This window comes from Blastococcus tunisiensis (genome assembly GCF_900112815.1).
GTDB lineage: Bacteria > Actinomycetota > Actinomycetes > Mycobacteriales > Geodermatophilaceae > Blastococcus_B > Blastococcus_B tunisiensis.
On the sequence record NZ_FOND01000010.1, the window covers coordinates 111,769 to 167,909 of the forward strand.

Genomic DNA, 56,141 nt, shown 5'->3' on the forward strand with positions numbered 1-56,141 from the left:
GCCCCCGCGACGATGCCCGTGCCGGTCACGATGTTGACCACTCCGGGCGGGAAGATCTCCGCGCACAGCTCGGCCAGCACGGTCGTCGACAGCGGCGCCTCCTCCGAGGGCTTCAGCACCACGGTGTTGCCGGCGACGAGCGGCGCGGCCAGCCGGGAGGCGGCGAAGTAGAACGGGTGATTGAAGGCGAGGATGCGCCCCACCACCCCGTAGGGCTCGCGCACCGAGAAGTGCAGCCCGGTCGGCGACGACGGGACGGTCTCACCCTTGATCTCCAGGGCCAGACCGGCGAAGTACTCCAGCAGGTCCGTGGCCATGGTGACGTCACGGACCATGCGGCGCCGGGTGTTCCCGGTGTCGCGGACCTCCAGCTCGAGCAGCTCGTCCGCCCGGTCCAGCGCGCGGCGGGCGAGTTCCCGCACCAGGCGGGCCCGCTCCAGCGCCGGCGTCGCCGCCCATGCCGGCGCGGCGCGGTCGGCGGCGAGAACCGCCTGCTCGACGTCCTCCGCCGTCGCCTCCGGGACCCGGCCGAGCACCTCCTCGTTGCTGGGGTCGATGGCGGTCAGCCATCCGCCGCCGGCGCTCGCGCAGAGCTTGCCGTCGATCAGCATCAGCCGATCCGGCGCACCGCTACCAGGTGTGGCGGTGGGGGGCATGTCGCATCTCCTCGGTGGGGGGCGGGCGGGGGAAGGGTGCGGGGGTGCTGGTTCACACGTGCGGGTCGATGAGCGGCTTCAGGACACCGCGCTTCATCGACTGCATGGCGTCGGTGACCCCGTCCAGCCCGACGGGCGCGGTCACGAGCGCGTCCCAGTCGACGGAGTCCCGGGTCTGGCGGAGGAAGTCCAGGGCCTTCCAGTAGTGGCCCGCGTGGGCCGAGAGGACGCCCCGGACGGTGAGCTGCTTGCGGACGAGCAGACTCGGGTCCATCGTGAGGTCGACCGCGCTGGTCTGCCCGGCGACGCCGTACCGGCCGCCCGGCCGGAGCAGGTCCAGGCCCTCCCCGAAGGCCGACCGTGCGCCGGAGAGCTCCAGCACGACATCGGCGCCGCGCCCGTCCGGGGTCAGCCGGCGCACTGCCTCGTCACGCTCCCGCGGGTCCGGCAGGTGCTCCACCGACACGGTCCCGGTCGCCCCGTAGGCCGTCGCGAGCTCGAGCCGGCCGTCGGGAGCGCCGATCACGACAACGGTGCCCACCCCGAGGGAGCGGAGCATCGCCGTCGCGTAGAGGCCCAGCGGTCCTGCTCCCTGGACGACCACGCACTCGTGGGGCTGGATAGTCCCCACCTGCTCCAGCACGTGCACGACGGTGCGCAGGGCGCAACTCGCCGGGGCGGCCCAGGCGTCCGGCACCTCGTCGGGGACCCGGACCCGGCCCGACCCCGGGAAGACGTAGCAGTACTCCGCGAAGCCCCCGGTCAGGTGGGGGAAGGCGGAGGCGGGCAGCCGTCCGTAGCTCCGGCGGCCCGAGCAGAGCGAGGGCTGACGCTCGATCGTGCAGTAGAAGCACTGCCCGCACGGCGCGTGCGTCCACACCACCCGGTCACCGACCTCCACCGGCCGGCCGAGCGAGTCGGTGCGCGGGCCGTCGCCGAAGGCGACGATCTCCCCCACCATCTCGTGGCCCATCACCTGCGGCAGGTTCGCGGCGCTCGCAGTGAAGGCCCCGCCGTCCCAGATGTGCACATCGGTGCCGCACACCGATGCCATGGTGACGCGCACCAGGAGCGCTCCCGGCTCGAGTTCCGCGGGCACGGGGACGTCCTCGACGGCAACTGGCCGGCCGAACGCGCGCAGCAGCGCCGCGCGGCTCGATGACGGGATACGCACGCAGTGGTCCTCTCGGGTGAGCACGGGCGGTGGCGCCCCGACGGACCTCCTCCCGCCCGCGGGTGACGACGGGAGGAGGCCTGGTGGCGGGCGACCTCAGACGAAGATGGAGAGGTTCTTCGCCAGGAGGACGGACTGGTCGAGCAGCAGCTCCCGTCGCACGACGTGCCAGGAATCACCGACCTGGCGCAGCCGGTCCTTGCGCCGGCCGACCAGGAAGTCGGTCTCGTCCGCCACCCGGTTCCGGTACACCAGGAAGCGGCAGCTCACCGCGACCTCGGGCAGCTCGACGGCGTCGAGCCGGATGTTGGTCACCAGGTGCGAGATCCGGGACACCGGTTCCTCCGCCCAGTGGAGGCCCGTGTTCAGCTGGTCGACGCGGAGGGACATCGTCTCCTTGCCTTCGTCGAACCAGCAGATTTCCCGGCCGGCACGCGTCTCCTCACGCGCATCCGTCTCCCCGAAGGCGACGTTCATCCGGAGCGGCACCGAGTACTGGTAGTCCTCGGCGAGCATGTCCAGCCACTCCGTGTACCGCCGCTCGTCGAGCAGATCGGCCTCCCGGTACAGGAATTCGGACACGCTCTCGCGCAGGAGCATCCGCTCGAGCAGGGCCTCGTCTATCGGCATGGCAGTCCTTTCGTGGAGTGGTGGTGGTCCTACTGCGCGGGGGGGCCGTCGACGACGTCGACGGCGTCGAGGACCTTGACGCCCTCGGCGACGTCGGTGACGACGGCATCGCGTTCCGTGGCGCGGTCGTCGACCCGGGCGAGCTCGGTGAGCTCCGGCCACGAGAGGTTGTCGACGAACTCCGCCCAGCGCCGGTAGAAGGCGCGGGCGTTGACCTCGCCGGCGATGGCGTGGTGCGAGTGCACGGAGCCGTCCAGGTCACTGGCGGTCTCCTGACCGAGCCCCTGCTGGTAGTTGTAGGGATAGCGCCGGGCGACGACGCCCCGGCTGGCCTCGGTGGCGTAGTCCCAGTTCTCCATGTCGTCCTGCTCGGTCATCCCGGCCGGACCCGCGTAGCGCATGTAGTAGTGACGCAGCCAGTCGCGCACCTTCTCGGGCGCGGACTTGTCCACCAGGTACCAGCGCCACACCTCGGTCTCGGTGGGGCTGATCGGGTGCGCGACCAGGATGGTCCGCGGAAAGCCCGCGGCGAAGGACATGTTCGGGAAGAGCGTCGCCGGACCCCGGCCGCCCAGCAGCCGCCCCTCCGCCTGCAGCTTCTCCTTGCGCTTCTCCCATGCGGCGACGAAGTACTCGTCGAGCTCGGCCTCCTCGAACTCCGGGTACGGGATCTCGTAGGCGAGGTTGTCCGACGCACCGTGCCCGCGCCGGAAGGAGGTCTTCATCCGGCCCTTCGAGAATCCACCCTCGTTCTGACGCTCGCCGTGACGCCGCTTGCCCTTCCCGCCCGGGCCGATGCCGACGGCCTCGACCGAGGCGTGGGTGGAGGCGCCGTGGTAGGTGTCGCCGAGGAAGTTCTCCGAGACGAACTTCCAGTTCGACCGGATCCGCCACTTGTGCACGCCGCGGAAGGCCTCGGTGCCGCCCTCGGTGCCGTCGAAGGCGTCGGCCAGGTTGTCCAGCCACCAGTGGAAGTCACCGACGTACTCGTCGAACGACGGCGCCTCCGGGTCCCAGTTGGCGAAGACCAGGCCTTTGTAGTTGTGCACCTGGGCGGCGCGCACCAGCCCCCACTTCTCCCGCTCCAGGTTGGTGCCGTACGCCGCCTTCTGCTGCGGGACACCGTGCAGCGCGCCGGGAGTGTCGACCAGCGAGCCGTCGATCGAGTACGACCAGGCGTGATAGGGGCAGGTGAACTGGAGGGTGTTGCCCTCGTCGTAGCGGCAGACGCGCATGCCTCGGTGCCGGCACGAGTTCAGCAGGACGTTCAGCTCGCCCTTGTCGTCCCGGGTCAGCAGGACGGGGTCGGCCCCCATCCACGAGGAGAAGAAGTCCCCGGGCTCGGGCACCTGCGTGGCGTGGCCGACGAACAACCAGGCCCGCGGGAACAGGTTCTCCAGCTCGTTCTTGAAGATCTGCTCGTCGATGAAGATCTCGCGGCTGATCTCGCCGTTCTTGACGTCGACCAGGTTCCGCACCTGCGGAGCACCGGTACGGGTGGGCTCTTCGACTGTCGTCACTTGCTCGTCCTCCTCTGTCGGGGGGTGGTCATGTCGGGATCGGGTGGGACGGGGATGCGCGGGGCCGCGGGGTCAGCCGACCGGAACGGGGGTGGCCGCGGTGGCGAGGGCGGACAGCCGGCCGGTGACCTGCGCGAGGTCCTCCCCCCGCTCCCAGGCCTGGCGGCAGGCCACGACGGCGCGCGGCCAGCCGAGGACGACGGCGGCCGAGAAGCCGCCGTCGCGGGAGTAGAGCGCGACGTCCTTCTCCCCGGCCGACGTGGTGCAGCGCAGGAAGCTCACCCGGTCGTCGGGGTGGATGCGCCCGACCATCTGGATCTTCAGACCGTGCTGGTCGGACCAGAAGTACGGCGCCTTCACGTGCGGACGCAGCTCGTCGGGGTGCAGCAGGTTGTGCGCCACGAGGTTGGCCTGCTCGACCGCGTTGGTCCAGTGCTCCACGAGGCGGTGCTCCCCGCTGCGCACGTCGAACCAGCGCGCGACGTCACCGACGGCGTACACGTCCGGCGCGCCGGATGCACGGCAGTACTCGTCGGTCAGCACGCCGCGGTCGAGGTCGAGACCGGAGTCCTCCAGCCACCGCGTGGCCGGGACCACACCGATGCCCACCACGACGGTCGCCGCCGGCAGCCGCCGGCCGTCGGCCAGGTGCACGACACCGGTGCCGTCGGCCAGCGACTCCACCCGGGCGACCGCCGCCGAGCCCAGGACCGAGACCCCCGCGTCGGCGTGCAGCCGGCCGATCCGAGCGGCCACCTCGGAGCCGAGAGCCCGGGCGAACGGCTCCGGGAGCGCCTCGACGATCGTGACCTCCAGCCCCAGCTGCCGGGCACTGGAGGCCACCTCTGCACCGATGAAACCGCTGCCCACGACGACGACGGGACCACCACGGGAGAACTGCGCCCGGATGGCCTCGCTGTCCCGCAGTTCGCGAACGGTCCGGACCAGCGAGCCTTCGGGGGCCGGGATGCTCCGGGGGTGCGCGCCCGTGGCCAGCACGACGGCGTCGTAGGCCACCGGCTCGCCGTCGGACAGGATCACCTGCTTGCCGACCGGGTCCAGCCGCGCCGCGGCGCGGCCCAGCACCGGCGTCAGGCCGTCGCCCGCCCAGCCGCCGGGACCGAGCAGCGGGATGTCGCCGGCGCTCTGGTCGCCCACGAGCACCTGCTTGGACAGCGGGGGCTTGTCGTAGGGCGCGACATCCTCCGCGCCGACGAGCACCACCTCGCCGGTATGGCCCGCGGCCCGGAGGGCCTGCCCGGTCCGGATCCCACCGACCGAGCTGCCGACGACGACGACCCGGCCGGGGATCCGGTCAGCCGTCATGATCGGCCAGCCAGACGGCCTGCACCGGGCAGCTGCGCACCGCGGCGCCGGACTTCTCCAGCTCGGCCTCGTCCACGGAGGTCCGCAGCAGGACGACCAGGCCGTCGTCGTCCAGGTCGAAGTGCTCCGGGTCCAGGTCGACACAGTTGCCGTAGCCCTGGCACTTGCCCACGTCCGCCTTGATCTGCATGAGGTCGATCTCCGTACTCGTCCGGCACTGGGGGTCTGCGGCAGTGATGCGCCGCTGATCAGCGGCCTGTGCGACGCCGGCCGAGGCCGAAACCCGCACGTTGTGCAAATGGTCTGTCCAATATACCGTAAGAGTGGCCGCGGTCACTGTCAACCGTGCAGCCGGACATCCCGTCGTCGTGGAGAGGAGCCGCCGCATGGCCGGAGCGCCGCAGGAGGGCGGAGGCGCCGCCCGCCGGGACGCGGTCGCCAGCCTGGCCGGGGCGGTGATCTTCGCCGTCGGACTCGGCATCGCCAGCGTCGCCGTGCCGCTGCTGGCGCTGCGGGTCGGCTATTCGGCCCCCGAGGTCGGGATCCTCGTCGCACTGTCCGCGGCGTCCCAGATGGGCACGCGGATCTTCATGGGCGCGATGATGCGACACCTGCCCGACAAGGTCTTCGTCGTCGTGGCGGCCGCCTCCCTCGCGGCGTCCTGCGGAGTCCTGGTGCTCTCGACCACGTGGCTGCTCTTCGCGGTGTCCCAGCTGCTCCAGGGCCTGGCCCGGGCCTTCTTCTGGACCGGCACGCAGACCCACGCCGTCCGCATGTCCGATTCCGCGGTCGGCGCGCTCGCGCGGGTCAACCTGGCCTCCGGCCTGGGGCAGATCGCCGGCCCACTGATGGCCGGGCTGCTCATCACCCGGTCGCCGCAACTGGCACTGGGGGTAGCCGCGGCCGTCAGCGCGCTGGGCGTGTTCAGCGCCCTGCTGCTCACCCGGCTCGCCCCCTTCGCCGCGCGCAGCAAGGACCGCAGCCGGGTCCAGGTCTGGCGGCGCCCGGGGGTGGACGTCGCCTGCTGGGCCGGCGCCAGTGCCGGTGCCTGGCGCGGGCTGCTCGGGTCCTACGTCCCGGTGGCCCTGGAGCACGCCCGGCAGAGCTCGACGACGATCGGCGCCCTCGTGGCCGTGGCCAACGGCGCCCAGGTGGCCGGCAGCGCGGTCGCGGGCCGGCTGCGCGGCGCCGGGCTGCGCCTGTCCCTGGTGCTGGGCGTCCTCGCCAGCGGCATCGGCATCGCGGTGGTCGGGCCGCTCGCCGGCGCGGCTGTGCTCTGCGCCGTCGCGCTGTGCGTCTCGGGGATCGGGGCGGGCGCGCTGCAGACGGTGGGTCCCGCCGTCGCCACCGACGCCGTCCACCCCGAGGAACGCGGCGAGGCGATCGCGTCGGCGGGCACGTTCCGGGCGGCGGCCCTCCTGCTGGCGCCGTTCGCCGTCGCGGGCCTGGTGACCGTCATTCCGCTCAGTGCCGCCATTCTCACCGCCGGGCTGCTCATCACCGCTCCTGCGGTGGGCGTGGGCCGGCTCCGCCCGGCGGGCTGACCCCCGTGCCCACCAGGAAGGGACACTTGTCACCTGCGAGTCCGGTCCGTCCGGGTGCAGTAGCGTCCGCGCTGGATGAGAGGAGACGGGCCGTGAGTGAAGGCTCCGCCCCATCCAACGCCGGGTTGTTCCAGCCGGTCGCGGTCGGACGCATCTCGCAGGCGATCGTCGACCAGGTACGAGCGCTGATCCGCACCGGCGAGCTGGCCATCGGCGCCCGGCTGCCGTCCGAGCGGGAGCTCTGCGAGAGGTTCGGGGTCAGCCGGGTGACCGTGCGGGAGGCCTTGCGGGTGCTCGAGGCGAACGGCCTGATCGAGATCCGCGTCGGCTCACGGGGTGGCGCTTTCGTGACCGCTCCCACGACCGGGCGGATCGGCGAGGGAATCACCGATCTGCTCAGCATGTCCGCGCTGTCGGCGGCCGAGGTGACCGAGGCCCGCGTCGTGTTCGAGCTGGGCGTCGTGCCCCTGGTGTGCGAGCGCGCCACCGACGAGGAACTCGACGAGTTGATGGCGCTGTGCGACGAGGCGGCGCGGGCGCGGGAGGGAGGGACCTACACGGTGACGATGTCCTTCGACTTCCATCTCCGGGTCGCGGCCGCGGCGCACAATCCCGCACTGGTCATGCTCATGCGCTCGTTGCGCGAGCCTGTGCTGATGTCCCTGCGCGAGGCGCAGCACGAGGGCCGCCAGGGCGTCGCGGAGCACCGCACGTTCGTCGAGGCCGTCCGGGCCCGCGACGCCGACCGCGCGCAGCGGGTCATGGCCGAGCATCTCCAGCGGACCGCCCGCCGCGTCGCCGGGCGCTGAGCCGGCTGGCCGCCGGGGACGGACCGAGGCCCGATCCCCGGCGGTGAGTCAGAGAGGGTCCGCCAGGCCGGCGAGCTGCAGCCTGCTCACGTTGTACGCCCAGACCTGCGCATCGTTGAACGCCGAGCCGAGGTCGGGCATGGCGCTGACGTCCTCCGCGGACAGCTCGGGCGGCGTCGTCCCGAAACTGTTGGCCTGCAGCGTCATCCGGGCCAGCGCGTCGAGGTTCAGTGCGCGGACGACGGCCTGCTCCACGGAGTCACCCGTAGCGACGATGCCGTGCCCCCGCAGGATGCACACGGACCGGTCGCCCAGGGCCCGTGCCACGTCCTGCCCCAGCTCCGGCCGGTTGATGAGCACACCGCGCGGATAGGTCGGGACACCTTCCTGGGCCATCCGCATGGCGGGGATGTTGTACGCGCCCACGATCGGGCGCAGGGGCAGACCGGCCAGGTCGGCGGCGACGACCGCCGGCGGGTGCACGTGCACCACGGCCTGGACGTCCGGCCGGGCCCGGAGGATCTCCGTGTGGATGGGCAGCTCGTTCGGGGCCGAGAAGCCGACCGGCATCTCGCTCTCGCCGTCGAGGGAGACCGCATGCACGTCGTCGGATCCAGTGAAGAGCAGCCCCCGCTCCTGGGGGCCCCGGCAGCGCACGAGGAGCTCGTCGCCTGCGGTGCGGACGCTGATGTGCCCCAGGATGTCCTCGGCCAGGCCGCGGTAGGCCAGCACCCGGCAGCCCAGGGCGACGAGGTCGCCGAGGTCCGACGTCGTGCCGAGGCCGGGAACCGTCCGGTCGGTGATGGTCACGGTCACGCTCCTGTTCGTGGGGGCATCGCCCGCAGTGCCTGAAGAAGTGCGGAGCTCTCCGGATAAGGACGCTCGCGGTAGGGGGTGCCCCCGGCGGTGACGAAGAAGTCGACGGCTGCCGACAGCAGCCGGCTGCGGACGCCCGCGTCGGCGGCCATGGCCTCGGCGAGGGCGAGATCCTTCTCGATCGTGCTCGCCGGGGCGTGGGTGGCGATACCCGCGGCATCGCCCCGGAAGAACTTGGCAGCCGTGGAGAAGCCGGAGTCCGACCCGCTGGACTCCTCGATGGCCGTGGCCACCGTCTCGGCGTCCAGCCCGAGGGCCGCACCCACGAGCAGGGCCTCGGCGGAAGCGAGGTACCAGCTGTACTTCACCTGCTGATTGAGCAGTTTGACCGCGTAGCCCGCCCCGCGCCGGCCACAGTGGACGATGACCCGGGACACGGCTGCGAGGACCTCCTCGTCCGCGCCGAGCACGCCCGGCCGGCCACCGACCAGGACGGTCATGTGCGGCGCCTTCCGGCTCACGGGGCAGTCGACGAACCGGCGACCGGCGGCGTCGAATGCCGAGCCGAGTTCCTCGGCCAGGTCCGGGCCGCAGGTGGACATGTCGAGCATCGCCGCGCCCCGCCGCAGGCCCGCCAGGACACCGTCGGCAGGATCCAGCGCCACCGCGCGAACCTGGTCCGGGCCGGGCAGGAACGTGAGGACGACGTCGCTGGCGGCGGCCAGCTCCCGCGGGCCGGCCGCTGCCTCTGCCCCCTTGGCCACCATGGCGGCCACCGGGTCGGGCCGGATGTCGTAGCAGCGCACGGGCCATCCGGCGCCGAGCAGGGACTCGGTCAGGGCGATTCCCATGCCGCCGAGACCGATGACTCCCACCTGTCTCACGACGCTTCCTCCCGACCAAGCCAGCAGAAACGTTTTCTGCCGTGCGGACTGTACGTGGCGCTCATCACGATGGACAAGGGACCACCCGGGCCAGCTGTTCACGCTCAGAACCACGTCCGCGCCTCGGAACACCCGGCTTGACAAAGAACTCATTTCTGCTCGACCATCCGTGCCGGACGTGATGCACAGCACGTCAGGCCGCAGGGGTCGAGAACCGGACACCATCACCGTCCGGGTCGACGCCTCTGCATCCCCACCCCGGTTGGCCGACTCGGTCATGCGGACCACTACGTCCCCTGGAGCTTCCGTGGGCGAGGCACTCCTCGACAGCCTGTCGCAGGTTCTGCAACTGCAGACCCTCGGCCTGATGCTGCTCGGCGTCGCGATCGGCTTCGTCGTCGGCATCCTGCCCGGCCTCGGCGGCCCGGTGACGCTGGCGCTGATGCTGCCCTTCACGTTCGGCATGGAGCCGGTCGAGGCCTTCGCCTTCCTGCTCGGGATGCTGGTGGTCACCTCCACGACCGGCGACATCACCTCCGTCCTCTTCGGCATCCCGGGCGAGGCGACCTCGGCGGCCGCCACACTCGACGGGTACCCCCTCACGCGGCGCGGACAGGGCGGCCGGGCCCTCGGGGCGGTGCTCTTCAGCTCCGCCCTGGGATCGGTGTTCGGCGCGTTCGTCCTCGCCGCGATGGTGCCGGTCATCCGCCCGGTCGTCCTGGCCCTGAGCGCCCCCGAATTCTTCATGCTCACCCTCGTAGGGCTGACGTTCGTGGTGGCGCTGTCGGGCAAGAAGGTGCTAAAGGGCCTGCTCATGGCCGCCCTGGGCCTGCTGGTGGCCCTCATCGGGATCGACTCCCAGGAGGGGATCCCCCGCTACACGATGGACGAGATCTACCTGTGGGACGGCATCCCGTTGGTTCCGCTCGTGGTCGGCCTCTTCGGTGGAGCCGAGGTCCTGCAGCTGATGCTCAGCCGCAGCAGCATCGCCGGCGGTGCCGGCGAGATGCCGAAGCGGATCACCGGCATCGGCGAGGGCATTCGCGACACACTGCGCCACTGGCCGGTCGTCCTGCGGGCCAGCGCCATCGGCTCCACGATCGGCATGATCCCGGGCCTCGGCGGTTCGGTGGCCCAGTTCATCGCCTACGGCCAGGCCCGGCAGTCGTCCAAGAACCCCGAGCAGTTCGGCAAGGGGGCGATCGACGGCGTCATCGCCTCCGGCGCGGTCAACAACGCGAAGGACGGCGGCTCGCTCGTTCCCACCATCGCCTTCGGCATCCCCGGCGGAGCGGCCACCGCCGTGCTGCTGAGCGCCTTCCTGATCGCCGGACTCGACCCGGGCCCGGAGATGCTCACCACCGAGCTCGACGTCACCTACTCCATGGTGTGGATCGTCGTCCTGGCCAACATCGTCGCCGTCGCGGCCGCCTTCGCGTTCCTCCGCCCGCTCACCCGGCTGACCTTCATCTCAGGCCCGCTCCTGGTGCCCTTCCTCCTGCTCCTGCTGGGGCTGGGCGCCTACAGCTCCAGCAACTCCTTCGGCGACGTCCTCGTCATGCTGGTGGCCGCGGCGATCGGCGTGGCCTGCATCCGCTGGGACTGGCCGCGCGTGCCCTTCCTGCTGGCCGTGGTCCTCGGCGGCATCGCCGAGCGCTACCTGTTCGTCTCCTATTCGCTGTTCGGGTGGGACTGGCTCCTCCGCCCGACGGTCATCGGCCTGGCCGTGGTGCTCCTCCTCGTCTTCGTGGTCCCCGCGCTCCGGCGTCGCCAGGCCCGTTCCCGGAACGCCCCCGTCGCCGAGGAGGTCCGTTCGTGACCACGCCCGAGACCCCGACCGACACCGCGAACCCGGCCGCGGCCGAGCGCCGGACCGAGCGCCGGCTGCCGGTGGCCGACATCGTCATCAGCCTCGGCCTGGCCGCGCTGTTCGGCAACGCCTTCTGGATCGCGACGGAGTGGTCGGTCAGGGCGGGGCTGTTCCCGCGCATGGTCACCGGTGTCGGCCTGGCGCTGGCCCTGCTGCACGTGGTGATCCTGCTCCTGCGCGCCCGAACCCCCGTGCCGGTCGTCGAGGAGCGGGTGGATGCAGACGACGAGGCCGAGGGCGACGTCGAGTACGTCTTCGCCCACGCCGGTGGCCGCGCCTGGGCCGGTTCGCTGGCGTGGGTCGCCGCCTTCTTCGTCGGGCTGTACGTCGCCGGGCTCTTCGTCGTCGCACCGCTGTTCGCTCTGACCTACCTGCGGTTCTCCGTCCGCAGGCCCTGGGTGTTCAGCGTCGCCTACGCGGCCGTGATCCTCGCCGTGCTGTACCTCGCGTTCGAGGTGGCGTTGCAGCTGCCGGTGCCGCCCGGGCTCTTCCTCTGACCCCCGTCCACCGGCGTGCCCGGTGGACGGCATGCACAGCCGCACGACGCCGATGGACCGACGCCCGCTCCGGCGGTCCCACTCCACCGGCCAGCACCAGCATCCGCACTGCCACCCGAGCCAAGGAGAACGTCATGACCCACAGGCCGTTGACCGCTCTGCGCCGCACCGGCGGAGCCGTCGTGCTCGTCGCCGCCCTCGCCGCCTGCGGGCAGGACGCCGACGCGACCGGGGACGCCGCGGCCGCGAAGTTCTACGAGGGCGAGAATCTCGACTTCGTGGTTCCCTACGACGCCGGTGGCGGCTACGACGTCTACGCCCGCGCCATGGCGCCCTACCTGGGCGAGTGTCTCGGGGCCGAGGTCGTCGTCCGCAACGAGCCCGGTGCCGGAAGCCTGCTCGCCACCAACACGACGGCCAAGGCCGGGCCGGACGAGCGCCGGATCCAGATCACCAACTCGGTCGGCACGACCAGCGCGCAGATCGCGGGCGCCGACGGCGTCATGTTCGACATGTCGGAGTTCTCGATCATCGGTCGGGTGGCGACCGCTCCGGACACCGTCGCCGTGGCCACCGACGGGCGGCTGACCTCGTTCCAGGACATGATCGACTCCGAGGAGACGGTCCGCTTCGCCGCCACCGGCCCCGGCAGCAACGAGTACATCGCGGCCAGCGTGCTGTCGGCCATCTACGGCTTCCCGATCGAGGTCGTCACCGGCTTCGGCGGTTCGGGTGAGGCCCGCCTGGCGGTCATCGCCGGTAACGCCGACGCCCACGCCAGCACCTGGGACAGCGTGCTCGGCCCGGTGGAGAGCGGCGAGGTCGAGGCCGTCGTCGTGGCCAGCGACGAGCCGGTGGAACTGCTTCCCGACACGCCGGTCGTGACCGACTTCGTCCCCGAGTCCGACGAGGGCAAGGAGCTGCTCGACGACCTGGTGGCGCTCGAGACCCTCGGCCGCGGGCTGGTGGCGCCCCCCGGCCTCCCGGAGGACCAGCTGGCCGAGCTCCGTGAGGGCTTCGAGTGCGCCACCAGCAACGAGGACCTGATCCAGGAGCTGGACCAGCAGCAGCGCCCGATCGACGTCCTGACCGGCGACGAGTACCTGGAGCTGCTCGAGTCCGTCCTCGACACCTCGCCGGAGTTCGCCGCGGTGCTGAAGGACTCCTTCTGAGTTGAGACACGGCGGGTGCCGGCGCTCTCGTCGCCGGCACCCGCCGCACTGTCCTCCCGTTCCCCCGGCCGGCGCCCCCTCCCGGCCCTCGCCACCCTGAGGTGCTGTCCATGTCGTCGACGACGGAGGCTCTCGACGCGTTCGAGGACCACTGCTGGCGGGACGTCGTCCCGGCCGAAACCCTGGAGGTCTACCGCGCCTACCGGCGCGAGACCCGGATCGTCGGCCGTCCCGCGGTGCTGGCCGTCGACCTGTTCAGCGGCGTGTTCCCCGACGGGCCAGTGTCACTGGCCGAGGCCGTCGCCCGGAACCCGCGCAGCTGCGGCCCCGCTGCCTGGGCCGCGCGGGCGCCGATCGCCGCCCTGCTCGACCACGCCCGCAGCCGTGACGTCCCGGTTCTGTTCAGCACGCAGGACCCCGAGACCTCCCGCGCGACCCACCGCCCCCCGTCGTCGCGCGATGCAGCGGACCTGGCTCTCGACCCCGCCTTCGGGCCCCGTTCCGGCGAGCTCCTGGTCCCGAAGCGGCGCGCCAGCGTCTTCTTCGAGACCGGCCTGGCCGAGCACCTGACCCGGCTGCGGATCGACACGCTGGTCCTCTCCGGGGAGACCACGAGCGGTTGTGTCCGGGCGACAGCGGTCGACGCCTACTCCCACGGCCTGCACGTGGTCGTGGTCGAGGAGGCGGTGTTCGATCGGAGCCCCCTCAGCCACAAGGTCAGCCTCTTCGACCTGCACCACAAGTACGCCGACGTCATGACGCTCGCGCAGTTCGAGGAGGCCCTCGACGCCGCCCTGCCGAGCACCCCGGCGAGCCAGGCTCACCGGTCCGCACAGCACTGACGCCGTCGCCGACGGCGTGATCCCACGAGTCCAGGGAGCGAATACCGCGTGTTCACCGACATCCTCGTCGCACTCAAGGAGAACCAGCCACACCAGCCCCTGCTGGAGCTGGCGAAGAAGGTGGCGCCCAGCCCGGCGCGCGTGCATCTGGTCACCCTGGTGCGGGTCGGGACGGACGACGACGAGCTCCAGCGGCTCAGGCGGACGGAGCGGAGCCTCGGCCAGCTGGTCGAGTCCCTGGCGGCCGAGGGCTACGACGCGTCCTACGAGGCCGGCATCGTGGCCGTCAGCGCGGCGGTGGACCTGGTCCGGATCGCCGGGACGCGCGAGGTCGAGCTGATGGTCATCGGGCTCGCCAAGCGCACGCGGGTGGGCAAGGCCCTGATGGGCAGCGACGCCCAGCGGATCCTGCTCAGCGCCGACTGCCCCGTCCTGGTCAAGCAGCTGCACGGGATGTAGCCGCCCGACTCCGGGCCGTACAGTCCCGACCAGAGCCGAGGGGCACTCCGCCATCCACGCCACACTGCCCGCGCAGGGCACCGAACGGGTCCGGGAGGATCGTGCTCTCGCGCTCGGACACCTCGGCCGACCGGCGGCGTGCCCGCCGTCGGGGAGCTCGCCGTCCGACGACCGCGCCGTCCCGGTTCGGACGACACCGGGCCGTCGACCTGGGGCCACGCCTGGTGCTCCCCCTCTGCGCCGGCGCAGTGCTGAACCCGGTCAACTCCACGGTGATCGCCACCGCGTTGTCACCGATCGGCAGCGATCTCGGCGTCGGCTCCGCGGCGACGGCATGGCTGGTGGCGGTCATGTACCTGGCGAGCGCGATCGGCCAGCCGGTCGCCGGCCGGCTGGCCGACCAGTTCGGCCCGCGCCGGGTGTTCCTCGCCGGCGGCATGCTGGTGGCGACGGCCGGCGTGCTGGGTGCGCTGGCGCCGACCTTCGCGTGGCTGGTGGCCTCGCGTGCCCTGGTCGGTCTCGGCACCGGCGCGGCGTATCCGGCGGCGATCGCGATGCTCCGGGAGCAGGCCGACCGGCTGGGTGTGCCCACCCCGCCCCGCACCCTGGGCCTGCTCAGCACGGTGAGCCTGGTGACGCTCACCGTCGGCCCTCCGCTGGGTGGTGTCCTCGTGGACACGATCGGGTGGCGGGCCGTGTTCGCGATCAACGTGCCGCTCGGCCTGGCCGTCACCGCCCTGGGCTTCCTCCTGCTCCCGCGCTCACGACCACGGGTCCGGACGGTGGCGGCATGGCGGCTGCTCGACCTGCCGGGGACCGCGCTCTTCGGCGGAGCTGTCGCTCTCTTCCTGCTGATCACGATGGAGCTGCCGCGTCCGCCGGTCCAGGTCCTGCTCGGATTCGCGGCCTGCGTCGTGCTCCTCGTCCTGGTCGAGCTCCGAGCGCGAACGCCGTTCATCGATCTCCGCATGCTCGCCTCGAACCCCGCTCTGGTCATCGCCTATCTGCGGGTCTTCGTCACCTTCCTCGTCGTCTACGGGGTGCTCTTCGGGCTCACCCCGTGGCTCCAGGACAGCCGTGGGCTCTCCGCGAGCACGGCCGGGCTGGTGCTCCTGGGCATGTCCGCGGTCGCGGCGACCGCATCCTTCGTCGGGGTCCGCGGTCGCCGCCTGATCGGGCCGCTGCTCGTGGGGGCGCTCGGTCTGCTCGCCGGAAGCGCGGGGATGCTCCTGCTGCACGCCGACTCCCCGATCGCCCTGCTCGTGCTGGTCTCAGCGGTGTTCGGCCTGCCGAACGGTCTCGGTCTCGTCGCGAACCAGGTGCTCGTCTACCGGGCGGCGCCCGCCGACCAGGTGGGTGCCGCTGCGGGCCTGTTCCGTACGGCGCAGTACACCGGCGCGATGACGGCCACGGGCGTGGTCGCCCTCGCCTACGTCGACGGCGCCAGTGACTCCGGGCTCCAGCTTCTCGGCTGGGTGTCCGTCGGGACCGGAGCCCTCCTGATCGTGCTCACGGTCGCCGATCGGGGCCTTCGCCGGCACATCCGGGAATGACGCCGGCGCCCGCGCGCGGCACGGATCAGACGAGGGCGGTGCCGATGAGGCCGGTGCGCGTGACGAGGGCGGCCAGCTCCGCCTCGTCGAGCCCGTCGGTGCCCTCGGGGCGGCGGGGCAGGACCATGTAGCGGGACTCGGCGCTGGCGTCCCAGACGGTGATCCGGACGTCGGCAGGCAGGTCCACGCCGAACTCCGCCAGGATGCCGCGCGGGTCCCGGACGACCCGGGCCCGGTAGGCATCGCTCTTGTACCAGCTCGGCGAGGGGCCCAGCAGCGCTGTCGGGTAGCAGGAGCAGAGGGTGCAGACCACGACGTGGTGCTCCTCGGCAGTGTTGGCCACCACCTTCAGGCGCAGTTCGGAAGCGCCCCCGCCCATGGAGAGCGCCAGTTCCCGGATGGCCGAGTTCGCATCGGTGAGCAGTCGTTCGCGAAAGGCCGGATCGGTCCATGCCCGCGCCACGATGCGGGCACCGTTGAGCGGGGTACCGCCGGCGAGCAGGTCGTCGATGCGACGGTCGACCTCGCCGGGAGCGATCACGCCGTGCCGTTCCAGCAGGCTCTCGATGTGCCGGACCCGCTCGGCGATCGCGGCGCTGGGATGGTGGCCGCTCATCGTGCTGCCGTTCCCAGCGGCTCGAGGTAGTCCTGCCACAGCTCGACGGTGACCGCGTGGTCGCCGCTCCCGAACAGGTCGCCGGCGCGGAAGCGGACGTGGTAGACCGGCTGCGGCTCGCCCGGCAGCCCGCGCGCCCGGTCCTCGGCCAGAGGGTGGTCACCGGCCCGTTCCACGATCTCGCCCACCGCACCGCGGGCGTAGCGGGGAAGGCGCGTGTGCCCGGCTGGATCCAGCGTTCTCGTGCGGACCCGGTCGCCCGGAGAGAAGCTCTCACTCATCGGCGGGTCCCCGCTGGGCCGTGGCATCCTGCCCGCCGGCCACCTCATCGGGCGTGAGGACCCCCTTCTCCACCAGCAACGTGGAGACGGCGGCGAACCATCGCTCGTAGTAGGACGCAGCCAGGTACTCCGCCGGCGGCATCCGCTCGATGGCGTCCCGGAACTCGTCCCGGTTGTAGACGCCCTGGCGGATCAGCAACGCGTTCAGCGCGTGCAGGTGGGCCTCCCAGTCGGCGTGGAAGGGCGGCTCGTCGGGCTCCACCACCACCGCGGAGAAGCCGACCATGCCGCCGATGTCGTTGATCCGGCTCACATCACCTTTCTACCGCCCGTCGGCGTGCGCGGACGCACCAGGTCGGACGCCGCTGCGCGACCACTGCCGATGAGCCGGCGGCCGGCGGCCGCGGCGACGATCCGGTCGGGGCGCACCAGCACCGAGCCTCCTCGGAGCCACCGGTCCAGCTCGGCCGACGTCACCTCCCCCGGCCCGTCGCCGGTCCGCAGGACACGGGGCTCCGGAGCGCCGCGGAGGGTCGGGAGCGGGCCCCCGGCGGACAGCACCACCCAGCCCTGGCCGAGGACGTCGTCCAGCCGGCAGGGGCGCCCGTCGACGAGCACCTCCGGCTGCGGGACCAGCGTGCCGGCCAGTCGGCGGCCCGCCCGGCCGCGACGCTCGACCAGGGGCCCGCGCCGCAGCGGCGGGGTCCGGCTGTCGGTCGCCAGCCGGGCCACGGCGGGGATCCGCCGGACGGCGGCCAGCACAGCGCGGCGGAGGACGTCGCCACCCCGTCCGCCGCCGGTCATGAGCCCGCCGAGCAGCTGGGCCACCCGGACCAGCGCGCGGGCGTGCGGCTCGCGCTCGGCCTGGTAGGTGTCCAGCAGCGCGTCGTCGTCGCCCTCCAGGACCGCGGCGAGCTTCCAGGCCAGCTGGTGGGCGTCGCGCAAGCCCGACCCGAGCCCCTGGCCGATGAACGGCGGGGACAGGTGCGCGGCGTCGCCGGCCAGCAGCACCCGCCCGTGCCGCCAGCGGTCGGCCACCTGCGCCCGGAAGGTGTACTCCACCGCCCGCACGACCTCGACGGCAGCCGGGTCGACCGGCGCCAGCAGGTCGGCGAGCCGGTCGGGCGTGGTCGCGTCCTCGACCGTCTCGCCGGGTGCCAGCCGGGCCTCCCAGCGGTACCGGTCGCCGGTGACCGGCATGAAGGTCGCAGGACGCCGCGCGTCGCACACCTGGTGCGCCCCCGGCCAGACCGGCAGCGCGACCGGTGAACGGACGTCGAGCACCAGCCATCGGTCGGCCGGTCCCAGGTCCCGCATCGAGGCCCCGATGAGGTCGCGCACGGTGCTGTTCGCGCCGTCGCACCCGAGCACGGCGACCGCCCGGACGGACCGGTCCGGCCCGCCGTCGGGCGCCCGGACCGTGACGGTGACCCCACCCTCGGCCTGGCCGAGCCCGGACACCTCCGCCCCCCGCTCCACGGTGATGCGCGGGTGGGCTGCGGCTTCGTGGGCGAGCACCTCCTCCAGGTCCGGCTGGTGGATCAGCGAGCCCTGTGGCCAGCCGTGCACCCCGGCGTCCGGGTGGCGGGCGAACTCCGCCAGGACCCGGTGCGTGCGGTCGAGCAGCCGCAGGCCGGCCAGCGGCCGGGACCGGGCCAGGACGGCGTCGGCCACGCCCGCCGCCTGCAGCACGCGGAACACCTCGTCGTCCAGGTGCACCGCCCGCGGCAGCGGATAGGGCTCCGGGTGCTTCTCCAGCACCAGCACGTCGATCCCCCGCCGGGCGAGCAGCAGCGCCGCCGTCAACCCCACGGGCCCGGCGCCGACCACGACCACCGGGACGCCGGACACCTCGCCATCCTCGCCGAGGGCCGCCGTGCGTTGCATCGCGGAGGGGTGAACGTTGCATGCCCTTCCGTCGATGTGATGTGCGCCATACGGTGCGCCTCAGGCGTACGCGTTCGCGCACGCCCGAGCAGCCCTCAACGAGGAGGCACCTGTGCCCGTGAACACCCGCGGCGCGATCATGCGCTCCGCCCCCGGCCAGTGGGAGGTCACCGACCTGGTCGTCGACGACCCGCGGAGCGGGGAGCTCCAGGTCAAGCTGGCCGCCTCCGGGCTGTGCCACTCGGACGACCACGTGGCGACCGGCGACATCCCGGTCGGCCACTACCCGTTCCTCGGCGGCCACGAGGGCGCCGGCGTGGTCACCGCCGTGGGCCCGAACACCCCCGGCTTCGCCGAGGGCGACCACGTGGTCTTCTCCTTCCTCCCCGGCTGCGGCCGCTGCCGGTACTGCGCCAACGGCCAGCAGTACATCTGCGACTCCGGCGCCAACCTCCTCATGGGCTCCCGCTGGGACGACGCGGAGAGCTTCCGCGTCCAGACCTCCGACGGCACCGACGTCGGCCAGATGTGCGGGCTCGGCACCTTCGCCGAGGTGACGACGGTCGACGTCCGCTCGACGGTCAAGATCCCCGACGACATCCCGCTCGACGTCGCCTGCCTGGTCGGCTGCGGCGTCGGCACCGGCTGGGGGACGGCGGTGCAGGCGGGTGAGGTCCGCCCGGGCGACACGGTGATCGTCATGGGGGTCGGCGGCATCGGCATCAACGCGGTCCAGGGGGCGGCGCACGCCGGCGCCAGCCACGTCGTCGCCGTCGACCCGGTGGCCTTCAAGCGCGAGAAGGCGATGGAACTGGGCGCCACCCATGCCTTCGAGAGCATCGAGGAGGCCGCGGAGTTCGGCCGCAGCGTCACCAACGGGCAGGGCGCGGACAAGGTGCTGATCACCGTCGGCGTGCTCAAGGGCGAGCACGTGGCCCAGGCGGTCGAGGCGATCGGCAAGGGCGGGCGCGTCGTCATCACCGGCCTCGGCGACCTGACCGACGTGGGCATCCCGATCAACCCCAGCATGCTGGCGCTGTTCACCAAGGAGATCCGCGGGGCGCTGTTCGGGGACCAGAACCCCAGCGCCGACATGCTGAAGATGCTGCGGCTCTACCAGGAGGGCAAGATCAAGCTCGACGAGCTGATCACCAAGCGGTACAAGCTGGACGACATCAACCAGGGGTACGCGGACCTGCACGCGGGCACGAACCTCCGCGGCGTGATCATCTACGACTGAAGAAGGGCCACCCCTCCCCCCACGCCTCGCGGGCTCGGCGCGGGCCCCCGAGGGATGGCCGTTCCAGAACGTGACTGTCCGGGGTGTCACCGGTCGCGGTGGCACCCCGGATCTGCCTGTGAGCAGGAGGATCGGTGAACACCACCCGCACGGCCGGGCACCTGGACGTCGGCGGGATGGTGCGGCTGGCCCGCGACCGCGTGGTCGCCCGCATCCGGGAGGCCGAGGTGGTCGCGGCCGCGCTCTCGGCCGGCCGCAACGTCGTCCTCGAGGGCCCGCCCGGCACGGGCAAGACGACGTTGCTGCGCTCGCTGGCCGACGGTGCCGGCGCCCCACTGGTCCTCGTGGAGGGCAACGCCGAGCTCACCCCCACCCGCCTGGTCGGCCACCACGACGCCTCGCGGGTGCTCACCGAGGACTACCGGCCGGAGAACTTCGTCCCCGGACCGCTGACCCGGGCGATGACGGAGGGCGCGCTCCTCTACGTCGAGGAGTTCAACCGGGTCCCCGAGGAGACGATGAACGTCCTGCTCGGCGTCCTGTCCGAACGCGAGATGCACGTCCCCCGGTTCGGCCGGGTGACCGCCCGGCCGACCTTCCGGCTGGTCGCCGCGATGAACCCGTTCGACGCGGTCGGCACCGCCCGGGTCACGCCGGCGCTCTACGACCGGTCGTGCCGGGTCGCCATGGGCTACCAGGACGAGGCGGCCGAACTCGCCGTCGTCAGCACGGTCACCGACGGGCCGCGAGACCTCGTCGCCCGGGCGGTGCGCGCGGTCCGGATCACCCGCGACCACCCGGAGCTGCGGATCGGGGCCTCGGTGCGCGGCGCGATCGACACCGTGCTGATCGCGGTCGAGCTCGGCACCGTGCGGGACACCGCGCCGCTGGAGGAGACGACCGGCCTGGACGCCGCGCTCGCCGCGCTGACCGGGAAGGTGACCCGGGGGGACGGCGTCGCCCGCCCGGTCGAGGACGTCGTCACCGACATCTGGCGGCGGGCGGGTGAGGAGCTGGGAAAAGCCTGACGCCCGAGGCGCCCGATCCGGGGCCCGGGCCGCCGGGGCCCACGGGGCCGGGGACCGAGCCGCCCGGCGGGTCGCCGCCGAAGGTGGTCAGCGATCCCGCCGAGGTCGAGGAGCTGCTCCGCTCCCACGGCGCCCGGCGGGCGAGCCGCGACCAGCTCTCCCGCAGCAATCCGGACTTCGACGCGGTCTCGCCGCAGGCCGGCGAGCTCGACGCCGCGGCCGTGGCCGACCTCGCCGCCCGCGACCCCGACGCGGCGGCCCGGGTACTGGCCGCCGCCGCCCGGGCGTTCGACCCGGCGCTCCGTGCCGCCGCGCGGACGCTGGCCGCCCGCCTGCCCGTCGGCACTCCGCGCAGCGGGACGCCGGACCGCGCCGGCACCAGCCGGATGGTGACGCGGCAGGAGTCCACGGGCTCCGACATCGACCTCGACGCGACCCTGGCCGCGCGCGGCGCCGAGCCGCACTGGCGCGCCGAGCACCTGCACACCCGCGGCTGGCGGTCCACCGGCCGGGCCGTCGTGCTGCTGGTCGACGCCTCCGGCTCGGTCGCCGGCGACGAGCTGGCCACCGCCGTCCTGACCGCCTCGGCGCTGGTGCAGCGGATGCGGCCGGGCGACGAACTGGCCGTCGTCGCGTTCTGGTCGCGGGCCGTGGTGCTGCGCCCGCTCTCCGCCGACCCCCGGGTCGACCTCGTCGTCGACCGGCTCTGCGACCTGCGGGGCGGCGGCACCACCGACCTCGAGCTGGCCCTGCGCACGGCCGCGGCGCAGCTCGCCCGTGCCCGGGCGGCCGACCGGCAGGTGCTGCTGCTGTCGGACGGGCTGCCCACCGAGAGCCCCGACCCGGTGGGCGCCGCCTCCGAGCTGGCCCGCATCCCCGCCCGGCTGCAGGTGCTGGCCCTCTCCGCCGAGGAGGGGGCGCGCGCCTCCTGCGCGGCCCTGGCGGCGGCCGGCGGCGGGCGGGTCGCCGCCCTGCACCGGCCGAGCCAGGCGCCGTCCGCGGTGCGGGAGCTGCTTGGCTGACTGCGCGGCCGACCGGGTCGTCAGCCGCCCATGAGGTCGTTGAGGTCCAGCGCGTCCTCGGGAGCGCTGATCTCCTCCGTCTCACCGAACCGGCTGAACGTGATCGTGCCGGTGCCCTCGCCGGTCATCTCCAGCGGGTAGGCCTCGTCGGAGTCGGCGACGGTGAGCGAGCTGCCGTCCTCCTGCTCGACGACGACGACGTCCTCGCCGTCGAGCTCGTCGCTGCGGACCTCGTCCTGGACGGGGCTCTCGGGGTTGCGCAGCTGGTCGACGAAGCCGGCCAGGGAGAACTCCTGGAACTCGCCGGCCGCCTCGTCGGGCAGGATCACCCACTGGTCCTCGAAGAGGGCCGACATCTCCTCGGGCAGGCCCGAGGCCGCCCAGAACTCCGGGGTGCCCTTGATGTAGAGGGTGCCGTCGACGCCCAGGAGCTCCATCTCCGCCCCGTCCATCGACAGCGTGCCGGTGAGGTCGTCCCCCTGCAGGTGCAGGTCGACCTCGCCCTCCTGGCCGTCCTGGTCGACGGCGCCGGCGATGTGCACCGAGCCGGCCTCCTCGAGGGCGTCGGCGGCGGCGGTCACGACCTCGCTGCCGGTCTTGCCCTCCAGCGGGCTGCCCCCGCAGGCGGTCAGCAGGAGGGCGGTGGCGGCGAAGGCCGCGGTGAGCTGGGGAGCGCGCATGGCAGAGGTCCTCCGGACCGGTTCCCGGAACTGAGTGGTCCGGCCTCGGACATCCTGCGGCCCGCGCCCGCGCTCCCCGGGCTGGCCGGGGCTCACGGCGTGTCGCCTGCCTCCGCGTGTCGGCCCCGCACCGGGCGGACGGCGACCCCGGCGCGCGCCGGGTCCAGAGGGACGGCGCTGCGCAGCAGCGCGGGCCCGACCCGGAGGGCGCCGTTCCCGAGCGGGGCGCAGCGGATGCCGCCGCGCCCGCGCATGCCACGGTGCGCTCCCGGCGCCAGCGCCACGTCCATCCACGCGCAGGGGTTGGCCGGCCGGCGTAGCGGTGCACCGGCGCGGCGAGCAGGCCGACGATCTCCACCTCGTAGCGGTACGGCCCCGTCCAGGGGCCCGCCGCGAGCCTGCGAGTGGTGGGGAGGACGGGGTCCTTTCTCAGCGGTCGGCCGTGCGGTGGATCGGGCCCTCGATCCCGGCCAGCCGCTCCCCCGTGCCGCCCCACCGGCCGGCGATGATCTCGGCCGCGATGGAGACCGCGGTCTCCTCCGGCGTCCGCGCACCGAGGTCGAGGCCGATCGGAGAGGACAGCCGCGCGATCTCCTGCTCGCCCAGACCGGCCTCGCGCAGCCGCGCCTCGCGCTCCTCGTGGGTGCGCCGCGAGCCCATGGCCCCCACGTAGGCGACCGGGATGCGCAGCGCGACCTCCAGCAGCGGGACGTCGAACTTGGGGTCGTGGGTCAGCACGCAGAGCACCGTGCGCTCGTCGATGCGGCCGGCGTCCACCTCGGCCTGCAGGTAGCGGTGCGGCCACTCGACGATCACCTCGTGGGCGTCGGGGAACCGCTTGGGGGTGGCGAACACCGGCCGGGCGTCGCAGACGGTCACCCGGTAGCCGAGGAAGGCACCCACCCGCGCGACGGCCGCGGCGAAGTCGATCGCGCCGAAGACCACCATGCGGGCCGGGGGAGCGAAGGAGTTCACGAACAGCGTCAGGTCGTCCCCGCGGCGCTCGCCGTCGTGGCCCACGTGCAGGAGGCCGGTGCGGCCGGCCACGAGCATCCCGCGGGCGTCGGCGGCGACGGCGTCGTCCAGCCGTTGCAGGCCGAGCGTGCCCGACGCCCGGTCGGGCCACAGCACCAGCCGCCGGCCGAGCCGGTCGTCGGGGCCCTTGACCACGGTGACCACGGCGACCGGCTCATGCCGGGCCACCGATTCGGCCACCTCGCCGAGCTCCGGGAAGGACTCCCGCGAGATCGACTCGACGAAGACGTCGAGGATGCCGCCGCAGGTCAGCCCGACGGCGAACGCGTCGTCGTCGCTGACCCCGTAGCGCTCCAGCGTCGGCACGCCGGTCTCGACGGCGTCCTTGGCCTCCTCGTAGACCGCGCCCTCGACGCAGCCGCCGGAGACGCTGCCCACCGCCGTGCCGTCGGGGCCGACGAGCATCGAGGCGCCGGCCGGCCGCGGCGCGGACCGCCAGGTGCCGACCACCGTGCCCATGCCGACGGTCTCCCCCGCCTGCCACCAGCCGACCAGGTCCTCAAGGACGTCACGCATGGAACGGCTCCTTCCGCCGGGATCGAGCTGCTCGTTCAGGCATGCTGGATCACTCCCGTCAGCTCCTCGAACGCGGCCATGCTGTGCCCCGAGACGAAGTGGTCGACCGACGGCAGCGCCGCCTGCATCCCGCCGGTGAGCGGCTCGTACCCCGACCGCCCCTTGTGCGGGTTCACCCACACCACGGCGTGCGCGAGGCGTCGCAGCCTGGCCATCTGCTCGCCCAGCAGCTCCGTCCCGCCCCGCTCCCACCCGTCGCTGCACACGATCACGACCGCCCCGCGGGCGGTGCCGCGCTGCCCCCACCGGTCCAGGAACGCCTTGAGCACCTCGCCCAGCCGGGTGCCGCCGGACCAGTCGGGGATGGCCGAACCGCTGGCGGCCAGCGCCCGGTCGGGGTCGCGCAGCCGCATCTCCCGGGTCACCCGGGTCAGCCGCGTCCCGATGGTGAACACCTCGGTGGACGACGGCCGCGCCCGGACCGCGGCGTGCGCGAAGCGCAGCAGGGCGTCGGCGTAGGGCGCCATCGACCCGGAGACGTCGACCAGCAGGACGACGCGCCGCGGACGGTCCTGCCTGCGGTGGTGCAGCAGCCGGGTGACCTCGCCCCCGCTGCGCAGCGCCCGCCGGACGGTCCGCGCCTGGTGGACCGCGCCCTGCGCGTTCGGGCGGCGTCGCCGGGACGGGCGCACGGGGGTCGCCGGCGCCAGGAGGGCGAACAGCCGCCGCAGGTGCGCGCGCTCGGCCGGGGTCAGCTCCGCCACGTCCCGGTGGCGCAGCACCTCGTCGGCGCTGGCCTGCACGGCGAGGTCGGGCGCCTCGGTCTCCTCGTCGCCGCCGTCCCCCGGGCCCTCCTCCAGCGGGGCCGATGCCGCGAGCTGGATCTCCGGCTGCCCGGCCGTCCGCGGCGCGCGCGGCCGCTCACCGGAGAAGTACACGGCGAAGGCGGCGTCGTAGCGGTCCAGGTCGTCGGGGCCGCTGCAGAGGGTCAGCCGGCCGGCCCAGTAGACGGCGCCGGGGTCGAGGACGTCGAGCGAGCCCAGCGCCTGGAGCATCGCCTCGACGCGGTCCGGTGACGCCGGCACCCCGGCGTGCCGCAGCGTCCGGGCGAACCCGAGCACCGTGTCGACCACATCCCGGTGAGGTGCTGGAACGGCCCCGTCCAGAGGCTCGCCGCGAGCCTGCGAGCGGTGAGGGGGACGGGGTCCTTCATCAGCCACCGAAGATCGCCCCCTTGGCCAGGGACTGCACCCGTTCGGTGTCCTCGCGGTACTTGAGCACCGCGCCCAGGGTGCGGGCCGCCAGGTCCGGGTCGAGGTCCCGGGCGCCGAGCGTGTGCAGCGCGGTGGCCCAGTCCATCGATTCCGCGATGCCCGGCGGCTTGAGCAGGTCCAGGGTGCGCAGCGTCGCCGTCGCCCGGGCCACCTCGCGGGCCAGCTGCTCGGTGACGTCCGGCAGCCGGCGGCGCAGGATGGCCACCTCGCGGTCGAAGTCGGGGTGCTGCAGCCAGTGGTAGAGGCACCGGCGCTTGAGGGCGTCGTGCACCTCGCGGGTGCGGTTGGAGGTGAGGACGACGAGCGGCGGCGTCGTGGCCCGCACCGTGCCGAGCTCCGGGATGGAGATGGTGAAGTCCGACAGCACCTCGAGCAGGAATGCCTCGAACTCGTCGTCGGCCCGGTCCACCTCATCGACCAGGAGCACGCTGGGCGAGTCCTCGAGGGCCTGCAGCAGCGGGCGGGCGAGCAGGAACCGCCGGTCGTAGAGCGAGGCCTCCAGCGACTCGGTGTCGGTGGTGGCGTGCGCGGCCTCGGCGGCCCGCAGGTGCAGCAGCTGGCGGCCGAAGTCCCAGTCGTAGAGGGCCTGGCTGGCCTCGAGGCCCTCGTAGCACTGCAGCCGGTAGATCGGCCGACCGGTGATCTGCGCCAGCGCGTGGGCCAGCGCGGTCTTGCCGACGCCCGCCTCGCCCTCGAGGAACAGCGGCCGGTGCATGACCAGCGCCAGGTAGGCGGCGGTCGCCAGCCCCTCGTCGGGCAGGTAGCCGGTGCGCTCGAGGGCAGCCGCCAGCTCGTCCGGGCCGGGAAATCCGGCGGGGTCGGCGGCGATCGGCGCGACGGTGGGCTCGCTCACACCCCCGAGCATCTCACCTGCATGGAGAACGGCGGCCGGCCGAGTCCCGTCCTCGGCCGGCCGCCGCCGTCTGGGGCTCCCGTCAGGAGCCGTTGCTCACCTGCGGCCGTCGCGGTCGCGGGTGTCGCCGTCGACCTCGATCTCTTCCTTGCGCAGCCCCTCGCTCACCTGGGTCTGCTCGGTGACCTCGGTCTTGTCCAGGCGGACGCGCTCGACCGGCACGGCCTCCTTCTCGACGACCGGGGTCTCGGCGTGGAGCACGACCTCGTGCTCCTCCTCGGAGATGGCCGGCCCGTCCATGGCCTTGCCGGCGTTGGCCTCCGTGATGGGCTCGCGCTCGAGGCGCACCTCCTCGTGCGACGTGGGCACGGTCTCGGTGACGTTCTCGGTGACGACGTACTTGCGCAGCCGGGCGCGGCCGACCTCCTGCGAGCGGGTGCCCACGTTGAGGCGCTCCTCCGACAGCGTCATGGCGTCGTCGGTGGTCGGACCGGAGGTGTCGTGGCCGACGGTGCCGGTCTCGGTGCGGCCGGTGTCGGCCATCCCGGTCCCGGCGACCCCGGTCGTGGTCTCCGTCGTCGTCATGGGCTGCGCCATGTCGGTGCCGGTGCCCATGCCGTAGTAGCGGTACAGCTCCTGCTCCTCCTGCGGGGAGAGGTGCCCGTCGGTGTCGATCTTCGGCGCGTCCTTCACCCGGTCCTTGCTCACCGGTACGCGGACGCCGTCGTCGGTGAGGTTCGCGTCGCGGATCGGGACGAACGACTCCTTGGTGCCGAACATGCCGGTGCGCACGGTGACCCACTCGGGCTGGCCGGTCTCGTCGTCGAGGTAGACCTCCGAGGCCGAGCCGATCTTCTCGCCGGACTCGTCGTAGACGTCCTGGCCGATCACGCGGCTGATGGTGTCGGTACCGATCATCGTCGTTGCGCTCCTATCTCTGCACGAGGTTGGTGCGGTCACGTCCATGGGTGACCGACACCGGGGAGGCGAAACGATCTCGACCGTTCCGCCACGCCCGGGCGCGGGATCGCTCCCCGGGGGTCAGCGCGTGACGTTCCGACACGGCTACCGCTCCCGACGGGCCGTGGTCCCTGGTCACGACGACGCGGGGAGCGCACCGACCGCACCGATTGCCGGATGCAACTGTCGTTCGGGGTCGACCACGCTGCGTGACGGGAGCCGGGTCGCGGCGTGTCGCGGGTGCGCTCCGTCGGCGCGCCTGCCCCTTGCGGGCGGCACCGCGTGCATAGCGTCGGGAGGTGCCTCCCCGCTCGCCGTACGACAACCTCGTCCACCCGCGCACGGTCAAGAAGCCGGTCCCCCAGGTCGAGGCGGAGAAGGACCTCGTCGTCGAGGACCCGAGCTCCGGCTTCGTGGGCGCCGTGGTGCGCTGCGAGAAGGACGTCGTCCACCTCGAGGACCGCTTCGGCCGGACCCGCGGCTATCCACTGGGCCCCGGCTTCTGGGTGGACGGCCGGCCGGTGGTCCTGGTGCGCCCGAAGCACGCGACCCCCTCGGCGCCGACGCGCAGCGCCTCGGGCTCCACCTACGTGGCCAACGCCCGCGCCCGGGTCGCCCGCGAAGGGCGCATCTACGTCGAGGGCAAGCACGACGCGGAGCTGGTCGAGAAGGTCTGGGGCCACGACCTGCGGATCGAGGGCGTCGTCGTCGAGCCGCTGCACGGCGTGGACGACCTGCCCGGCATCGTGCGGGAGTTCCGCCCCGCCTCGGGCCGGCGCCTCGGCGTCCTGGTCGACCACCTGGTGCGCGGATCGAAGGAGTCCCGGATCGCCGAGCAGATCACCGGCGACCACGCCCTCGTCGTCGGCCACCCGTTCATCGACATCTGGCAGGCCGTGAAGCCGTCGGTCGTCGGGATCAAGGCCTGGCCGACCGTGCCGAAGGGCGAGGACTGGAAGACCGGCGTCTGCCGCCGGCTGGGCTGGGAGGACGACACCGGCTACGTGTGGGCGCAGCGCATCCTCGCCCGCGTGCGCACCTGGACCGACCTGGAGCCGACCCTCATCGGCCGGGTCGAGGAGCTCATCGACTTCGTCACGACCGACTGACCGCCCATCCATGATCAGGTTCCCTGATCATGGCGCGTCCTCCCCCGCCGCCCACCGTGGGGGAGGAGGCCGCGCGGTGAGGGAGGACGTCGCTCGGCTCACCCGGACAGCCGCCGGGCCATCGGCAGCCGCGAGCGGACGACGATCCCGGTGACCGCCACGGCCAGCAGCGGGACGCCGACGCCGACGGCCCCCAGCACGTCCCACGGGATGTCGAGCACCGGGTCCGCGCCGCCGCCGTAGTCGGTGCTGGTGAGCGGCACGGCCACCGCGATGCCGGGTGCCAGCCCGACGGCCACCCCGAGGAGCGCTCCCCCGCCACCGACGACCACCGCCGAGGCCATGGCCATGGACCGGCGGGTGCGCGGCGAGGCGCCCACCGCGGCGAGGGTGGCGAAGTCCGGCCGGGCATCGGTGAGCGCCAGGCCGGTGGCGGTGAGCGTGGCGATGAGCACGAGAGCACCGCCGACACCGACCAGGATCAGCCGGGGAAGGGCGAGGCTGTCCTGCCAGCCGCGCTCGACCTGGATCCCGCCCTCGCCGCCGGCGACGGCGCCCAGGGCCTCGTCGATCCGCCGCTCCTCGGCCTCGGTCACCGGGTCGTCGGGGCCGCCGGTCAGCACGGCCGTCGTCCCCACGGGCAGCGGGAGCTCCCCGGCCAGCGACGGCGGGACGACGACGAGCGCCGGCACGTCCACGCCCCGCGCCCCGGCCTCGGGCAGGGGCACCTGGACCGCCGGCAGCTGCACCGTCTCCGGCTCCGACGCCGGCGAGCGGGACACGGTGTGGCCACCCTGGAGGTCGAACCGGACGCCGACCAGGGTCAGCCGCCCCGCGTCGTCCACGGCGCCCGCCCCGAACACCGCGGCGCGCCCGGAGTCGAGGGCGTCGTACACCTCGTCCGGCAGCTCGGTGGTGCTCGCCGCCCGCAGGGCCACCGGGTCGGCGACCAGCAGCTCCCCCGTCGTCGTCAGCACCGAGGTCGCGTCCCGCGGGTACCAGCGGCAGTCGAGGGCGTCGCCGGTGCACCCGTCCGCCAGGGCGAACACCTCGTCCTGCGTGCCCGTGTTCGTCCAGACGTTGCCCTGCAGCCGGTGCACCGGTCGGCCGGGCGACTCGCGGGCCAGGACGGACACCACGGCATCCCAGTCCGCCTCCGTCATCTGCCCGTTCCCGTAGAGCTGGCCGGCGCCCAGCGGTGCCGCGGCGACGTAGTCCCGCCGCGCCTGGGCGCTGTCGCTCGCGCTGCCGATCGCCAGTGCGGTGACGCCGGCGACGGTGGCCATCACCGCCGCGACCGCCGGTGCGGTTCGGCTGCGGTTGCGGGTCGCGTCGCGCACGGCCAGCCGGCCGGAGACCGGCAGCCACCGCGCCAGCGGGGCGAGCAGGCCGACCAGCCACGGCGTGGCCACCACGATGCCGACGACCAGCAGCACCGCACCACCGGCGACGGCCAGTTCCGCGCCTCGGGCGCCCAGGACGACGAGGGCCAGCCCGGCGGCGGCCAGCACCAGGCCGGCCAGCGGCGAGCGCCAGGACGTGCGCACCTGGCCGCGCCGCCCGGCCAGGGCGTCCACGACCTCGGTGCGGGCCGCCTGGCGCGCCGGGAACCAGGCGGCGGCGAGGCCCGCCACCAGGCCCACCCCCACGGTGAGGAGCACGTCGACGACCGGCACCTCGAACGGACCGAACACCAGGTCGCTGCGGGCCTCGAGCACCGGGACGGCGGCCGCGGCCAGCCCGATGCCGGCGGCCGCGCCGAGCACCGCCGCGCCACCGCCGAGCACCACCCCGTTGGCGAGGATGATCCGGCGCAGGTCCCCGGCCGAGCCGCCGGCGGCACCGACCAGCGCGAGGTCGCGGCGCTGCCGGCGGACGCCGACGGCGAACGCCGGGCCGGCGAGCAGCACCACCTCCAGGACGAGGGACGCCACGACGAGCGAGAGCACCGCGGTCTCGGCCGCGCCGTTCCCGCCGTCGCGGTAGCCCACGTCAGCCGCCGGCAGCCAGGCCGACTCCGGTGGCGGGTCGGCGGCCACCGCGCGGGACAGCACCGCCAGCCCCTGCTCGTTGAGCGCCTGCACGGCCGGCCAGTCGAGGCCGCCGGGCACGGTCGCGTAGAACCGGCTCCGCGGATCGCCGAGAAGCCCGGCGTCCGCCGCGGGCAGCACCACGAACTCGCCCGAGCGCTCCGGCCACCGGACCACGCCGACCACCTCGGCCGGCACGTCGTCCCGGGTGAGCCGGGCCTCCTCCCCCAGGCCGCTGCCGCGCTCCACCACCTGCCGGGTCACCGCGATCTCGCCGGCGCGCTCGGGCAGCCGGCCCTCCAGCAGCTCGAACCGGCCCTCGGTCATCGGGTCCGCGGTGTCCTCGGCGTAGCCGTCGACGCGGGCGTAGCCCCCGTCGGTGCCGAGGTAGAGCCAGCCGGTCACGCTCTCGACCACGCGCGCAGCGTCCGGCAGCGCCCCGGCCACCTCCTCGGCGGTCCACGGCGGATCCGCGGGCGCGGCCTTCGCCCACACGACGCCGGTGGCCGGGTCGACGGAGATGGCCTCCCGGGACTCACCGCTGATCCGCACGTCGGCGCCGCCCAGCGCCGCGGGCAGGGCCTCGGCCGCGTCCACCTCCGAGGTCCGGTACAGCGTGTCGCCGCCGGTGATGGCCAGGACCGGCAGGCCGACCATGAGGAGGACGAGCAGCGTCCGGCCCTTGTGCCGCAGGGCGTCGCGGCGGGCGATCCGCAGCGCCAGGCGCCAGCGCGGGAGCCGGCTCACGCCCCACCGCCCGCGGCGAGCAGCGTCTCCGCCCCGGCGGCCGGGCCGCTCTGGTCCACCACGACGCCGTCCCGGAGGAACACCACGCGGTCGGCCCAGGCCGCGTGCCGCGCCTCGTGCGTGACCAGGACTCCGGCGGCACCGGCCTCGCAGCGGGCCCGGAGGATCCGCAGCACCTCCTCACCGGTGGTGGAGTCCAGCGCACCGGTGGGCTCGTCGGCCAGCAGCAGCCGGCGCGGGCCGACCAGCGCGCGGGCGATGGCCACCCGCTGCTGCTGCCCCCCGGACATCTCGTCGGGGAACCGCCCGGCCAGCGCCCCCATCCCCACCTCGTCGAGCGCCTCCCGGGCGGCACGCCGCGCCATGCTGCCGCGGGTCCCGTCCAGCTCGAGCGGCAGCGACACGTTCTCCAGCGCCGACAGGGAGGGCAGCAGGTTGAGGTCCTGGAAGACGTAGCCCACGCTGCGCCGGCGCACCGCCGCGACCTGGGCCGCCGACAGGGTGGCGAGATCCCGGTCCTCGACGAGCACCCGGCCCGACGTCGGGCTGTCCAGCCCGCCCGCGACGTGCAGCAGGGTCGACTTGCCCGACCCCGAGGGCCCCATCACCGCGACCAGCTCGCCGGCGTGCACCGCCAGGTCCACCCCCCGCAGCGCGTGCACGGTCTCGCCGCCCTGCACGTGGTCGCGGGTCACGCCGGCGAGCAGCAGCACCGGGGCGCTCATCGCCGGGCCGCCGGACCGGTCGGGGCCGACGACGTCTCGACGGCGGTGTTCTGCGGGCGGCGGGCCGCGGCCCGGGCTACCCGCGCCTCGCAGTGGTCCAGCCAGCGGATCTCGGCCTCCGCGCGGAAGACCATCGAGTCCAGGACCAGCGACCAGGCCAGGTCGTCCTCGGCCGCGCGGACCTTGAGCCGGGTGAACTCCTGCATCGCGGTCATCGTCGAGGTGCGCTGGGTCTGCACCACCGAGAGGACGTCGACCCCCGGAGTGGTGACCGCCAGCGCCAGCTTGATGGCGAGCTCGTCACGGGGTGCCGCCTTCTGGTTCACCGGCGAGCCGAACCAGGCCCGGACCTCGTCGCGGCCCTGGTCGGTGAGCCGGTAGGCGATCCGTCCCTCGGTATCCGGGACGCCGTCCTGGGCGACGAGCCCGTCGCGCTCGAGCCGGGCGAGGGTCGTGTAGACCTGCCCGACGTTCAGCGGCCAGGTCGCGCCCGTCGCCGCGTCGAACTCCGCGCGCAACTGGTAGCCGTGGCTGGGTCCGCGCTCGAGGAGGGCCAGCAGGCCGTGTCGGATGGACATGGATACGGAGTATGCATACTCCGTATCCATGTGCCAAGTTCCGCAACCGGCGCGTCTTGCACATGGCCAAACCACCTGTCATTGTCTCAATCACTTGAGTCAATGAGGCAGTGGAGGCATCGTGGCACTCATCCCGCTGGGCGTGCTGGTGGTCGCCGTCCTCGCGGTCGCGGCAGGCACGGCGCTGGCCCGCCGGTCACCACCGAGCCGCGAGACCTCGGTCGCGGCCGCCCGGGCGCACGCCGTCCACGCGTCCGTGGCCGCGATCCTCCTGGCGGCGACGGCGGCCGGCTACGTCGGCACCGCGGGCCTGGGCAACCACTCGCCCGGGGGTCTCGGCATCACGGCACTGCTGGTGCCGGTCACCTTCGGCGTGGTCCACACCCTCGTCCTGGCGGTCGGCGAGCTCACCTGGCCCCGGCCGCAGGGCGGGGTCCGGCGCGCCCGGCTGGTCCGTCGCGGGCTGCTGGACGCCGCGCCGGCCTGGCTCGTGCGGGCCGGCCAGGTGGCGGGCGCCCTCGCCGGGCTCGTGCTCGTCGGTGGCGCGCTGCTGGCCGACGCCGACGGTCGCAGCATCACCCGCGCGGTCTCCGACGGCGCCGGGGCGGCCAGCGCCACCGCCAGCCCGTTCCCCGGCCTCTTCTACGGGACCCCCGCCGCGGTCGGCCTGCTCGTCCTCGCCGCCCTCACGGCTGCCGCGCTGTGGATCGTGGCGAACCGGCCGGCCGTGGCGACGACGGACGACGGCATCGAGACCGCACTCCGCCGGGCGTCGGCCCACCGGGTCCTGCGGGTGGCCGTGGCGGTTCCGCTGGTGGTCAGCGGCGGGCTGCTGTTCGTCGGGGGCGGCGCGCTGCACTCGGTGGCCACGAGCAGCCTCGGCTCCGGCCTCCTCGGCGGTATCGGCGTGGCCGGCTCCCTGCTCGGCGGGGCGGCGATGGTGTGCGGTGTGGCCGTCGCGTCCACCCGTGCGCCCGGTGTCCCGGCGGACGCGCCGCTGGTCCGGGCCGGCTGACCGACGGTGGCGCTCGACATCGCCGTCGACGTGCACTCGGCCACGCCGCCGTACGAGCAGATCCGGAGCCAGATCGCCGCCTACGTGCACAGCGGCCTGCTCGCCGACGGCGCGCGGCTGCCCACGATGCGGGCGCTGGCGGCCGACCTCGGCGTGGCCACCGGCACCGTGGCCCGCGCCTACGGCGAGCTGGAGGCCGCCGGCCTGGTGGCCAGCCGCCGCCGGACCGGCACCGTCGTCAGCCGGTCCGAGCCGCGGCCCGCCGAGGAGGAGATCCGGCGGGCCGCGACGCGGCTCGCCGTCCAGGCCCGGGACGCGGGCCTGGACGGCGAGGACGTGCTGGCGATCGTGCGGGCGGCGCTGCTCCGGGCCGCGGCAGGCCAGACGACGCCGGAAGCGCGGGCCCGCGATCAGCCCGGGATGTAGTTGAACGAGTCGGGATCGGGTCCGGTGCGCTCGCCCCGGTCCAGGCCGGTGATCGCGGCCATGTCCTCGGTGCCCAGCTCGAAGTCGAAGAGCGCGAAGTTCTGCTCGATCCGCTCACGGGTCACCGACTTCGGGAAGACCACGTCGCCGCGCTGGACGTGCCAGCGCAGCACGACCTGGGCCGGCGTCCGCCCCAGCCGCTCGGCGATCGCGGTGATCGCCGGGTCACCGAGCACCTTGCCCTGGGCGATGGGCGACCACGCCTCGGTGACGATCTCGTGGTCGGCGTCGAACGCCCGCACGTCGTCCTGCGCGAGGTAGGGGTGCACCTCGATCTGGTTCACCGCCGGCCGGGTCCCGGACTCGGCGAACAGCCGCCGCAGGTGGTGCGGGTTGAAGTTCGAGACGCCGATGGCGCGGCAGCGGCCGCTGGCGTAGATCTCCTCCATCGCCTTCCACGTCTCCACGTAGTCGACGTCGATGCCCGGCAGCGGCCAGTGGATGAGGAACAGGTCGAGCTGCTCGAAGCCCAGCGCCTCGAGCGTGCCGTCGAAGGCGCGCAGCGCGTCGTCCCGGCGGTGGAAGCCGTTGTTCAGCTTGCTGGTCACGAAGATCTCGCTCCGGTCGATGCCGGACTTCGCGACCGCCTCGCCGACGCCCTTCTCGTTGCCGTACATCTGCGCGGTGTCGATGTGCCGGTAACCGACCTCGAGGGCGGTGCCGACGACGTCGGCGGTGTCCTCGGGCGGGACCTGGTAGACGCCGAACCCGAGCTGCGGGATCTCGACGCCGTTGTTCAGGGCGATCGTGGGGACGTGGGTCATGGACTGTCCTTTCGGGTCGGGGTGGGGTCGCCGCCGAGCGATCGGTGCCGGCGATCGGTCGTGCGCGATCGACCCTGCCCGCGACCTACCCCGTCGCGTCGTCCTGAACCAGCGGACGGTGATCGGGGGCCGCATCGGCCGGTGACCGCAGGAACACCGCGCCGGCCAGCGCGAGGAGCGCCGCCAGCCCGGCCGCCCCTGCCGGGACGGCGAAGGCACGTTCGGCACCCCACGCGTCCACGGCCGCACCGGCGACCGCCGAGCCCACGGTGACCCCGAGCGTCAGCCCGGTGATCGTCCAGGCCAGGGACTCGGTCAGCACGCCGGGGGCGACCCGCGACTCGACCAGCGACGTCCCCGACACCAGCACCGGCGCGATGGTCAGGCCGGCGAGGAACCCGCAGCCGATCAGCACCGGAAGCGACCCCACGCCCCACAGCAGCTGGGCGGCCAGCCCGAAGGCGACCGCCGTCCCGACGAACCGGGCGGCGAGCGTGCCCGGCAGCCGGGCGAGCCCGTAGGCGAGCCCGGCCACCAGGCTCCCGGCGGCGAAGACGGCGAGCACCGCGCCCGCCAGGGCCGGCTTCCCCTGCTCCTCGGCGAAGCCGATGACGACGACGTCGATGCCGCCGAAGACCGTGCCCACGCCCAGGTAGGTGACGACGACGACGAGCAGCGTGGGCGTGAGCGCGGCGAGCCGACGCGTCGGCGCGGCCGCGTCGACCGGGTGCAGCGGCGGCTCCGTGGCGGGTTGCGCGGCCAGCCAGAGCCCGCCCACCACGCCGAAGAAGACGCCGGTGAGGAAGCCGACGGGGGGCGCGATCAGCGTGGCCAGCAGGGTCACCAGCGGGGGCCCGAGGACGAACACGACCTCGTCGGCGACCGCCTCGAAGGCGTAGGCCGTCTGCCGCCCGGCCGGGTCCAGCACGGCCGACCACCGCGCCCGGACCATCGAGCCGACGTTCGGGCCGCTGGCGCCGGCCAGCGCGGCCAGCAGGAACCAGCTCCAGCGGGGGCCACCGGCCACGACCGACGCGACGAAGGCGATGCCGGAGAGCGCGAACGCGGTCATGGCCACCCGCAGCACCCGGCCCTGGCCGCGGCGGTCCATCGCCCGCGCCCACTGCGGGCCGGCCAGGCCGTAGCAGAGCGCGAGGGTGCCGGAGACGGCGCCGGCGAGGCCGTAGCTGCCGGTCTCGCCCTCCACCAGCAGGACGGCGCCGAGCCCCAGCATGGGAGCCGGCAGCCGCCCCACCCAGCCGGCGAAGGAGAACGCGGCGGCGCCGGGGACGGCGAACAGGCGGGCGTAGGGACTGAAGACGGTGCGGGGCGACACGGTGTTCTCGCGCTCTCTGGCCACAGGCGAGTGCGGGGTGGTCCTCCGCCGGTCTCTCGGGTGGCGGCGCGAGCCTAGCGGCGGATGCCGACTTCCCCACCCCATTACTCGTCCGGCGCTACTACATTCGGCCCATGACCAGCAGCCCGCTGCCCGATCCCTGGGTGCGCCCTCCCGAGGCGGCCGCCCCCGGCACCGGCGGGCTGGTCGACCGGCACGGCCGGGTCGCCACCGACCTCCGGGTGTCCCTGACCGACCGCTGCAACCTGCGGTGCACGTACTGCATGCCGCCCGAGGGGCTGGACTGGCTGCCCAAGGTCGAGGTGCTGACCGACGAGGAGATCGTCCGGCTGGTGCGCATCGGCGTGGAGCAGCTCGGCATCGAGGAGGTCCGGTTCACCGGCGGCGAGCCGCTGCTGCGGCCCGGCCTCGTGGGCATCGTGGCCGGCGCCACCGCCCTGTCGCCGCGGCCCGAGGTCAGCCTCACGACCAACGCGATCGGCCTGGCCCGGGTGGCGCCGGCGCTGGCCGCGGCCGGGCTGGACCGGATCAACGTCAGCCTCGACACCGTCGACCGCGACCGGTTCAAGCAGCTCACCCACCGCGACCGCTTCGACGACGTGATCGCCGGCATGGCCGCCGCCCACGCCGCGGGCCTCACGCCGGTCAAGGTCAACGCCGTGCTGCTGCGCGGGATGAACGAGGAGGACGCCGTCCCGCTGCTGGACTTCTGCCTCGAGCACGGCTACCAGCTGCGCTTCATCGAGCAGATGCCGCTGGACGCCCACCACGCCTGGACCCGCGGCGAGATGGTCACCGCCGAGGACATCCTCGAGCGGCTGACGGCGGCGCACACCCTCACCCCGGACACCGAGGACCGCGGGTCGGCCCCGGCCGAGCGCTGGCTGGTCGACGGCGGCCCGGCGACGGTCGGCGTGATCGCCTCGGTGACGCGGTCCTTCTGCGGCTCCTGCGACCGCACCCGGCTGACCGCGGACGGCCAGATCCGCAACTGCCTGTTCGCCCGCGAGGAGTCCGACCTGCGGACCCCGATGCGCGAGGGCGCGACCGACCAGGAGCTGGCCGACCGCTGGCGGGTCGCCACCCTCGGGAAGCTGCCGGGGCACGGGATCGACGACCCCAGCTTCCTGCAGCCCGCCCGCCCGATGTCGGCGATCGGCGGCTGAGGTGTCCACCCACCCCACCACCCCGGCGACGACGGTGACGGTCCGGTACTTCGCCGGAGCGCGGGCGGCCTCCGGCGTCGACACCGAGACACGGGAGGCGGCCCGCCTCGACGAGCTGGTCGACCAGCTCGTCGACGCCCACGGCGAGCGGCTGGAGCGGGTCCTGACGGCCTGCTCCTTCCTGGTGGACGGAACCACCACGCGCGACCGGTCGTTGGCTCTGTCACCCGGAGCGGTGGTCGACGTGCTGCCGCCCTTCGCCGGAGGCTGACAGGTCCGGGAGCATCGCAGCGAGGAACGAGTGAGGAGCGGACCGGACCGCGGAAGCCGACCAGAGCTCCGGCGGGTGACCGCCCGCCTGCCTGCGGAAGGATGAGGCCATGAGCATCTTCGACAAGGTCAGGGCCAAGGCAGAGGAACTGCTGGGGCGGGCCGAGCAGGTCTACGGGGAGTCGCACGGCGATGCCGCGGCCACCACCGCCGGCGAGTCGCACGTCATCGAGGCCGAGGCCGAGGAGGAGGAGCTCGAGCGCGAGGACCGGCGCCGGGACGACGACGGTCTCGCGGGAGCCCGCTGAGCTCCCGCGCCGGGGGTCGGCCCGGGGTTGGCCCGCCGCGGCCCGGGGAATAACGACCGGCATGGTTCCGGTCGGATTCGCCGACGTCGCCCCGTGGCCGGACTGGTGTGCGGCCGCCGAGGGAGCGCTCGCCTTCCTGGCCGAGCACGTGGGCTGGGACATCTGGATGGTGACCCAGGTGGTCGACGACCGCCAGGTCGTGCTGCTCGCGCACCCCTACGAAGCGGTCCGTCCGGGCATCGAGCTGCCGTGGGAGAAGAGCTTCTGCCGCCAGATGATCGAGGGCAACGCCCCGCGGCTGGCCACGGTCACCGCCGCCGTCCCGGCGTACGCTTCCCGGTCGACCGGGGCGCTGAGCACCGTCTCCGCGTACGTGGGCGTCCCCCTGGTCCGCGCGGACGGCACGCTGTTCGGCACCCTGTGCGGCGTGGCCTCCCGCGCCAAGCCCCGCAGCGCCGCCCGCGAGATGTCCGTCGTGGAGGCCGCGGCCCGGATGCTCAGCACGCTGATGGCCGCCGGGTGGGACCCGCCGCCGCTGCCCGACGACCCGAACGGCTGAGCCCCGCGTCGCGCCTGGCGCACGCCGTCCCGGTGCGGTCTGATCGACGGGTGCGAGCCGAGCAGCTGACCGACGCGGTCGCGGTCCACGGTGAGGGCCCGGTCTGGTGGCCGGACGGCAGCGGGCTGCGCTGGGTGGACATGCTCGCCGGTGACGTCCTCTCCCTCGGCGGGGACGGGGCGGTGCACCGCAGGCACGTCGGGGACGTCGCGGCGGTCCTCCGACCCCGCCGAGGGGGTGGTGCGGTGCTCGCGGTGGAGCGGGGCTTCGCCCTCGAGGACGCGGACGGAACGGTCCGGCCCCTCGACCCGGTGTGGCGCGACCCCGGCGTCCGGATGAACGACGGGGCGTGCGACCCCGACGGCCGGTTCTGGGCCGGGTCGATGGCCTACGACCAGGCGCCGGGCGCCGCCGCCATGTACCGGCTGGACCCCGACGGCAGCGTGCGGCAGGTCTTCGGCGACCTCACCGTCTCCAACGGGCTGGACTGGAGCCCGGACGGCACGCTGGCCTACTACGCCGACACCTCGACGCACCGCGTCGACGTCTTCGACTACGACCGGGACGGCGGGCTGACCGGACGGCGCCCGTTCGTGACCCTCGACGACGACGCCAACCCCGACGGGCTGACGGTGGACAGCGAGGGCGGGGTCTGGGTGGCCCTCTACGGCGCGGGTTCGGTGCACCGGTACGACGCGACGGGCCGGCTGGACGCCGTGGTGGAGGTGCCCACGGCGCAGGTGACCGCCTGCACGCTGGGCGGGCCGGAGCTCGACCAGCTGTTCATCACCACGTCCCGCGAGGGCATGGACGACGGCGAGGACCCGCTGGCCGGTGCGCTGTTCGGCGTCGGGGTCGGCGTGCGGGGGCAGCCGGTCCGGGCGTTCGGCGGCTGATCCCCTACGGGCAGGCCACCCACTCCTCCTCGCCGTCGGTGAAGACCTGCCGCTTCCAGATCGGCAGCCGCTTCTTCACCTCGTCGACGAGCTCGGCGCAGGCGGCGAACGCCTGACCGCGGTGGGCGGCGCTGACGGCGCAGGCCAGCGCGATGTCGCCGATGCCGAGCAGCCCGATCCGGTGCGAGACGGCGACGGCCTGCACGTCGGGCCGGGCCGCGAACTCCTCGGCCAGCTCGGTGATCACGTCGGCCGCCGTCGGGTGGCCCACGTACTCCAGCTCGGTCACCGAGCGGCCACCGTCGTGGTCGCGGACGACGCCGGCGAAGGAGACGACCGCGCCGGCCGCCTTGTCGGCGACGGCGTCCTCGTGCTCGGCGACGGACAGCGGGGCGTCGACGACCTGGGCGATCACGGCGCCGAAGGTACTCCGGACGGCGGGACGTCGAGGTCGGTCGGGTCGGCCAGGCCGGTGCAGTCGACCTCGGTGACCTCGTGCGCGGCCAGGTAGCGGCGGGCGCCCTCGTCGCCGGTCGCCGTCTCGACCACCCCGGCCCAGTGGTCGCGGCCGATCAGCACCGGGTGCGCGCGGACCCCGTCGTAGGTGGCGACGGCGAGGGCGTCGGGAGCCGCGTGCCCGGCCAGGCGGGCGAGCGCGTCGGTCGTGATGCCGGGCATGTCGACCAGCAGGAGCAGGGCGGCGTCGACCCTCCCCGGCCAGCCGCGCAGCCCGTCGAGGCCGGTGCGCAGCGAGGACGCCATGCCGGTCTCCCAGTCCTTGTTCGCCAGCACCGTGGCGCCGTCGAGATCGGCCTGGCGCCAGACGTCGACCGCCCGGGCGCCGAGCACCACCAGCACCGGGTCGCAGACCGTGCCGGCCGTCCGCACCGCGCGCTCGACCAGCAGGCTGCCCTCGTACTCGACCAGGGCCTTGGGCATCCCGTACCGCCGGCCTCCCCCGGCGGCGAGGACGACGGCGGCGAGGACCGGTGCACTCATCCCCCCACCCTCTCAGGGCCCCCGCGATGATCAGGTTCCCTGGTCGTAGGGCGTCCTCCCTCACGTCCTGCGGGAAGGGAGGACGCTCCATGATCAGGGAGGCTGATCATGGCGGGGCAGGCCGGCCGGAGCGGGGCGTCAGCGGGCGTAGACGGCGACCTCGGAGGCCTTCACGGTCGCCCACACCTCGGCACCCGGCACCAGGCCCAGCTCGGTGAAGGCGGTCCCGGTGACGTCGGCGACCAGCGGCACCTCGCCGTCGAGCTCGCACCGGACCGTCGCCCCGTGCGGGGTGGCGCCCACCAGCCGGGCCGGCCACACGTTGCGCGGGCTGCCCTCCGGACGGGCCAGGTACAGCGCCACCGACTCCGGCCGGACGGCGGCGAACACCGGCCCCGTCGCCTCCTCCGCCACGGCGACCGCTCCCCCGGCGTCCAGCCGCACCGTCGTCCCCTCCGCCGTGCCCGCGAGCAGCGAGAGACCGACCAGCCGGGCCACGTAGTCCGTCCGCGGCCGCCGGCTCACCTCGTCGGGCGGGCCGGTCTGGACGACGCGCCCCTCCTCGACGACGACGACGCGGTCGGCCAGTGCCATCGCGTCGACCGGGTCGTGGGTGACCAGCACCGTGCTGCCGCCGAAGCCCGCCAGGTGCCGCCGGAGCTCGGCCCGCACGACCAGCCGGGTGCGGGCGTCCAGGGCCGACAGCGGCTCGTCCAGGAGCAGCACCGCGGGGTCGCCCACCAGCGCCCGGGCCAGCGCCACCCGCTGCGCCTGCCCCCCGGACAGCTGCCCCGGCCGCCGGTCGCCGAGGCCGGCCAGGCCCACCCGCTCCAGCCACGTCGTCGCCGCCGCCCGGCGCTCGGCCTTCCCGACGCCGCGGGCGCGCAGCCCGAACGCCACGTTCTCCGCCACGCTCAGGTGCGGGAACAGCAGGGCGTCCTGGAAGACGACGCCCAGCGGCCGCCGGTGCGCGGGCAGGTGCGTCCCGGTGCGGACGTCGTCCCAGACGGAACCGTCGACGGCGACGCGCCCGTCGTCGGGCGCCAGCAGCCCGGCCAGCACCCGCAGGAGCGTGGACTTGCCGGCCCCGTTGGGCCCCAGGACGGCGAGCACCTCGCCGTCGGCGACCTCGACCGGCACGTCGAGCGCGAGGGAGCCGCGGCGGACGCCGACGCGTGCGGAGAGGCTCACCCGGCGGCCCGGCCCAGCCAGCGGTCGCGCAGCAGCAGCAGGGTGCCGAGCGAGACGGCCAGCAGCACCAGGGAGAGCACGATCGCCGCCTCCGGCTCCCGCTGCAGCGCCAGGTAGACGGCGAGCGGCATCGTCTGCGTCGTCCCCGGGAAGTTGCCGGCGAAGGTGATCGTGGCGCCGAACTCGCCCAGCGCCCTCGCCCAGCACAGCACCGCGCCGGCGGCCACCCCCGGCGCCACCAGGGGCAGGGTCACGCGCCGGAACGTCGTCCACCGGTCGGCGCCGAGGGTGGCCGCGACGTCCTCGAAGCGCGCGTCCGCGGCCCGCAGCGCCCCCTCGACGCTGACCACCAGGAACGGCATGGCCACGAACGTCTGGGAGAGGACGACGGCGGTGGTGGTGAACGGGATGGTGATGCCGAAGGCGTCGTCGAGCCAGCTGCCGACGATCCCCTGCCGGCCGAACACGAGGAACAGCGCGACGCCGCCGACGACCGGGGGGAGCACGAGCGGGACCGTGACCAGCGCCCGGAGCACGCTGCGGCCGCGGATGCGGGACCGTGCCAGCACCCAGGCCAGCGGCACGCCCAGCACCAGCGACAGCAGCGTCGCGACGGTGGCCGAGACCAGCGACAGCCGCAGCGCCTCACCGACCCCAGGAGCCGAGAGCTGCTCCCCCAGGGACGACCACGGCGCGCGCACGAGCAGCCCCACCAGCGGCAGGACGAGGAACGCGACGCCCACCGTCGCGGGCACGAGCAGGGGAACCGGGATCCGCGGGTCCCTGGCGGTCCGTCTCACGGCGGTGGCTGGAATCCTGCGGCCGCCAGCGCCTGCTGCCCGGCCTCGGAGAGGACCAGGTCGACGAACGCCCGCGCGGCCGCCGGGTTCGGCGCGTCCTCGAGGACACCGATCGGGTAGGAGTTGACCGCCCGCGAGCTCTCCTCGAAGGCGTAGGCGAGGATCTCGTCCCCGGCGGCGTGCACGTCGGAGACGTAGACCAGTCCGGCGTCCACCTCCCCGAGCTGCACCTTCGTCAGCACGGAGCGGACGTCGTCGTCGTAGGTGTCCGGCGCGTCGCGCAGACCGGCGGCGGCGAGCACCTCGGCCGCGGCGGCGCCGCACGGCACCTCGGGGGCGCAGACCGCCACGGTCATCTCCGCCGTGATCAGGTCGGCCAGGGACGGGATGCCCGCGCGTCCTTCCGGCGGCATGATGCCCTCCGGATTGTCGAGGGGAACGGCCAGCATCAGCGGATTGCGGGCGAAGACGTCGCTGTCGGTGACCAGGCCGTCGTCCTCGAGCCGGGCCATCTGGGCCTCGTCGGCGGACGCGAAGACGTCGGCGGGGGCGCCCTGGGCCAGCTGGGCGGCCAGCGCGGAGCTGCCGGCGTAGTTGATGCGAACCTCCAGCTGCGGGTTCGCGACCTCCAGCCGGGTCTCCAGCTCGGTGAAGACGTCGGTCAGCGACGCCGCGGCGAAGACCGTCAGGGTGCCGGTCAGCCCGGGGTCGCCCGCCCACTCGCCCGGCTCCTCCTCGGCGACGCCCGGCGGTGCATCCCTCCCCTCGCCGGTGCAGCCGACCAGGCCGGCGAGGGCGACCAGGCCGGCGAGGGTGAGCAGGCGGACCGCCCGCGGTCCGCCGGGCCGGGGGCTCACGGGACGTCCACGCTGACCTGGGTGGCCTTGACGGTGGCGACGGCGCGGACGCCGACCTCCAGGCCCAGGTCGTCGGCCGCCTCGCGGGACATGAGCGAGACCAGCCGGAACGGTCCCGCCTGGATCTCGACCTGGGCCATCACGGTGTCGCGGACGACGCGGGTCACGATGCCGGCGAGCCGGTTGCGGGCCGACGAGGGCGTCGTACCTGGCTCGGGGGCGTCGCGGAGCTGGGTGGCGACCCGGGCCAGGTCGGCCCCGTCGACGAGCGCGGGCCCGCCGGCGTCACGGTGGGCGGGGAGCCGGTCGCCGTCGATCCACCGGCGGACGGTGTCGTCGCTCACGCCGAGCAGGGCGGCGGCTTCGGCGATGCGGTAGCTGGGTGGCACGCTGCGCCACGCTAGTGCCGCGGATGCGGACGATCAACGGGCGCGCTTCTCCGCATCCGCGGAGATCGACCGTCCAGCACGGCCGCCCTGTGGACGGCGACGCGTCGTCCACAGGAGCCTCGGCCCGCCGTCGGACGGAGCGGGCACGATGCCGGACGTGATCGACGACGCCTGGCTCTCCGACCTCCTGCGGCACCGCGGCGGCATGCTCACCGATGGCGGCGTGGTGGCCGAGCTGGCGGAGACGCTGGCCGGGCACCACGTCCCCCCGGAGGCCGGCGGCCTCACGACCCGGACGTTGCTCGACGCCCTGGACGAGGCCTGGGAGCGCGGCTGGCAGCCTTCCGACGTCGTGCACACCACCAGGAAGGACGCGGCGGCGGGCTCGGTGCCCCTGCTGGTGGGCCTCATCGCCGAGCACGGCCGGCGGACGGACGCGGTGCACCGGGCGCCGGACGAATGGGTGGTCCAGCTGCGTGACCTCGGCGCCCTGCGCGAGGGGGACGGCGCGGTGGTGGCCGGCTGGCTCCGGAGCGGGCGCCGGTCCCCCGCCGAGGCGTGGCGGATCGTGCTGCACCTGATCGGGTTGCTGCGCACCGCCGCGCGGATCGACGTGCTGGTGCCACCGCCGTCCCGATGGGGTGCCGCCCGCCCCCGGCCGTCCGGCGGCGCGGTCGCCGCCGAGGACGACCGCGCCCTGCGTCGCATCCGCGGGCTGCTGGCCAAGGCGGAGTCGACGGAGTTCGCCGACGAGGCGGAGGCGCTGACCGCGAAGGCGCAGGAGCTGATGACCCGGCACGCGGTCGACGCGGCGCTCCTCTCCCCCGGCCGCCCGGGGGGCGCGGACGTGCGGACCCGGCGCGTGCACGTGGCCGACCCGTACGTGCGCGCCAAGATGCAGCTCCTGGCGGCGGTCGCCGAGGCCAACGACGTCCGCCTGGTCTGGTACCAGGGCGTGGGCATCGCCAACCTCGTCGGCGTCCGGGCCGACCTCGACGCGGTCGAGCTGCTGTTCACCTCGCTGCTGCTGCAGGTGGCCCAGGCCCTCTCCGTGGCGGAACGGCCAGGTGGAGGCTCCGCCGTGCGGACGTTCCGGCGGGCGTTCCTGCTCGGTTACGCCCAGCGGATCGGTGAGCGGCTGCAGTCCGCCCGACGGCAGGCGACCGCGGAGGCGGCAGCCGAACGCGGCGTCGACCTCCTGCCCGTGCTCCGCACCCGGCAGGAGGCGGTCGAGACGGCGGTGGCGGAACTCTTCCCCCGGGTGCGTCCGAGCCGCAGCCGGGCATCGGTCGACGCCGGCGGCTGGTACGCCGGGCGCTCGGCGGCCGAGCGCGCCGACGTCGCCCCGCGGCGCTCGACACTCGACTGAGCCGTGGAGAACCGTTCCCGCGGGGTCGTCGGGAGGCCCGGCCGCGGGGTGAGGGAGGCCGCACTCGCGTCCGGTTTGTCGATCACGGGCGCCGGGGAGACGCTCCCGGTGCCTGCTCCCTCCCTGAAGGGCGACGACGTCGGCAACCCCGCCGGCGCCTCGACGTCCGTCCGCACCCGCCGCATCCGCGAGTTCGCCCGGGACGTCCTCGGCTTCCCGACCTTCCGCCCCGGGCAGGAGGAGGCCATGCAGGCCGTCGTCGCCGGGCGGGACACGCTGGCCGTCCTCCCCTCGGGCGCCGGCAAGACCGCCGTCTACCAGGTGGCCGGCCACCTCCTCGCCGGTCCGGTGGTCGTCGTCTCCCCCCTCATCGCCCTGCAGCGCGACCAGGTCGACCGGCTCGACGAGCTGGGCGAGGACGCCGGCAACGACGTGGGTACCGCCGCACAGCTCAACTCGAGCCTGTCGGCCGGTGACCAGCGGGAGGTGCTCGAGGAGGTGGGTGACGGATCGGTCCGCTACCTCTTCCTGGCTCCGGAGCAATTGGCCAAGCCCGAGGTCGTGGACGCGATCGCCGAGGCCGGACCGGCGCTGTTCGTCGTCGACGAGGCCCACTGCGTCTCCGCCTGGGGCCACGACTTCCGGCCCGAGTACCTGCGGCTCGGCGGGGTGATCGAGCAGCTCGGCCACCCGACGGTCCTGGCCCTGACCGCGACGGCGGCCCCGCCCGTCCGGGCCGAGATCGTCGAGCGGCTGGGGATGCGCGACCCCGAGGTGATCGTCGCCGGGTTCGACCGACCGGAGATCCGGCTCGAGGTGGCCCCGTTCGCCGACGAGCACGGCAAGGACCAGGCGGTCGTCGACCGGGTGCTGGGCGAGATCGGGGACGGGCGCGGCCCCGGCATCGTCTACAGCGCCACCCGCAAGGGCACCGAGCAGGTGGCGGCCGCGCTCGTCGACCACGGCCTCCGCTCCCGGGCCTACCACGCGGGACTGAGCCGAGCCGGGCGCGAGGACACCCAGCGCGCCTGGATGGACGACGAGCTCGACGTCGTCGTCGCCACCACGGCGTTCGGCATGGGCATCGACAAGCCGGGCACGCGGTTCGTCATCCACGCCGAACCCGCCGACTCCCTCGACAGCTACTACCAGGAGATCGGCCGCGCCGGACGCGACGGACGGCCCGCCCTGGCCCTGCTGGTGTACCGCCAGGAGGACCTGGGCCTGCGGCGGTTCTTCGCCGCCGGGACCCCGGCCGAGGAGGAGCTGCAGCAGGTGGCCGGCCTGGTCCAGGCCGCTGCCGCGGCCGGCATCGCCGACGGGGTCGACGTCCGTGCCCTCCGCGAGGAGACCGGGCTCGGCGCCACCACGCTCGCCCGCGACCTCAATCTCCTGGCGCAGGTCGAGGCGGTCGTGCTGGACGAGGAGGGCGGCGCCCACCCCGCGCCGGCGGCCCCGTCGCCGGCGCAGGCCGCCGCGGCCGCCCGCGGGCTGGCCGAGCAGCACGAACGCATGGACCAGAGCCGGGTGGAGATGATGCGCGGCTACGCCGAGACCACCGACTGCCGACGCCAGTTCCTGCTCGGCTACTTCGGCGAGCAGCTGGACCGGCCGTGCGGGAACTGCGACACCTGCGAGGACGGGACCGCCTACGAGGACGCCGGCCCGGCCGACGACACCCCCTTCCCGGTGGGCACGCCGGTCGAGCACCGCGAGTGGGGCCCGGGCGCGGTGATGCGGGTCGAGGACGACCGGCTGGTGGTCCTGTTCGAGGAGGTCGGCTACAAGACGCTCGGCCTGGCCGCCGTCGTCGAGCACGACCTGCTGACCACCCGCGGCTGAGCCGCCCGCCGCTTCGAGCTGCGGTTACCGCCTCGGGGCTTGATCATCGGGACGAGAACGGGTCGACGCCTGGAACCGACGGGCCGGGACCCAGGAGAAGGGGAGCACGCGTGAAGGTGCTGGGCATCAATGCGATCTACCACGACCCGGCGGCGGCGCTCGTCGTCGACGGCCGGATCGTCGCCGCCGCGGAGGAGGAGCGCTTCAGCCGCCGCAAGCACGGCAAGCGGCCGCTGCCGTGGAGCGCATGGGAGCTGCCCGAGCTGTCGGCGGCCTGGTGCCTGGCCGAGGCCGGCATCTCCCCCGAGGACCTCGACGCGGTCGCCTACTCCTTCGACCCCGCGCTGATGGGCACGCCGGAGGAGTCCGGGCTGGACGACCCCGGCGACGTGATGCGCAAGATGTACGCGGAGAAGGCGCCGGAATTCCTCGCCCACGCCCTGCCCGGCCTCGACCCGGCGAAGGTCCGCTTCGTCAAGCACCACGTCGCGCACGCCGCCTCGGCCGGACTGGCCGCCCCGGCGCGGGACAACTCGGTCCTCGTCCTCGACGGCCGCGGCGAGGCGCACAGCCACCTCGCCGGACGCTACGTCGACGGCCGGCTGGAGATCCTGGCCGGCCAGGCGCTGCCGCACTCCCTCGGGCTGCTCTACGAGGACCTCACCGACCACCTGGGCTTCCTGCGCAGCAGCGACGAGTTCAAGGTCATGGCGATGGCCTCCTACGGCAAACCGCGGTTCGCCGGGGAGCTCGCCGAGCTGATCGTCGCCACCGAGGACGGCGGGTTCCGCACCCCGAAGATCGACTTCTCCGAGTTCGCGCCCCGGCTGGGCAAGGGCGACGACTGGACCGAGGACCACGCCGACCTCGCCGCCAGCGTCCAGCAGCGCACCGAGGAGGTGCTGCTCGACCTCGCCCGCTGGCTGCACGAGCGCACCGGCGACCGCACCCTCACCCTCGCCGGCGGCGTCGCCCTCAACTGCGTCGCCAACACCCGCATCTTCGCCGAGACGCCGTTCGAGGAGGTCTGGGTGCAGCCGGCGGCCGGCGACGCCGGCACGGCGCTGGGCAGCGCCCTGCACGTCGCCCGCGGGCTGGACGAGACGACCGAGCCGATGCCGGGCGCCGACCTCGGCCGCGGCTGGTCCGACGAGGAGATCGAGCGGTACCTGACGACGGCGGCGATCGAGTACGAACGGCCTCGCGACGTCGCCGACACCGTGGCGCAGGTGCTGGCGGACAACGGGATCGTCGCCTGGTTCCAGGGCCGCAGCGAGTACGGTCCCCGTGCGCTCGGGCACCGCTCGCTGCTCGCGCACCCCGGCCACGAGGCCAACCTCGAGCGGATGAACGACGTGAAGGGCCGGGAGCAGTTCCGCCCGGTGGCCCCGATGGTCCTGGCCGAGCGGGCGCCGGAGATCTTCAGCCGGGGTCCGATCCCGTCGCGCTACATGCTGTTCGTGCACGACGTCGCCCCCGAGTGGCGGCACCGGATCCCCACGGTCACCCACGTGGACGGGACGGCGCGGATCCAGACCGTCGACCGCACCGAGGAGCCGCTCGTCGCCCGCATGCTGGAGTGCTTCGAGCGGCGCACCGGGTTGCCGGTCGTCGTGAACACCAGCCTGAACACCGCCGGCCGGCCGATGGTCGACGACCCCCGGGACGCACTGGAGTGCTTCGGGTCCGCGCCGGTCGACCTGCTCGCCATCGGCCCGTTCGTCGTCCGGAGGAGGAAGCCGACGCTCGCCTGACCCCCGCCCGGCCACCGGATGACGGTTCGGCAACGCCGTCCCCCGTACGGAGGACGGCGGTGAATCGACCGCGCCCGGGTGGGTACCGGAACGACGCACCCCGTCGAGACACCGGCGGGGCTCGTGTTCGGGAGGACATCATGGCGACGAACGACAACGCGGCAGGTCGGGGCAAGTCCGTCCCGGAGATCCTGGGACTGGCCTTCGGGGCCATCTACCTGCTGATCGGCATCATCGGCTTCTTCATCACCGGCTTCGACGACTTCTTCGCCCACGACACCGGCGAGACGCTGCTCGGCTTCGAGATCAACGGCATGCACAACGTCGTGCACATCGTGATCGGCGCCGCCGGTCTGGCGCTGAGCAACACGCTGTCCGGTGCACGGACCTACGGCTGGCTGCTGGCCGTCGGGTACGGCGCCGCGTTCGTCTACGGCCTGTTCGCCGTCGGCGAGACGTGGGACTTCCTCAGCCTCAACTGGGCGGACAACTGGCTGCACCTGGGCACGGTCATCGTGGGTCTGGTGATCGCGCTGATGCCGGTGCGCAACGCCGTCGACAACCGGCGCTGAGCCGGCGCGGGCCCGCCCGCACCGGCCGGCCCCAGCGGAGCCGGGTCGCATCCCTCCGGGGAGCGGCCCGGCTCCGCCGTCTTCCGGGCACCGGCCGGAAGGAGCAGACTGGGCCCACCGGCGGGGGACCCGAGCCCCGTCCGAGACGCCAGGGACCGCGCGATGGACGACGCGACGGATCGGCCGCACGGCAGGCAGGGGGACGGTGATCCCGCCCTGCGGGCCCTGGCCGCCGAGCTGGCCCGGGACGATCCGGCGCTGGCCGCGCTGCTGGGCGGACCGGCCCCCGCCCCCCGGCGCGGCGTCGTCCGCACGGTCCTCGTCCTCCTCGTCGTCGCGCCCCTCGTGGTGCTCGCGCTCGTGCGGGCCCCGACGGTGACCACCGGCGTCCTCGGGTTCCTGCTCGTCCTCGCCGCCCCGCTCGGGGTCTGCTGGTTGTGCGCCGACGACGCGGACGACGCCGGGTCCCCCGGACCGACCTGACCCCGCACCGGCGGTCGGGGACCCCGGTGCGACGCCGGTCACGTCCGGCGTTACCTTGCGGACATGGACTTCGCTCTCTCCGCCAAGGCCGAGGACGTCTGCGCCCGTGCATGGGACTTCATGCGCGAGCACGTGTTCCCCGCGGAGGCCGTCTACGACGCCTGGCGGGCCGAGCGCGGCCACGACAACCACGAGCACCCGCCCGTGCTGGAGGAGCTCAAGGCCGAGGCGCGCAAGCGCGGCCTGTGGAACCTCTTCCACCACGAGCTCGGAGGGCTGTCCAACCTCGAGTACGCCTCCGTCGCCGAGATCACCGGCTGGTCGCCGACGATCGCCCCCGAGGCGATGAACGTCGGTGCGCCCGACACGGGCAACATGGAGACGCTCATGCTCTTCGGCACCGAGGAGCAGAAGCAGCGGTGGTTGCAGCCCCTGCTCGAGGGGGAGATCCGCTCCGGCTTCGCGATGACCGAACCCGACGTCGCATCGTCGGACGCCCGCAACATCCAGACGGTGATCGTCCGCGACGGCGACGAGTACGTGATCAACGGCCGCAAGTGGTGGACCTCGGGTGCCGCCGACGAGCGCTGCCAGATCTTCATCCTCATGGGCAAGACCGACCCCGACGGCCCGCCGCACCGCCAGCAGTCGATGATCCTGGTCCCCCGTGACACGCCGGGGGTGGAGATCGTCCGCCACCTGCCGGTGTTCGGCTACCAGGACCAGCACGGCCACTCGGAGATCGTCTTCAAGGACGTTCGCGTGCCGGTGACCAACATCCTGGCCGGCGAGGGCGACGGCTTCATGATCGCCCAGGCGCGGCTCGGCCCCGGCCGGATCCACCACTGCATGCGGGCCATCGGCATGGCCGAGCGGGCCCTGGCCCTGATGGTGGACCGCGCGAAGAGCCGGGTGGCGTTCGGGCAGGCGCTGGCGCAGCAGGGGACCGTGCGCGAGGCGATCGCGCTGTCCCGGATGGAGATCGACCAGGCCCGCCTCTACGTGCTGAAGACCGCCGACCTCATCGACAAGTACGGCGCCAAGGGGGCCCGCACCGAGATCTCGGCGATCAAGGTCGCCGCGCCGAAGGTGGCCCTCGACGTCATCGACCGCGCGATCCAGGTGCACGGTGGCATGGGCGTCAGCAACGACACGGTCCTCGCGCGCTTCTACGCCAGCGCCCGCACGCTGCGGATCGTCGACGGCCCCGACGCGGTGCACATCCGCGGCGTGGCCAAGGAGGAGCTGGCCCGGGAGCGGCCCTTCATCGGCTGATCGAGGGCCCGCCCGCGCACGGGCGCCGGCGGGGCCCGGGGGCCACCGGGGTGCCGGGCCCGGCTGCGCGGGAGGCCTCCGTCAGGGCGCGATCGTCCCGCCGAACCCCCCGCCGGCCAACTTCGCCATGAGCTGGGTGCGGTCGAGGCCGAGTGCGTCGAGCGCGTCCCCGTCCCGGTCGGTGTCCACCTCGTCGGGGAGCTCGCGCTCCGCCCGGTCCGCGGTGTCGTTGTCGCCCTCGGTGCGCAGCACGCGCACCAGTTCCTGCTTGTCCAGCTTCACGGGGTCTCCTCCGTACGTCTCGGGTCCCCGCGAGTGTGGTGCGCGTCACGCCCGGCCGCAAACGGCGTCGCACCGGAACCGGCCCGGATCACGATCGGGTCACGGGGGCGTTCGCCCTGGCACCGGCACGGCGTCATGGACAGTGACGACGGGGGGAGGCCCAGTGGGCGCGACGGACGGCCGGGACGACACCGCCTTCGAGGCGTTCGTCGCCGCACGGTCGGCGGACCTGCTCCGCACGGCCGTGCTGCTGACGCGCGACCGCGGGCACGCGGAGGACCTGCTGCAGACCGCGCTGGTGAAGGCCTACCGCCGGTGGAACCGGATCGAGGGCGACCCGTACCCCTACGTCCGCCGGGTGCTCGTGACCAGTGCGGCGAGCTGGTGGCGGCTGCGCAGCACGCAGGAGATCGTCTCGCTGCCCGCCTCCGACCCGGCGACGCCGGACGCCACCGCCGCCGTCGACGAGAGAGAGCGGATGGCCGAGGCCCTGGCCACTCTCCCGCCGCGGATGCGCGCCGTCCTCGTGCTCCGCTACACCGAGGACCTGAGCGAAGCCGGCACCGCCGAGCTGCTCGGGTGCTCGGTGCACACCGTCCGGAGCCAGACGGTCCGCGGTCTCGCGCGGCTGCGCGCCCTTCTGGGTGCTCCCGGACCGTCCACCGTCCTCGTCCCCCACCCGCTCCACCACACCGGCGAGGAGAGCTGACGTGACGATCTCCGATTCCGAGCTCGAGGCCGGCCTGCGGTCCCTGCGCACCCGCGCCGACGGGATCGCGCCACCACCGGCCGACCTGGCGCAGCGGACCCGCGAGCGCCACCGCACCCAGCGCCGCGCCCGGGCGTCCTGGGCTGCGGGCGGGTTCGCCGCGCTGCTCGTGCTCGTCGGGGTGCCCGTCGTGTCGGCCGTGGCACTCGGCGGGGGCACGACCGGGATCGCGGCCACGTCCACCGCGGCACCACCGGATCAGGTGAGCTCGCTCGCGGCACTCCCGACGCGCGGCTCGCTCGCCGGTGACGCGGACTGGCTCGACGCCGCGAGGGAGTTCTCCTGGGAGTACGCCGCGACGGAGTCCGACCCGCTGTCCGGCTCCTCGGCCCCGGTGTCCGGGCCCCCTCTGGACACCCGGGTGGTGGCCTTCGCCGGGGACGTACCGGGGGCACGGGTGGCCCTCGTCCTGGGCCTGACCGGCCGGCCGCTCGCGGCCTGGTTCGTCGGCCCGGTCGGCGCCGCACCGGACCAGATGGTCCTCGCCGCGCCGCCGGGCGAGACGACGTGGCGGCACCCCCTGGCCCTCATGGACGCACCGGACCCCGCGTCGGACAGCGCGACGCTCGTGGTCGTGGCCTGGCCCGGGGACGAGGTCGAGCTGCTGACCGGCCGCGCGGTGAGCGCCGACGGCGAGACCGCCGAGCGGCGCATCCCGGTCCCGACGACGGACGGCGCGGGTGCGATCAGCACTCCCGGGCCGCCCGGCTGGCACCCCGAGACGCAGCTGTGGGTCCAGCAGGCCGCCGGCTCCTACAACCCGCAGCTGACCGTCACCGATCGCGCGCTCGCCCGGGAGCGACCCCTACCGGACGTGGCCGACCCCCGCGGCCTGCGCGGTTCGGTCCGCGACCAGGACGTGCGTGCGGCGGTCGAGGCCCTGGCCGGGTACTACGGTGTGCCGGCCGCCGACCTGACGCCCACCCTGCTGGCCGGAGCCCCGGTCAGCGGCGGATCCCGCTCGACGGTCGTCCTCGTCGGCGTCACCTTCCCGTCGGGGGCCACGACGGCGGCACAGGTGATCGTCTGGGGCGACGACGACGCACCGTCCGGGTTGGCGTCGCAGGTCGCACTCACCGCGGTCGGACCGGCGGGAACCGACCTGCTCGACCGGGTCTTCGTCGTGCCGTCGTCCGTGCCCGGCGCGATCCTGCTGACCGTCAGCGGGCCGGCCGACGCCGTCCTGGCCGAGGCCTACAGCCCCGACGGCACACTGATCATGCGGTTGCCGCTCACCGAGGGAGCCGGTACGGCGGCGGCCGCCGCCAACCCGGGTGACGCCACGGTTCGCTTCTTCGACCGGGCCGGATCCCTCGTGGCGGAGTCAGCGCTCACCGAACCGGTGAACGGGTGACGGGTCAGGCCGTGCCCGAGCGCCGGACCAGGAAGGCCCCCACGCCGGCGAGCACGAGGCCCAGCACCAGCTGGGCCACCCCGACGGCGACGGAGCCGCTGGCGAACCACGTGGGCGAGGACACGAGCAGGACGAGCGCGATCCCGAGGACGAGCAGGCCCACCAGGCGCTCGCGGCGGGCGTTGCGCGACACGGGGGCGCCAGGGGCCGGATCGGTCATCCCCCCAGCCTGCCAAACGCGGTGATCACAGCGGGCACGCCATGACGATCTCGTCCCGGTCGTCGCCGGGCGCGACCCGGATCGCGCCGGGCAGCCGGCCCACCTCCGCGTAGCCCAGCCCGCGGTAGAACGCGTCGACGCCGGTGCCACCGCGGGCGGTCAGGTGCAGGAACTCCCACCCCCGGTCGCGGGCGATCCGGTGCACGCCGTCCATCAGCACCCGGCCCAGCCCCCGGCCCTGCAGGGTCGGGTGCACCTGCACCCGCAGCACCGTCCCCCAGTGCCGGCGCAGCGGGCTCAGCGATCCGACGACGCTGGCGAACCCCGCCGTCGCGCCTTCCACGGTGAGCAGGGCGAGCACGTCCCGGCCGGAGGAGACACCCTCCAGCAGCCTGTCGAGCAGGGGGACGACGTCGTCCTCGGTGACCGGCGGCACGAAGCCGACCGCCCCGCCGGCGTTCGTGACGTCGGTCCAGCAGGTCAGCAGCTCCTGGCGCAGGACGGCGTCGACCTCGGACACGGCACGGACCTCGGCACTCACGCCGCCCATCCTCCCGCGAGGCGTCCGCACCCCGCGCACGACCTCCCGGGCCCGGGGCCTCAGGGTCTTGTCATGCAAGCAGAGACTTGCCTATGGTGACGTCGTGGGCGATGTGTTCAAGGCCCTCGCGGACCCGACCCGGCGAGCGATCCTCGACGAACTCCAGGAGCGGAACGGCCAGACCCTGTTCGAGGTGTGCACCAGGCTGATCAGCAGGCACGGCCTGACCTCGTCCCGGCAGGCGGTCTCCCAGCACCTGGACGTCCTCGAGGCCGCAGGGCTGGTGCGGACCCGCCGCGAGGGTCGCTACAAGTTCCACGACCTGGACACCTCGCCACTGCGGGCCATCACCGACCGATGGCAGCTGCCCACCGACTGAGGAGAACTGTCATGCGGATCAACCTGGCCAGCATCCACGTCGACGACCAGCAGAAGGCGCTGCGCTTCTACACCGAGGTGCTCGGCTTCCGGAAGAAGACAGACATCCCGATGGGTGAGCACAGCTGGCTGACCGTCGTCTCCCCCGAGGAGCCCGAGGGCGTGGAGCTCGTCCTCGAGCCCAGCGACCACCCGGCCGTGCGGCCGTACAAGGAGGCACTGGTGGCCGACGGCATCCCGTTCACCTCCTTCGCCGTCGCCGACGTGCAGGCGGAGTTCGACCGGCTCACGAAGCTGGGCGTCACCTTCACCCAGGAGCCGGCGTCGATGGGACTGGTGACCACCGCCGTCCTCGACGACACCTGCGGGAACCTCATCCAGCTCGCGGCGATGAACGACGCCGTGGCCTGACCGGCCGGGTCAGCCCGCGGCTGCCCGCCGGGTCCGCTCCTCGGGCCAGCGGGCGACGGCGTCGGCGAGCACCTCGTGCAGGAAGGCGAGGAACTCCCGGGTCTCGGCCAGCCGCCGCCCACCGGGACGATCGGCGCCGAGGATGTCGACCCCGGCCGCCACGACGTCCTCGAACCGCTGGAGCGCCGCGAGCTCCGCGCCGGTGAAACGGACCCAGAGGTTCCCGTCGTCGAGGACGTAGAGGTCGCTGCGCGTCCCGGGCTCGCGCTCCCGGACGAGGAGGCCGATCTGCACCAGCTGGCGCACGGCCCCGCTGATCGCCGCCGGGCTCACCTGCAACCCCTCGGCGAGCTCGGCGGCGGTGTACCGGTCGGCGTCGTCGGCCAGGGCGTAGGCGAACACCCGCGCCGGCATGGGGGCCATCCCGGACTCGCGCAGGACCAGGGCGAACCGCTCGACGAAGCGGAGCAGCGTCGCGCGCTCCTCCTGCGTCAGGTCCACGCTGGTCACGCCGCCAGGATACCGGAGGCATCGCTGATGCAATGACGTTCACAACTTTGTGAAAGAAGTGTAGGTTCAGCCGACGTGACCACAGCCATCTCCGTCTCCGGCCTGGTGAAGACCTTCGGCGCCACCCGCGCCCTGGACGGCCTCGACCTCGAGGTCGCCACGGGTGAGGTGCACGGGTTCCTGGGCCCGAACGGCTCCGGGAAGTCCACGACCATCCGCGTGCTGCTGGGCCTGCTGCGCCCCGACGGCGGCCGGAGCGAGCTGCTCGGCGGCGATCCCTGGCGCGACGCCGTCGCGCTGCACCGCCGGCTCGCCTACGTGCCGGGCGACGTGACCCTGTGGCCGAGCATCAGCGGCGGCGAGGCCATCGACCTGATCGGCGCGCTGCGCGGTGGTCTCGACCCGCGGCGCCGCGCCGAACTGCTCGAACGCTTCGACCTCGACCCGCGGAAGAAGGCGCGCACCTACTCCAAGGGCAACCGGCAGAAGGTCGCCCTCGTGGCGGCGCTGGCCTCCGACGCCGAGCTCCTCGTCCTCGACGAGCCCACCTCGGGGCTGGACCCGCTCATGGAGGCGGTGTTCCAGGAGTGCATCCGCGAGGTGCGCGCCGAGGGCCGCACGGTGCTCCTGTCCAGCCACATCCTCGCCGAGGCCGAGGCCCTCTGCGACCGGGTGAGCATCATCCGGCTCGGCCGCACCGTGCAGAGCGGCACCCTGGCCGAGCTGCGCCACCTCACCCGGATGTCCATGGTCGTGGAGACCGAGCGCCCGGCCGACGGCGTCGGCGCGCTCCCGGGGGTGCACGACCTGCGGCACGACGACGGCCGGGTGTCCTTCGACGTCGACACCGACGCGCTGGACGGCGTGCTCCGGCACCTCGCCGGCCTGGGGGTGCGCGGCCTGACGAGCACCCCACCGACGCTGGAGGAGCTGTTCCTGCGCCACTACGGCGACGAGCTCGCCGAGGACGGCGTGCCGGTCGCGCAGGAGG

The 56,141-nt window shown here is 74.0% G+C and carries 62 protein-coding genes (2 of these 62 only partly in view); 30 read left to right on the forward strand and 32 right to left on the reverse strand.

All coding sequences use genetic code 11. The features are described from left to right. From BM142_RS14005 to BM142_RS14030, 6 genes are all read right to left on the reverse strand, one after another. A protein-coding gene (locus tag BM142_RS14005; RefSeq protein ID WP_092199819.1) for an aldehyde dehydrogenase family protein crosses the window boundary here: on the reverse strand, positions 1-656 show its start. 829 nt of this gene lie to the left of the window's left edge; only the first 656 of its 1,485 coding nucleotides appear in the window; its start codon is at positions 654-656; its stop codon lies off the left edge, out of view. A gap of 52 nt (positions 657-708) precedes the next feature. Beyond that, entirely contained in the window at positions 709-1,830 is a 1,122-nt protein-coding gene (locus tag BM142_RS14010) for a zinc-binding dehydrogenase (RefSeq protein ID WP_092199822.1), read from the reverse strand. A 96-nt stretch (positions 1,831-1,926) separates the two neighbouring features. Then, complete coding sequence (locus BM142_RS14015) at positions 1,927-2,460, reverse strand: 3-phenylpropionate/cinnamic acid dioxygenase subunit beta (protein ID WP_092199825.1); 534 nt, start codon at positions 2,458-2,460, stop codon at positions 1,927-1,929. A gap of 29 nt (positions 2,461-2,489) precedes the next feature. Continuing rightward, positions 2,490-3,980 (reverse strand): aromatic ring-hydroxylating oxygenase subunit alpha, encoded by a 1,491-nt coding sequence (locus BM142_RS14020; RefSeq protein ID WP_092199828.1) that lies wholly within the window; start codon positions 3,978-3,980, stop codon positions 2,490-2,492. A 72-nt stretch (positions 3,981-4,052) separates the two neighbouring features. After that, the gene (locus tag BM142_RS14025) at positions 4,053-5,306 is read right to left on the reverse strand and encodes an NAD(P)/FAD-dependent oxidoreductase (RefSeq protein WP_092199831.1); all 1,254 of its coding nucleotides are present in this window, start codon (positions 5,304-5,306) and stop codon (positions 4,053-4,055) included. Further along, positions 5,296-5,496, reverse strand: a complete 201-nt coding sequence (locus BM142_RS14030) for a ferredoxin (RefSeq protein ID WP_092199834.1) — start codon at positions 5,494-5,496, stop codon at positions 5,296-5,298. Before BM142_RS14030 ends, BM142_RS14025 begins: the two co-directional genes overlap by 11 nt. Positions 5,497-5,692: 196 nt before the next feature. Here BM142_RS14030 and BM142_RS14035 point away from each other — a divergent pair, with 196 nt between their 5' ends. After that, positions 5,693-6,850, forward strand: coding sequence for an MFS transporter (locus BM142_RS14035; protein ID WP_092199837.1), 1,158 nt, complete (start codon positions 5,693-5,695; stop codon positions 6,848-6,850). Positions 6,851-6,942: 92 nt separating this feature from the next. Then, entirely contained in the window at positions 6,943-7,659 is a 717-nt protein-coding gene (locus tag BM142_RS14040) for a FadR/GntR family transcriptional regulator (protein WP_217640718.1), read from the forward strand. A 48-nt stretch (positions 7,660-7,707) separates the two neighbouring features. Here the strand turns inward: BM142_RS14040 and phtC are convergent, their stop codons facing one another. Continuing rightward, complete coding sequence (gene phtC, locus BM142_RS14045; protein WP_217640719.1) at positions 7,708-8,469, reverse strand: 3,4-dihydroxyphthalate decarboxylase; 762 nt, start codon at positions 8,467-8,469, stop codon at positions 7,708-7,710. Positions 8,470-8,471: 2 nt separating this feature from the next. Further along, positions 8,472-9,359: an NAD(P)-dependent oxidoreductase gene (locus tag BM142_RS14050; RefSeq protein WP_092199840.1), complete on the reverse strand. Its 888-nt coding sequence runs from the start codon at positions 9,357-9,359 to the stop codon at positions 8,472-8,474. Positions 9,360-9,666: 307 nt separating this feature from the next. Here BM142_RS14050 and BM142_RS14055 point away from each other — a divergent pair, with 307 nt between their 5' ends. The 6 genes from BM142_RS14055 to BM142_RS14080 all read left to right on the forward strand — a co-directional run bounded on the left by BM142_RS14055 (position 9,667) and on the right by BM142_RS14080 (position 15,752). Beyond that, positions 9,667-11,178 (forward strand): tripartite tricarboxylate transporter permease, encoded by a 1,512-nt coding sequence (locus BM142_RS14055; RefSeq protein ID WP_092199843.1) that lies wholly within the window; start codon positions 9,667-9,669, stop codon positions 11,176-11,178. Continuing rightward, the gene (locus BM142_RS14060) at positions 11,175-11,726 is read left to right on the forward strand and encodes a tripartite tricarboxylate transporter TctB family protein (RefSeq protein ID WP_175527270.1); all 552 of its coding nucleotides are present in this window, start codon (positions 11,175-11,177) and stop codon (positions 11,724-11,726) included. Before BM142_RS14055 ends, BM142_RS14060 begins: the two co-directional genes overlap by 4 nt. A 134-nt stretch (positions 11,727-11,860) precedes the next feature. Continuing rightward, positions 11,861-12,898 carry a tripartite tricarboxylate transporter substrate-binding protein gene (locus BM142_RS14065; protein WP_092199848.1) on the forward strand — a complete coding sequence of 346 codons (1,038 nt, stop codon included), beginning with the start codon at positions 11,861-11,863 and terminating at the stop codon, positions 12,896-12,898. A gap of 110 nt (positions 12,899-13,008) precedes the next feature. Continuing rightward, entirely contained in the window at positions 13,009-13,740 is a 732-nt protein-coding gene (locus BM142_RS14070; protein WP_092199851.1) for an isochorismatase family protein, read from the forward strand. Between the two features lie 48 nt (positions 13,741-13,788). Then, entirely contained in the window at positions 13,789-14,199 is a 411-nt protein-coding gene (locus tag BM142_RS14075) for a universal stress protein (RefSeq protein ID WP_139228886.1), read from the forward strand. Between the two features lie 224 nt (positions 14,200-14,423). Beyond that, the gene (locus tag BM142_RS14080; RefSeq protein ID WP_175527271.1) at positions 14,424-15,752 is read left to right on the forward strand and encodes an MFS transporter; all 1,329 of its coding nucleotides are present in this window, start codon (positions 14,424-14,426) and stop codon (positions 15,750-15,752) included. A 25-nt stretch (positions 15,753-15,777) separates the two neighbouring features. Here the strand turns inward: BM142_RS14080 and BM142_RS14085 are convergent, their stop codons facing one another. Genes BM142_RS14085 through BM142_RS14100 form a run of 4 tightly spaced genes read right to left on the reverse strand, consistent with a single transcriptional unit; the run spans position 15,778 to position 18,500 of the window. Further along, positions 15,778-16,368 (reverse strand): nitrile hydratase subunit alpha, encoded by a 591-nt coding sequence (locus BM142_RS14085; RefSeq protein WP_092199858.1) that lies wholly within the window; start codon positions 16,366-16,368, stop codon positions 15,778-15,780. Continuing rightward, the gene (locus tag BM142_RS14090) at positions 16,365-16,649 is read right to left on the reverse strand and encodes an SH3-like domain-containing protein (RefSeq protein WP_092199861.1); all 285 of its coding nucleotides are present in this window, start codon (positions 16,647-16,649) and stop codon (positions 16,365-16,367) included. The genes BM142_RS14085 and BM142_RS14090 overlap by 4 nt, the downstream gene beginning before the upstream one ends. Next, positions 16,642-16,962 (reverse strand): SH3-like domain-containing protein, encoded by a 321-nt coding sequence (locus BM142_RS14095; RefSeq protein WP_092199864.1) that lies wholly within the window; start codon positions 16,960-16,962, stop codon positions 16,642-16,644. The genes BM142_RS14090 and BM142_RS14095 overlap by 8 nt, the downstream gene beginning before the upstream one ends. Further along, positions 16,959-18,500, reverse strand: a complete 1,542-nt coding sequence (locus tag BM142_RS14100) for a bifunctional 3-(3-hydroxy-phenyl)propionate/3-hydroxycinnamic acid hydroxylase (protein WP_092200053.1) — start codon at positions 18,498-18,500, stop codon at positions 16,959-16,961. Before BM142_RS14100 ends, BM142_RS14095 begins: the two co-directional genes overlap by 4 nt. 148 nt (positions 18,501-18,648) lie before the next feature. Here BM142_RS14100 and BM142_RS14105 point away from each other — a divergent pair, with 148 nt between their 5' ends. The 3 genes from BM142_RS14105 (at position 18,649) to BM142_RS14115 (ending at position 21,826) form a co-directional block, all read left to right on the forward strand. Beyond that, positions 18,649-19,776, forward strand: coding sequence for an NDMA-dependent alcohol dehydrogenase (locus BM142_RS14105; RefSeq protein WP_092199868.1), 1,128 nt, complete (start codon positions 18,649-18,651; stop codon positions 19,774-19,776). Between the two features lie 134 nt (positions 19,777-19,910). Beyond that, positions 19,911-20,804, forward strand: a complete 894-nt coding sequence (locus BM142_RS14110; RefSeq protein ID WP_254790933.1) for an AAA family ATPase — start codon at positions 19,911-19,913, stop codon at positions 20,802-20,804. 83 nt (positions 20,805-20,887) lie between these two features. After that, on the forward strand, positions 20,888-21,826 hold the full coding sequence (locus BM142_RS14115; protein WP_254790935.1) for a vWA domain-containing protein: 939 nt from the start codon (positions 20,888-20,890) through the stop codon (positions 21,824-21,826). A gap of 20 nt (positions 21,827-21,846) precedes the next feature. Here BM142_RS14115 and BM142_RS14120 read toward each other — a convergent pair whose 3' ends face one another. The 5 genes from BM142_RS14120 to BM142_RS14145 all read right to left on the reverse strand — a co-directional run bounded on the left by BM142_RS14120 (position 21,847) and on the right by BM142_RS14145 (position 27,102). Continuing rightward, positions 21,847-22,506: a LolA-like protein gene (locus tag BM142_RS14120; RefSeq protein ID WP_092199871.1), complete on the reverse strand. Its 660-nt coding sequence runs from the start codon at positions 22,504-22,506 to the stop codon at positions 21,847-21,849. Between the two features lie 429 nt (positions 22,507-22,935). Next, positions 22,936-24,057, reverse strand: coding sequence for an XdhC family protein (locus tag BM142_RS14130; protein ID WP_092199874.1), 1,122 nt, complete (start codon positions 24,055-24,057; stop codon positions 22,936-22,938). Positions 24,058-24,092: 35 nt separating this feature from the next. Further along, positions 24,093-25,190: a vWA domain-containing protein gene (locus tag BM142_RS14135; protein WP_254790937.1), complete on the reverse strand. Its 1,098-nt coding sequence runs from the start codon at positions 25,188-25,190 to the stop codon at positions 24,093-24,095. A gap of 79 nt (positions 25,191-25,269) precedes the next feature. Continuing rightward, on the reverse strand, positions 25,270-26,184 hold the full coding sequence (locus BM142_RS14140; RefSeq protein WP_254790939.1) for an AAA family ATPase: 915 nt from the start codon (positions 26,182-26,184) through the stop codon (positions 25,270-25,272). Between the two features lie 96 nt (positions 26,185-26,280). Next, positions 26,281-27,102, reverse strand: a complete 822-nt coding sequence (locus BM142_RS14145; RefSeq protein ID WP_092199883.1) for a DUF2382 domain-containing protein — start codon at positions 27,100-27,102, stop codon at positions 26,281-26,283. A gap of 341 nt (positions 27,103-27,443) precedes the next feature. On the opposite strand from BM142_RS14145, the gene BM142_RS14150 reads away from it, so the two are divergent. Then, complete coding sequence (locus tag BM142_RS14150; protein ID WP_092199886.1) at positions 27,444-28,253, forward strand: DUF3097 domain-containing protein; 810 nt, start codon at positions 27,444-27,446, stop codon at positions 28,251-28,253. A gap of 98 nt (positions 28,254-28,351) precedes the next feature. Here the strand turns inward: BM142_RS14150 and BM142_RS14155 are convergent, their stop codons facing one another. The 3 genes from BM142_RS14155 to BM142_RS14165 are packed head-to-tail and all read right to left on the reverse strand — an operon-like array spanning position 28,352 to position 32,333. Then, entirely contained in the window at positions 28,352-31,030 is a 2,679-nt protein-coding gene (locus BM142_RS14155) for an FtsX-like permease family protein (RefSeq protein ID WP_092199889.1), read from the reverse strand. Continuing rightward, positions 31,027-31,755 carry an ABC transporter ATP-binding protein gene (locus tag BM142_RS14160; protein WP_092199892.1) on the reverse strand — a complete coding sequence of 243 codons (729 nt, stop codon included), beginning with the start codon at positions 31,753-31,755 and terminating at the stop codon, positions 31,027-31,029. The genes BM142_RS14155 and BM142_RS14160 overlap by 4 nt, the downstream gene beginning before the upstream one ends. After that, the gene (locus BM142_RS14165) at positions 31,752-32,333 is read right to left on the reverse strand and encodes a PadR family transcriptional regulator (RefSeq protein WP_092199895.1); all 582 of its coding nucleotides are present in this window, start codon (positions 32,331-32,333) and stop codon (positions 31,752-31,754) included. Before BM142_RS14165 ends, BM142_RS14160 begins: the two co-directional genes overlap by 4 nt. Positions 32,334-32,454: 121 nt before the next feature. Here BM142_RS14165 and BM142_RS14170 point away from each other — a divergent pair, with 121 nt between their 5' ends. Both BM142_RS14170 and BM142_RS14175 read left to right on the forward strand, forming a co-directional pair. Continuing rightward, the gene (locus tag BM142_RS14170; protein WP_092199898.1) at positions 32,455-33,348 is read left to right on the forward strand and encodes a hypothetical protein; all 894 of its coding nucleotides are present in this window, start codon (positions 32,455-32,457) and stop codon (positions 33,346-33,348) included. Positions 33,349-33,354: 6 nt separating this feature from the next. After that, positions 33,355-33,774 (forward strand): GntR family transcriptional regulator, encoded by a 420-nt coding sequence (locus BM142_RS14175; RefSeq protein WP_092199901.1) that lies wholly within the window; start codon positions 33,355-33,357, stop codon positions 33,772-33,774. Here the strand turns inward: BM142_RS14175 and BM142_RS14180 are convergent. Then, the gene (locus BM142_RS14180) at positions 33,759-34,598 is read right to left on the reverse strand and encodes an aldo/keto reductase (RefSeq protein ID WP_092199904.1); all 840 of its coding nucleotides are present in this window, start codon (positions 34,596-34,598) and stop codon (positions 33,759-33,761) included. The genes BM142_RS14175 and BM142_RS14180 overlap by 16 nt on opposite strands. 85 nt (positions 34,599-34,683) lie before the next feature. Then, positions 34,684-35,934: an MFS transporter gene (locus BM142_RS14185; protein ID WP_092200063.1), complete on the reverse strand. Its 1,251-nt coding sequence runs from the start codon at positions 35,932-35,934 to the stop codon at positions 34,684-34,686. Positions 35,935-36,068: 134 nt separating this feature from the next. Between BM142_RS14185 and moaA the strand changes: the two genes are divergently transcribed. The 5 genes from moaA to BM142_RS14210 all read left to right on the forward strand — a co-directional run bounded on the left by moaA (position 36,069) and on the right by BM142_RS14210 (position 39,154). Then, on the forward strand, positions 36,069-37,121 hold the full coding sequence (gene moaA, locus BM142_RS14190; RefSeq protein WP_092199907.1) for a GTP 3',8-cyclase MoaA: 1,053 nt from the start codon (positions 36,069-36,071) through the stop codon (positions 37,119-37,121). A gap of 1 nt (position 37,122) precedes the next feature. After that, complete coding sequence (locus BM142_RS14195; protein WP_254790941.1) at positions 37,123-37,392, forward strand: MoaD/ThiS family protein; 270 nt, start codon at positions 37,123-37,125, stop codon at positions 37,390-37,392. A gap of 109 nt (positions 37,393-37,501) precedes the next feature. Beyond that, the gene (locus BM142_RS14200) at positions 37,502-37,699 is read left to right on the forward strand and encodes a hypothetical protein (protein WP_092199910.1); all 198 of its coding nucleotides are present in this window, start codon (positions 37,502-37,504) and stop codon (positions 37,697-37,699) included. 61 nt (positions 37,700-37,760) lie between these two features. Further along, positions 37,761-38,258, forward strand: a complete 498-nt coding sequence (locus BM142_RS14205) for a GAF domain-containing protein (RefSeq protein WP_092199913.1) — start codon at positions 37,761-37,763, stop codon at positions 38,256-38,258. 50 nt (positions 38,259-38,308) lie between these two features. Next, positions 38,309-39,154: an SMP-30/gluconolactonase/LRE family protein gene (locus tag BM142_RS14210; protein WP_092199916.1), complete on the forward strand. Its 846-nt coding sequence runs from the start codon at positions 38,309-38,311 to the stop codon at positions 39,152-39,154. Between the two features lie 4 nt (positions 39,155-39,158). On the opposite strand, the gene BM142_RS14215 is transcribed toward BM142_RS14210, so the two are convergent. The 6 genes from BM142_RS14215 to BM142_RS14240 form a co-directional block, all read right to left on the reverse strand. Next, positions 39,159-39,569: a molybdenum cofactor biosynthesis protein MoaE gene (locus BM142_RS14215; protein WP_092199921.1), complete on the reverse strand. Its 411-nt coding sequence runs from the start codon at positions 39,567-39,569 to the stop codon at positions 39,159-39,161. Continuing rightward, positions 39,566-40,153 (reverse strand): nucleotidyltransferase family protein, encoded by a 588-nt coding sequence (locus BM142_RS14220; RefSeq protein WP_092199924.1) that lies wholly within the window; start codon positions 40,151-40,153, stop codon positions 39,566-39,568. Before BM142_RS14220 ends, BM142_RS14215 begins: the two co-directional genes overlap by 4 nt. A 138-nt stretch (positions 40,154-40,291) precedes the next feature. Continuing rightward, a complete protein-coding gene (locus tag BM142_RS14225) occupies positions 40,292-41,344 on the reverse strand; it encodes an ABC transporter ATP-binding protein (RefSeq protein ID WP_092199927.1) in 1,053 nt (350 codons plus the stop codon). After that, positions 41,341-42,144, reverse strand: coding sequence for an ABC transporter permease (locus BM142_RS14230; protein WP_254790943.1), 804 nt, complete (start codon positions 42,142-42,144; stop codon positions 41,341-41,343). Before BM142_RS14230 ends, BM142_RS14225 begins: the two co-directional genes overlap by 4 nt. Beyond that, entirely contained in the window at positions 42,141-43,001 is an 861-nt protein-coding gene (gene modA / locus BM142_RS14235; RefSeq protein WP_092199930.1) for a molybdate ABC transporter substrate-binding protein, read from the reverse strand. The genes BM142_RS14230 and modA overlap by 4 nt, the downstream gene beginning before the upstream one ends. Then, positions 42,998-43,390, reverse strand: coding sequence for a TOBE domain-containing protein (locus BM142_RS14240; RefSeq protein WP_092199933.1), 393 nt, complete (start codon positions 43,388-43,390; stop codon positions 42,998-43,000). Before BM142_RS14240 ends, modA begins: the two co-directional genes overlap by 4 nt. A 157-nt stretch (positions 43,391-43,547) precedes the next feature. On the opposite strand from BM142_RS14240, the gene BM142_RS14245 reads away from it, so the two are divergent. From BM142_RS14245 to BM142_RS14270, 6 genes are all read left to right on the forward strand, one after another. Then, entirely contained in the window at positions 43,548-44,759 is a 1,212-nt protein-coding gene (locus BM142_RS14245; RefSeq protein WP_139228887.1) for a DUF2786 domain-containing protein, read from the forward strand. Between the two features lie 108 nt (positions 44,760-44,867). Further along, a complete protein-coding gene (locus tag BM142_RS25520; protein ID WP_305764367.1) occupies positions 44,868-46,601 on the forward strand; it encodes a RecQ family ATP-dependent DNA helicase in 1,734 nt (577 codons plus the stop codon). Between the two features lie 110 nt (positions 46,602-46,711). Next, positions 46,712-48,355 (forward strand): carbamoyltransferase family protein, encoded by a 1,644-nt coding sequence (locus tag BM142_RS14255; protein WP_092199939.1) that lies wholly within the window; start codon positions 46,712-46,714, stop codon positions 48,353-48,355. 140 nt (positions 48,356-48,495) lie between these two features. Next, positions 48,496-48,927, forward strand: coding sequence for a DUF4383 domain-containing protein (locus BM142_RS14260; protein WP_092199942.1), 432 nt, complete (start codon positions 48,496-48,498; stop codon positions 48,925-48,927). A 162-nt stretch (positions 48,928-49,089) separates the two neighbouring features. Further along, positions 49,090-49,410 (forward strand): DUF3040 domain-containing protein, encoded by a 321-nt coding sequence (locus BM142_RS14265; protein ID WP_092199945.1) that lies wholly within the window; start codon positions 49,090-49,092, stop codon positions 49,408-49,410. Between the two features lie 63 nt (positions 49,411-49,473). Continuing rightward, complete coding sequence (locus BM142_RS14270; protein ID WP_092199948.1) at positions 49,474-50,685, forward strand: acyl-CoA dehydrogenase family protein; 1,212 nt, start codon at positions 49,474-49,476, stop codon at positions 50,683-50,685. An 81-nt stretch (positions 50,686-50,766) separates the two neighbouring features. Here BM142_RS14270 and BM142_RS14275 read toward each other — a convergent pair whose 3' ends face one another. Further along, the gene (locus BM142_RS14275; protein WP_092199951.1) at positions 50,767-50,967 is read right to left on the reverse strand and encodes a hypothetical protein; all 201 of its coding nucleotides are present in this window, start codon (positions 50,965-50,967) and stop codon (positions 50,767-50,769) included. 163 nt (positions 50,968-51,130) lie between these two features. Between BM142_RS14275 and BM142_RS14280 the strand changes: the two genes are divergently transcribed. Continuing rightward, on the forward strand, positions 51,131-51,676 hold the full coding sequence (locus tag BM142_RS14280; protein ID WP_092199954.1) for a SigE family RNA polymerase sigma factor: 546 nt from the start codon (positions 51,131-51,133) through the stop codon (positions 51,674-51,676). A gap of 1 nt (position 51,677) precedes the next feature. Next, positions 51,678-53,090 (forward strand): hypothetical protein, encoded by a 1,413-nt coding sequence (locus BM142_RS14285; RefSeq protein WP_092199957.1) that lies wholly within the window; start codon positions 51,678-51,680, stop codon positions 53,088-53,090. A gap of 4 nt (positions 53,091-53,094) precedes the next feature. Here the strand turns inward: BM142_RS14285 and BM142_RS14290 are convergent, their stop codons facing one another. Both BM142_RS14290 and BM142_RS14295 read right to left on the reverse strand, forming a co-directional pair. After that, entirely contained in the window at positions 53,095-53,310 is a 216-nt protein-coding gene (locus BM142_RS14290) for a hypothetical protein (RefSeq protein WP_092199960.1), read from the reverse strand. A gap of 25 nt (positions 53,311-53,335) precedes the next feature. Then, positions 53,336-53,860, reverse strand: a complete 525-nt coding sequence (locus tag BM142_RS14295) for a GNAT family N-acetyltransferase (protein WP_092199963.1) — start codon at positions 53,858-53,860, stop codon at positions 53,336-53,338. A 94-nt stretch (positions 53,861-53,954) separates the two neighbouring features. Between BM142_RS14295 and BM142_RS14300 the strand changes: the two genes are divergently transcribed. Further along, a complete protein-coding gene (locus BM142_RS14300) occupies positions 53,955-54,230 on the forward strand; it encodes an ArsR/SmtB family transcription factor (RefSeq protein ID WP_092199965.1) in 276 nt (91 codons plus the stop codon). Between the two features lie 11 nt (positions 54,231-54,241). Then, complete coding sequence (locus BM142_RS14305) at positions 54,242-54,640, forward strand: VOC family protein (protein WP_092199968.1); 399 nt, start codon at positions 54,242-54,244, stop codon at positions 54,638-54,640. Between the two features lie 9 nt (positions 54,641-54,649). Here BM142_RS14305 and BM142_RS14310 read toward each other — a convergent pair whose 3' ends face one another. Next, positions 54,650-55,150, reverse strand: a complete 501-nt coding sequence (locus BM142_RS14310; protein ID WP_217640721.1) for a GbsR/MarR family transcriptional regulator — start codon at positions 55,148-55,150, stop codon at positions 54,650-54,652. 75 nt (positions 55,151-55,225) lie between these two features. On the opposite strand from BM142_RS14310, the gene BM142_RS14315 reads away from it, so the two are divergent. Further along, on the forward strand, positions 55,226-56,141 hold the 5' portion of the coding sequence (locus BM142_RS14315; RefSeq protein WP_092199971.1) for an ABC transporter ATP-binding protein. 14 nt of this gene lie beyond the right edge of the window; the window shows 916 of its 930 coding nt (coding positions 1-916); its start codon is at positions 55,226-55,228; the stop codon falls past the right edge of the window.

Coding starts and splice junctions, on each gene's coding strand:
- BM142_RS14120 (WP_092199871.1), bottom strand. CDS start 22,506: ATGCGCGCTCCCCAGCTCACCGCGGCCTTCGCCGCCACCGCCCTCCTG.
- BM142_RS14030 (WP_092199834.1), bottom strand. CDS start 5,496: ATGCAGATCAAGGCGGACGTGGGCAAGTGCCAGGGCTACGGCAACTGT.
- BM142_RS14130 (WP_092199874.1), bottom strand. CDS start 24,057: ATGCGTGACGTCCTTGAGGACCTGGTCGGCTGGTGGCAGGCGGGGGAG.
- BM142_RS14035 (WP_092199837.1), top strand. CDS start 5,693: ATGGCCGGAGCGCCGCAGGAGGGCGGAGGCGCCGCCCGCCGGGACGCG.
- BM142_RS14270 (WP_092199948.1), top strand. CDS start 49,474: ATGGACTTCGCTCTCTCCGCCAAGGCCGAGGACGTCTGCGCCCGTGCA.
- BM142_RS14160 (WP_092199892.1), bottom strand. CDS start 31,755: ATGAGCGCCCCGGTGCTGCTGCTCGCCGGCGTGACCCGCGACCACGTG.
- BM142_RS14145 (WP_092199883.1), bottom strand. CDS start 27,102: ATGATCGGTACCGACACCATCAGCCGCGTGATCGGCCAGGACGTCTAC.
- BM142_RS14295 (WP_092199963.1), bottom strand. CDS start 53,860: ATGGGCGGCGTGAGTGCCGAGGTCCGTGCCGTGTCCGAGGTCGACGCC.
- BM142_RS14180 (WP_092199904.1), bottom strand. CDS start 34,598: ATGACCCACGTCCCCACGATCGCCCTGAACAACGGCGTCGAGATCCCG.
- BM142_RS14260 (WP_092199942.1), top strand. CDS start 48,496: ATGGCGACGAACGACAACGCGGCAGGTCGGGGCAAGTCCGTCCCGGAG.
- BM142_RS14065 (WP_092199848.1), top strand. CDS start 11,861: ATGACCCACAGGCCGTTGACCGCTCTGCGCCGCACCGGCGGAGCCGTC.
- BM142_RS14265 (WP_092199945.1), top strand. CDS start 49,090: ATGGACGACGCGACGGATCGGCCGCACGGCAGGCAGGGGGACGGTGAT.
- BM142_RS14025 (WP_092199831.1), bottom strand. CDS start 5,306: ATGACGGCTGACCGGATCCCCGGCCGGGTCGTCGTCGTCGGCAGCTCG.
- BM142_RS14205 (WP_092199913.1), top strand. CDS start 37,761: ATGGTTCCGGTCGGATTCGCCGACGTCGCCCCGTGGCCGGACTGGTGT.
- BM142_RS14165 (WP_092199895.1), bottom strand. CDS start 32,333: ATGTCCATCCGACACGGCCTGCTGGCCCTCCTCGAGCGCGGACCCAGC.
- BM142_RS14015 (WP_092199825.1), bottom strand. CDS start 2,460: ATGCCGATAGACGAGGCCCTGCTCGAGCGGATGCTCCTGCGCGAGAGC.
- BM142_RS14200 (WP_092199910.1), top strand. CDS start 37,502: ATGAGCATCTTCGACAAGGTCAGGGCCAAGGCAGAGGAACTGCTGGGG.
- BM142_RS14305 (WP_092199968.1), top strand. CDS start 54,242: ATGCGGATCAACCTGGCCAGCATCCACGTCGACGACCAGCAGAAGGCG.
- BM142_RS14090 (WP_092199861.1), bottom strand. CDS start 16,649: ATGAGTGAGAGCTTCTCTCCGGGCGACCGGGTCCGCACGAGAACGCTG.
- BM142_RS14085 (WP_092199858.1), bottom strand. CDS start 16,368: ATGAGCGGCCACCATCCCAGCGCCGCGATCGCCGAGCGGGTCCGGCAC.
- BM142_RS14290 (WP_092199960.1), bottom strand. CDS start 53,310: ATGACCGATCCGGCCCCTGGCGCCCCCGTGTCGCGCAACGCCCGCCGC.
- BM142_RS14220 (WP_092199924.1), bottom strand. CDS start 40,153: ATGAGTGCACCGGTCCTCGCCGCCGTCGTCCTCGCCGCCGGGGGAGGC.
- BM142_RS14070 (WP_092199851.1), top strand. CDS start 13,009: ATGTCGTCGACGACGGAGGCTCTCGACGCGTTCGAGGACCACTGCTGG.
- moaA (WP_092199907.1), top strand. CDS start 36,069: ATGACCAGCAGCCCGCTGCCCGATCCCTGGGTGCGCCCTCCCGAGGCG.